56 protein-coding genes (1 of these 56 running past the window's edge) are annotated in these 55661 nt (G+C 66.7%); 28 read left to right on the top strand and 28 right to left on the bottom strand.

Annotated elements, in window-relative coordinates; genetic code table 11:
• From LH400_RS24565 to LH400_RS24510, 12 genes are all read right to left on the bottom strand, one after another.
• A protein-coding gene (locus LH400_RS24565) for a 2-oxoglutarate dehydrogenase E1 component (RefSeq protein ID WP_229156109.1) crosses the window boundary here: on the bottom strand, window positions 1–691 show its beginning. Its footprint begins 2294 nt before the window's first position; the window shows 691 of its 2985 coding nt (coding positions 1–691); the start codon lies at window positions 689–691; its stop codon lies beyond the left edge, outside the window.
• A 325-nt stretch (window positions 692–1016) separates the two neighbouring features.
• Entirely contained in the window at window positions 1017–1928 is a 912-nt protein-coding gene (gene sucD / locus LH400_RS24560) for a succinate--CoA ligase subunit alpha (RefSeq protein WP_229156108.1), read from the bottom strand.
• Window positions 1929–1974: 46 nt separating this feature from the next.
• A complete protein-coding gene (locus tag LH400_RS24555; RefSeq protein WP_229156107.1) occupies window positions 1975–2391 on the bottom strand; it encodes a PIN domain-containing protein in 417 nt (138 codons plus the stop codon).
• Window positions 2375–2632 (bottom strand): DUF6364 family protein, encoded by a 258-nt coding sequence (locus LH400_RS24550; protein WP_229156106.1) that lies wholly within the window; start codon window positions 2630–2632, stop codon window positions 2375–2377. The genes LH400_RS24555 and LH400_RS24550 overlap by 17 nt, the downstream gene beginning before the upstream one ends.
• Before the next feature lie 77 nt (window positions 2633–2709).
• Complete coding sequence (locus LH400_RS24545; RefSeq protein WP_229156105.1) at window positions 2710–3330, bottom strand: hypothetical protein; 621 nt, start codon at window positions 3328–3330, stop codon at window positions 2710–2712.
• Between the two features lie 74 nt (window positions 3331–3404).
• A complete protein-coding gene (locus LH400_RS24540; RefSeq protein ID WP_229156104.1) occupies window positions 3405–3608 on the bottom strand; it encodes a hypothetical protein in 204 nt (67 codons plus the stop codon).
• A complete protein-coding gene (gene sucC / locus LH400_RS24535) occupies window positions 3608–4798 on the bottom strand; it encodes an ADP-forming succinate--CoA ligase subunit beta (RefSeq protein WP_229156103.1) in 1191 nt (396 codons plus the stop codon). Before sucC ends, LH400_RS24540 begins: the two co-directional genes overlap by 1 nt.
• 68 nt (window positions 4799–4866) lie before the next feature.
• Window positions 4867–5829 (bottom strand): malate dehydrogenase, encoded by a 963-nt coding sequence (mdh, locus tag LH400_RS24530; RefSeq protein WP_229156102.1) that lies wholly within the window; start codon window positions 5827–5829, stop codon window positions 4867–4869.
• A 336-nt stretch (window positions 5830–6165) separates the two neighbouring features.
• Window positions 6166–6570 carry a helix-turn-helix domain-containing protein gene (locus LH400_RS24525; protein ID WP_229156101.1) on the bottom strand — a complete coding sequence of 135 codons (405 nt, stop codon included), beginning with the start codon at window positions 6568–6570 and terminating at the stop codon, window positions 6166–6168.
• Window positions 6567–7103: a Smr/MutS family protein gene (locus LH400_RS24520; protein WP_229156100.1), complete on the bottom strand. Its 537-nt coding sequence runs from the start codon at window positions 7101–7103 to the stop codon at window positions 6567–6569. The genes LH400_RS24525 and LH400_RS24520 overlap by 4 nt, the downstream gene beginning before the upstream one ends.
• Complete coding sequence (gene mltA / locus LH400_RS24515; RefSeq protein ID WP_229156099.1) at window positions 7100–8206, bottom strand: murein transglycosylase A; 1107 nt, start codon at window positions 8204–8206, stop codon at window positions 7100–7102. Before mltA ends, LH400_RS24520 begins: the two co-directional genes overlap by 4 nt.
• A gap of 17 nt (window positions 8207–8223) precedes the next feature.
• Window positions 8224–8931, bottom strand: a complete 708-nt coding sequence (locus tag LH400_RS24510; protein ID WP_229156098.1) for a Tim44/TimA family putative adaptor protein — start codon at window positions 8929–8931, stop codon at window positions 8224–8226.
• Window positions 8932–9136: 205 nt separating this feature from the next.
• Here LH400_RS24510 and LH400_RS24505 point away from each other — a divergent pair, with 205 nt between their 5' ends.
• Window positions 9137–9682, top strand: a complete 546-nt coding sequence (locus tag LH400_RS24505; RefSeq protein WP_229156097.1) for an FxsA family protein — start codon at window positions 9137–9139, stop codon at window positions 9680–9682.
• A gap of 239 nt (window positions 9683–9921) precedes the next feature.
• Window positions 9922–10428, top strand: coding sequence for a protein-export chaperone SecB (gene secB / locus LH400_RS24500; RefSeq protein ID WP_229156096.1), 507 nt, complete (start codon window positions 9922–9924; stop codon window positions 10426–10428).
• Between the two features lie 160 nt (window positions 10429–10588).
• Here secB and dnaQ read toward each other — a convergent pair whose 3' ends face one another.
• A complete protein-coding gene (dnaQ, locus tag LH400_RS24495; protein WP_229156095.1) occupies window positions 10589–11326 on the bottom strand; it encodes a DNA polymerase III subunit epsilon in 738 nt (245 codons plus the stop codon).
• 153 nt (window positions 11327–11479) lie between these two features.
• Here dnaQ and LH400_RS24490 point away from each other — a divergent pair, with 153 nt between their 5' ends.
• The 6 genes from LH400_RS24490 to LH400_RS24465 all read left to right on the top strand — a co-directional run bounded on the left by LH400_RS24490 (window position 11480) and on the right by LH400_RS24465 (window position 16110).
• Complete coding sequence (locus LH400_RS24490) at window positions 11480–12040, top strand: Uma2 family endonuclease (RefSeq protein WP_229156094.1); 561 nt, start codon at window positions 11480–11482, stop codon at window positions 12038–12040.
• 131 nt (window positions 12041–12171) lie between these two features.
• Window positions 12172–12957 carry an imidazole glycerol phosphate synthase subunit HisF gene (hisF, locus tag LH400_RS24485; protein WP_229156093.1) on the top strand — a complete coding sequence of 262 codons (786 nt, stop codon included), beginning with the start codon at window positions 12172–12174 and terminating at the stop codon, window positions 12955–12957.
• A gap of 44 nt (window positions 12958–13001) precedes the next feature.
• Complete coding sequence (locus tag LH400_RS24480) at window positions 13002–13325, top strand: phosphoribosyl-ATP diphosphatase (RefSeq protein WP_229156092.1); 324 nt, start codon at window positions 13002–13004, stop codon at window positions 13323–13325.
• Window positions 13322–14293, top strand: a complete 972-nt coding sequence (gene coaA / locus LH400_RS24475; RefSeq protein WP_229156091.1) for a type I pantothenate kinase — start codon at window positions 13322–13324, stop codon at window positions 14291–14293. The genes LH400_RS24480 and coaA overlap by 4 nt, the downstream gene beginning before the upstream one ends.
• A gap of 131 nt (window positions 14294–14424) precedes the next feature.
• Window positions 14425–15681: a peptide antibiotic transporter SbmA gene (gene sbmA / locus LH400_RS24470; protein ID WP_229156090.1), complete on the top strand. Its 1257-nt coding sequence runs from the start codon at window positions 14425–14427 to the stop codon at window positions 15679–15681.
• Window positions 15682–15792: 111 nt separating this feature from the next.
• Window positions 15793–16110 carry a hypothetical protein gene (locus tag LH400_RS24465; RefSeq protein WP_229156089.1) on the top strand — a complete coding sequence of 106 codons (318 nt, stop codon included), beginning with the start codon at window positions 15793–15795 and terminating at the stop codon, window positions 16108–16110.
• Between the two features lie 134 nt (window positions 16111–16244).
• Here the strand turns inward: LH400_RS24465 and LH400_RS24460 are convergent, their stop codons facing one another.
• Window positions 16245–16865, bottom strand: a complete 621-nt coding sequence (locus LH400_RS24460; RefSeq protein WP_229156088.1) for an alpha-ketoglutarate-dependent dioxygenase AlkB family protein — start codon at window positions 16863–16865, stop codon at window positions 16245–16247.
• 61 nt (window positions 16866–16926) lie between these two features.
• Window positions 16927–17637 (bottom strand): helix-turn-helix transcriptional regulator, encoded by a 711-nt coding sequence (locus tag LH400_RS24455; protein WP_229156087.1) that lies wholly within the window; start codon window positions 17635–17637, stop codon window positions 16927–16929.
• A gap of 568 nt (window positions 17638–18205) precedes the next feature.
• Between LH400_RS24455 and hslU the strand changes: the two genes are divergently transcribed.
• Entirely contained in the window at window positions 18206–19516 is a 1311-nt protein-coding gene (gene hslU, locus LH400_RS24450; protein WP_229156086.1) for an ATP-dependent protease ATPase subunit HslU, read from the top strand.
• Window positions 19517–19652: 136 nt separating this feature from the next.
• A complete protein-coding gene (locus tag LH400_RS24445) occupies window positions 19653–20879 on the top strand; it encodes a PQQ-dependent sugar dehydrogenase (protein ID WP_229156085.1) in 1227 nt (408 codons plus the stop codon).
• Between the two features lie 25 nt (window positions 20880–20904).
• On the opposite strand, the gene LH400_RS24440 is transcribed toward LH400_RS24445, so the two are convergent.
• From LH400_RS24440 to LH400_RS24420, 5 genes are all read right to left on the bottom strand, one after another.
• Window positions 20905–21729 (bottom strand): class II glutamine amidotransferase, encoded by an 825-nt coding sequence (locus LH400_RS24440; RefSeq protein WP_229156084.1) that lies wholly within the window; start codon window positions 21727–21729, stop codon window positions 20905–20907.
• 208 nt (window positions 21730–21937) lie between these two features.
• Window positions 21938–22528 carry a dephospho-CoA kinase gene (gene coaE, locus LH400_RS24435; RefSeq protein ID WP_229156083.1) on the bottom strand — a complete coding sequence of 197 codons (591 nt, stop codon included), beginning with the start codon at window positions 22526–22528 and terminating at the stop codon, window positions 21938–21940.
• A 19-nt stretch (window positions 22529–22547) separates the two neighbouring features.
• Complete coding sequence (locus tag LH400_RS24430) at window positions 22548–22973, bottom strand: DUF6841 family protein (RefSeq protein WP_229156082.1); 426 nt, start codon at window positions 22971–22973, stop codon at window positions 22548–22550.
• A gap of 1 nt (window position 22974) precedes the next feature.
• Entirely contained in the window at window positions 22975–23943 is a 969-nt protein-coding gene (locus tag LH400_RS24425; RefSeq protein WP_255618237.1) for a shikimate dehydrogenase, read from the bottom strand.
• A complete protein-coding gene (locus LH400_RS24420; RefSeq protein WP_229156081.1) occupies window positions 23936–24535 on the bottom strand; it encodes a Maf-like protein in 600 nt (199 codons plus the stop codon). Before LH400_RS24420 ends, LH400_RS24425 begins: the two co-directional genes overlap by 8 nt.
• Before the next feature lie 540 nt (window positions 24536–25075).
• Here LH400_RS24420 and hemE point away from each other — a divergent pair.
• The 7 genes from hemE (at window position 25076) to LH400_RS24385 (ending at window position 32747) form a co-directional block, all read left to right on the top strand.
• On the top strand, window positions 25076–26095 hold the full coding sequence (gene hemE / locus LH400_RS24415) for a uroporphyrinogen decarboxylase (RefSeq protein ID WP_229156080.1): 1020 nt from the start codon (window positions 25076–25078) through the stop codon (window positions 26093–26095).
• A gap of 88 nt (window positions 26096–26183) precedes the next feature.
• A complete protein-coding gene (gene hemJ / locus LH400_RS24410) occupies window positions 26184–26687 on the top strand; it encodes a protoporphyrinogen oxidase HemJ (protein WP_229156079.1) in 504 nt (167 codons plus the stop codon).
• 154 nt (window positions 26688–26841) lie between these two features.
• Complete coding sequence (locus tag LH400_RS24405) at window positions 26842–27354, top strand: gluconokinase (RefSeq protein ID WP_229156078.1); 513 nt, start codon at window positions 26842–26844, stop codon at window positions 27352–27354.
• A 60-nt stretch (window positions 27355–27414) separates the two neighbouring features.
• Window positions 27415–28800: a GntP family permease gene (locus tag LH400_RS24400; protein WP_229156077.1), complete on the top strand. Its 1386-nt coding sequence runs from the start codon at window positions 27415–27417 to the stop codon at window positions 28798–28800.
• Window positions 28801–29171: 371 nt separating this feature from the next.
• Entirely contained in the window at window positions 29172–30431 is a 1260-nt protein-coding gene (rho, locus tag LH400_RS24395) for a transcription termination factor Rho (RefSeq protein WP_229156076.1), read from the top strand.
• Between the two features lie 170 nt (window positions 30432–30601).
• Window positions 30602–32053, top strand: coding sequence for an adenylate/guanylate cyclase domain-containing protein (locus LH400_RS24390; RefSeq protein ID WP_229156075.1), 1452 nt, complete (start codon window positions 30602–30604; stop codon window positions 32051–32053).
• Window positions 32054–32255: 202 nt separating this feature from the next.
• Window positions 32256–32747 (top strand): YbaK/EbsC family protein, encoded by a 492-nt coding sequence (locus tag LH400_RS24385; RefSeq protein ID WP_229156074.1) that lies wholly within the window; start codon window positions 32256–32258, stop codon window positions 32745–32747.
• A 16-nt stretch (window positions 32748–32763) separates the two neighbouring features.
• On the opposite strand, the gene LH400_RS24380 is transcribed toward LH400_RS24385, so the two are convergent.
• Window positions 32764–34797 carry a thioredoxin domain-containing protein gene (locus tag LH400_RS24380; RefSeq protein ID WP_229156073.1) on the bottom strand — a complete coding sequence of 678 codons (2034 nt, stop codon included), beginning with the start codon at window positions 34795–34797 and terminating at the stop codon, window positions 32764–32766.
• A gap of 188 nt (window positions 34798–34985) precedes the next feature.
• On the opposite strand from LH400_RS24380, the gene mnmE reads away from it, so the two are divergent.
• Together mnmE and LH400_RS24370 are read left to right on the top strand one after the other, a co-directional pair.
• Window positions 34986–36419, top strand: a complete 1434-nt coding sequence (mnmE, locus tag LH400_RS24375; RefSeq protein ID WP_229156072.1) for a tRNA uridine-5-carboxymethylaminomethyl(34) synthesis GTPase MnmE — start codon at window positions 34986–34988, stop codon at window positions 36417–36419.
• A 4-nt stretch (window positions 36420–36423) separates the two neighbouring features.
• Entirely contained in the window at window positions 36424–36951 is a 528-nt protein-coding gene (locus LH400_RS24370) for a GNAT family N-acetyltransferase (RefSeq protein WP_229156071.1), read from the top strand.
• A gap of 161 nt (window positions 36952–37112) precedes the next feature.
• Here the strand turns inward: LH400_RS24370 and LH400_RS24365 are convergent, their stop codons facing one another.
• Together LH400_RS24365 and LH400_RS24360 are read right to left on the bottom strand one after the other, a co-directional pair.
• Window positions 37113–37841, bottom strand: a complete 729-nt coding sequence (locus tag LH400_RS24365; RefSeq protein WP_229156070.1) for a gamma-glutamylcyclotransferase — start codon at window positions 37839–37841, stop codon at window positions 37113–37115.
• A 237-nt stretch (window positions 37842–38078) separates the two neighbouring features.
• Window positions 38079–38645 (bottom strand): Uma2 family endonuclease, encoded by a 567-nt coding sequence (locus LH400_RS24360; RefSeq protein WP_229156069.1) that lies wholly within the window; start codon window positions 38643–38645, stop codon window positions 38079–38081.
• A gap of 164 nt (window positions 38646–38809) precedes the next feature.
• Here LH400_RS24360 and mnmG point away from each other — a divergent pair, with 164 nt between their 5' ends.
• From mnmG to LH400_RS24340, 4 genes are all read left to right on the top strand, one after another.
• A complete protein-coding gene (gene mnmG / locus LH400_RS24355; protein ID WP_229156068.1) occupies window positions 38810–40705 on the top strand; it encodes a tRNA uridine-5-carboxymethylaminomethyl(34) synthesis enzyme MnmG in 1896 nt (631 codons plus the stop codon).
• The gene (gene rsmG / locus LH400_RS24350) at window positions 40695–41423 is read left to right on the top strand and encodes a 16S rRNA (guanine(527)-N(7))-methyltransferase RsmG (protein WP_229156067.1); all 729 of its coding nucleotides are present in this window, start codon (window positions 40695–40697) and stop codon (window positions 41421–41423) included. Before mnmG ends, rsmG begins: the two co-directional genes overlap by 11 nt.
• Before the next feature lie 131 nt (window positions 41424–41554).
• On the top strand, window positions 41555–42340 hold the full coding sequence (locus LH400_RS24345) for a ParA family protein (protein ID WP_229156066.1): 786 nt from the start codon (window positions 41555–41557) through the stop codon (window positions 42338–42340).
• Window positions 42341–42415: 75 nt separating this feature from the next.
• Complete coding sequence (locus tag LH400_RS24340) at window positions 42416–43381, top strand: ParB/RepB/Spo0J family partition protein (protein ID WP_229156065.1); 966 nt, start codon at window positions 42416–42418, stop codon at window positions 43379–43381.
• A 6-nt stretch (window positions 43382–43387) separates the two neighbouring features.
• Here the strand turns inward: LH400_RS24340 and holA are convergent, their stop codons facing one another.
• The 3 genes from holA to leuS form a co-directional block, all read right to left on the bottom strand.
• Window positions 43388–44440, bottom strand: a complete 1053-nt coding sequence (gene holA, locus LH400_RS24335; protein ID WP_229156064.1) for a DNA polymerase III subunit delta — start codon at window positions 44438–44440, stop codon at window positions 43388–43390.
• 88 nt (window positions 44441–44528) lie between these two features.
• Window positions 44529–45095, bottom strand: coding sequence for a hypothetical protein (locus LH400_RS24330; RefSeq protein ID WP_229156063.1), 567 nt, complete (start codon window positions 45093–45095; stop codon window positions 44529–44531).
• Entirely contained in the window at window positions 45082–47703 is a 2622-nt protein-coding gene (gene leuS / locus LH400_RS24325) for a leucine--tRNA ligase (RefSeq protein WP_229156062.1), read from the bottom strand. The genes LH400_RS24330 and leuS overlap by 14 nt, the downstream gene beginning before the upstream one ends.
• 198 nt (window positions 47704–47901) lie before the next feature.
• Between leuS and LH400_RS24320 the strand changes: the two genes are divergently transcribed.
• The 3 genes from LH400_RS24320 to LH400_RS24310 are packed head-to-tail and all read left to right on the top strand — an operon-like array spanning window position 47902 to window position 49245.
• On the top strand, window positions 47902–48189 hold the full coding sequence (locus tag LH400_RS24320; RefSeq protein ID WP_229156061.1) for a BrnT family toxin: 288 nt from the start codon (window positions 47902–47904) through the stop codon (window positions 48187–48189).
• On the top strand, window positions 48164–48550 hold the full coding sequence (locus LH400_RS24315) for a hypothetical protein (protein ID WP_229156060.1): 387 nt from the start codon (window positions 48164–48166) through the stop codon (window positions 48548–48550). The genes LH400_RS24320 and LH400_RS24315 overlap by 26 nt, the downstream gene beginning before the upstream one ends.
• Before the next feature lie 26 nt (window positions 48551–48576).
• Entirely contained in the window at window positions 48577–49245 is a 669-nt protein-coding gene (locus tag LH400_RS24310) for a YggS family pyridoxal phosphate-dependent enzyme (protein WP_229156059.1), read from the top strand.
• Here the strand turns inward: LH400_RS24310 and LH400_RS24305 are convergent.
• The gene (locus tag LH400_RS24305; RefSeq protein ID WP_229156058.1) at window positions 49236–49886 is read right to left on the bottom strand and encodes a DedA family protein; all 651 of its coding nucleotides are present in this window, start codon (window positions 49884–49886) and stop codon (window positions 49236–49238) included. The genes LH400_RS24310 and LH400_RS24305 overlap by 10 nt on opposite strands.
• Before the next feature lie 193 nt (window positions 49887–50079).
• Window positions 50080–52269 carry a TonB-dependent siderophore receptor gene (locus LH400_RS24300; RefSeq protein WP_229156057.1) on the bottom strand — a complete coding sequence of 730 codons (2190 nt, stop codon included), beginning with the start codon at window positions 52267–52269 and terminating at the stop codon, window positions 50080–50082.
• A gap of 360 nt (window positions 52270–52629) precedes the next feature.
• Here LH400_RS24300 and LH400_RS24295 point away from each other — a divergent pair, with 360 nt between their 5' ends.
• Together LH400_RS24295 and acs are read left to right on the top strand one after the other, a co-directional pair.
• Window positions 52630–53025, top strand: a complete 396-nt coding sequence (locus LH400_RS24295) for a DUF1761 domain-containing protein (protein WP_229156056.1) — start codon at window positions 52630–52632, stop codon at window positions 53023–53025.
• A gap of 131 nt (window positions 53026–53156) precedes the next feature.
• Window positions 53157–55106, top strand: a complete 1950-nt coding sequence (gene acs, locus LH400_RS24290) for an acetate--CoA ligase (RefSeq protein WP_229156055.1) — start codon at window positions 53157–53159, stop codon at window positions 55104–55106.
• Window positions 55107–55661: the final 555 nt, after the last annotated feature.

Raw genomic sequence — 55661 nt, 5'->3', positions numbered from 1 at the left:
TGGTGAAGGCGACGCCCTTGTCCGGGCCCTCAATGCGCTCCTGCAGCCAACCCTTCTCGTCCGGGTTGGAGATGTGCATGAACTCGATGCCGAAGGTCGAGCAATAGGTGCGCTCGAGAATATCCACCATCTGCCGGATGGTCGCGAACTCCATGCCGAGCACGTTGTCGATGAAGATCTTGCGGTCGTAATCTTCCTCGGTGAAGCCGTAGGCCTTCGGCGACAGCTCATTGTAGTCGTCGTCGGCGGGCTTGGCGATGCCGAGCGGATCAAGCTTGGCGTGGAGATGGCCGCGCACGCGGTAGGCGCGGATCAGCATCAGCGCGCGCACCGAATCGCGTGTCGCCTGATGAACCGCCTCGCTGGAAATGTCGACGCCCTGCGCCTGTGCCTTTTCCTTGACCTTGGTCTCGATGCGCTGCTCGCTCGCGCCCCAGTCGCCGTCGAGCGCGGAGACGAGTTCGCCGTTCATCGGGATCGGCCAGTTCGCACGGCTCCAGGACGGGCCCTCGGCGTTCTTCAGGACGGTGCGCTTCTCGTCCTTCAGCTCCTTGAAGAACTCGCCCCATTCGGCCGCGACCGAGGCCGGGTCCTGCTCGTATCGAGCGTAGAGCTCGTCGATATAGTCGGCATTGCCGCCATAAAGGAAGGAAGTGAGCGCGAAGTTCTCGTTCGCCTGACTGCGTGCCATCGGTGCCGTCGCGACGCGCCTCGCGCCGCCCTCTGTCATTGTCCGCCTTGGGTCCCGGCGACCGCCTGTCGGCCGGGTATCTCGCGCGAACCGGATGGGCTCAGTTTCCGGCGAGGAAGTGGCACGCGAGCCCGTCGCGCCACCTTTTTCTGTCCATGTGCCGATACGTTCCATGAACGAAATCGGTTGCAGAATGATTGCGTCACCCGGCCGGATCGGGGCCCCGAGCGGATCGCCATCCGCTCTCACCTTCTGCTTCGCGCATGATGTGATCCGAAAAGTCATGCAACTTTTCGGCATCATGCTCCGGGCCCCGCACCGCCGCTCAGCCCTTGAGGACCTCGACCAGCGTCTTGCCGAGCTGCGCCGGCGACGGCGATACCCTGATGCCCGCCGCCTCCATCGCCGCGATCTTGTCCTCCGCACCGCCCTTGCCGCCGGAAACCACCGCGCCGGCATGGCCCATGGTGCGACCCTTGGGCGCGGTGCGGCCGGCGATGAAGCCGACCATCGGCTTCTTGCGGCCCTTGGCGGCTTCGTCCTTCAGAAACTGCGCCGCCTCCTCCTCGGCCGAGCCGCCGATCTCGCCGATCATGATGATCGACTGCGTCGCCTCATCGGCGAGGAACATTTCGAGGACGTCGATGAACTCGGTGCCCTTGACCGGATCGCCGCCGATGCCGACCGCCGTGGTCTGGCCGAGACCCTCATTGGTCGTCTGGAAGACCGCCTCGTATGTAAGCGTTCCCGAGCGCGATACGATCCCGACATTGCCCTTCTTGAAGATGTTGCCCGGCATGATGCCGATCTTGCACTCTTCCGGCGTCAGGACGCCCGGGCAGTTCGGCCCGATGAGGCGGGACTTCGACTTGTCGAGCTTGGCCTTCACCTTGACCATGTCCATCACCGGGATGCCCTCGGTGATGCAGACGATCAGGTCGATCTCGGCGTCGATCGCCTCCTCGATGGCGGCCGCGGCGCCTGCCGGGGGAACGTAGATGACCGAGGCGGTGGCGCCGGTCTTGTCCCTGGCCTCGGCGACCGAGGTGAAGATCGGCAGCTGCACGGTCTTGCCGTCGGCATTGCCTTCCCACATCTCGCCGCCCTTCTTGGGATGCGTGCCGCCCACCATCTGCGTGCCGTAATAGGCGAGCGCCTGCTCGGTGTGGAAGGTACCGGTCTTGCCGGTCAGCCCCTGCACGATGACCTTGGTGTTCTTGTCGACCAGAATGGACATGGGCTTTCTAACTCCTTGAAGGTCACCCTGCTTCGGGAGAAGGGCGTTACAGAAACGGGTTGATCGCAGTCACCGACCCGTAGGCCTGACAGTGGCTGAGATCTTCGGTGTAGAGCGTTTTCGCCCCAAGCCGCTCGGCCGCGGCGATGATGGCGCCATCCCAATAGGAGATCTGGTAGCGCTGGGAAACGTCGATGCCGGCGAGGACCAGACGCTCGTCGACAGTAACGCAGGGCTTGCGCCCGAGAAGCGAGACCCAACGCCGCGCGTCGTCCAGGGGCAGAGGCGGCTTCGCCTTCCGGGTCGCGTTGGCGTAAAACTCGGCGAGAACCTGCCCACTCGTGCCGAACGGAGTGGTAAGCAGACCGTGAGCGACCTGCCACTTAGCGGGTTCGTCAGCCTGACCGGTGGCGGCGTAGATGAGGATGTTGGTGTCGAGAAAAACATCAGCGCCAGCGATCAAACCGCGGCTCTCCGGAATAGGTATCCTCGCGGCTGGGGCGCCAATCACCCAGGCCCGCCTTGCTCTCACGAGATAGCTTCAGAAGCTCCTCGGTGACTTCGTCGCGCTCCTGCTCCTGCTCGACCAGCCGCTGCAGATAGGTGCGAACCATTTCGTTGACGCTCGTCCTGCGCATCGCGGCGAGGACGCGCACCTTGTCGAGGAGATCCTCGTCGATGGCGAGAGTGATGTTCTTGGCCATTGGCGTTTCGCCGATCAGCGTCTACACGGGTTATGTGGAGCACATATCCTGCGTGTCCATTCGCGGCAAGGGGATACTCACCCCGCCGGCTTCGCGCCAGACTTCTTGCCGAGCTCCGTCAGCTCCGCCCGTCCCATGTTGAGGACGAAGCGTCCGCTGCCGCCGGCCGGGATCGCGGTCATCGTCACGACCTGACCCTGATCGTCGACAAAGCTCCAGAAGCCGGCACCCTTCTGGGTCATGCCGACTACGCCGCCGCCGCCCTCGATGCCCTCGATCTCGCTCAGCTTGTCGGTGCCCAGATCGCCGGGCTTGGCCGCCAGCACCATCTGGCAGCTCGATGCGGCGACGTGAGGGAACTGCACCCGGCTGATCGTCAGAAAGCTGCCGTCGTCCTTGGTGGCGGAAAAGAGACCCGCGGCGGCGGCCACCCCGGCGGCGAGCCCGCCTCCGTTCGGATCCATCGACATCCAGCCGCGTTTCAGCGCCAGGCTGCCGGCGGCGGGAATGTTCGTCATCCCCGTCGAGCAGATCTCGAGGTAGTCGGCGAGCGTCTTCGACACGCCCTCGGGCGCCGTCAGCGGCAGCTTCAAGCTACCCGCCGCGAACGCTTGCGTCGCCAGCGCGATCGAAAGCCCGAATGCCAGCGCGGCCCGGGTCGTCTTGCCAGTCGCGCCATTCGCCCGATTGCCGGCCATGGCCTCTTCTCCGTCTATGTCTTGTCGCAAAGTTCCCCCGCGACGACCCTTTTTGCGGGTCGCGGCGGCGGTGCTTACGAACGATCCTCCAGGATCCTTCGGATCTGGCGCAGTTCTCGAACGGTCTCCTGACTGGCCTCGAGAATGCGATTGTTGATCGCCTCGGTATCGGCGACATGGCGATCCATGGCCCGGCGCGATCGCCGCATCAGCCAGATCGCCACCGCGATCAGCAACAGAAGCGGCAACCAGGCGGCCAGAATATCGGCGACGTCCATCAGCCGACGGCGGCGACGATCTTCTTGGCCGCGTCGTCGAGGTCGTCGGCGGCCGTGATGGCAAGACCGCTGTCGTTGAGGATCGCCTTGCCCTTGTCGACATTGGTGCCTTCGAGGCGCACCACCAGCGGCACCTTCAGCCCGACTTCCTTCACCGCCGCGACGACGCCCTCGGCGATGACGTCGCAGCGCATGATGCCGCCGAAGATGTTGACCAGGATGCCCTTCACGTTCGGATCGGCGGTGATGATCTTGAAGGCCGCGGTGACCTTCTCCTTGTTGGCGCCGCCGCCGACATCAAGGAAGTTCGCCGGCTCCTTGCCGTAGAGCTTGATGATGTCCATCGTCGCCATGGCGAGGCCTGCGCCGTTGACCATGCAGCCGATATCGCCGTCGAGCGCCACATAGGCGAGGTCGTATTTCGACGCCTCGATCTCCTTGGCGTCCTCCTCGCTCTCGTCGCGGAGCGCCTTGATGTCCTCATGGCGGAACAGCGCGTTGCCGTCGAAGGAGACCTTGGCGTCGAGGACCCTCAGATGCCCGTCGGTCATGACGATCAGCGGGTTGATCTCCAGAAGGCTCATGTCCTTCTCGGTGAAGGCCTTGTAGAGGATCGGGAAGAGCTGCATGCCGTCGACCTTGGCCGGGCCGCCGAGCTTCAGCGCGTCGCACAGCTTCTCGGCGTCGCTCGCCGTCACACCCTTCGTCGGGTCGATCGCGACGGTGACGATCTTCTCCGGCGTGTCGTGGGCGACCGTCTCGATGTCCATGCCGCCCTCGGTGGAGACGACGAAGGCGACCTTGCCGACCGCCCGGTCGACCAGGATCGAGAGATAGAGCTCACGGTCGATATCGGCGCCGTCCTCGATATAGAGGCGGTTCACCTGCTTGCCGGCTTCGCCCGTCTGCTTGGTGACGAGGGTGTTGCCGAGCATTTCGCGGGCGTTGGTGACGACCTCCTCGACGGATTTGGCGAGGCGCACGCCGCCCTTGGCCGCGGGCGAGAGTTCCTTGAACTTGCCCTTGCCGCGTCCGCCCGCATGGATCTGGCTCTTCACGACATAGAGCGGGCCGGGAAGCTGCTTCGCCGCGGCCTCGGCCTCGTCGGCGGAGGTGATCGCCACACCCTTGGCGACCGGCGCGCCGAAACCCTTGAGGACTTCCTTGGCCTGGTATTCGTGAATGTTCATCTTGGTCTCGTCCTCGTCGGAAGGCTCGAAAAAGGAACGGGCCGCTCATTGCGAGCGGCCCGGTGGAATCACTTGAGGTTCGGCGCGATGCCCTGGCAGGCTTCCATCAGGCCCTTGACCGAACCGATGGACTTCTCGAACTGCGCCTTCTCGTCGGAGTTCAGGTCGATCTCGATGACCCGCTCGACGCCCTCGGCACCGATCACGCAGGGAACGCCGACATACATGTCCTTGAGGCCGTATTCGCCCTTCAGCGCGGCGGCACAGGGCAGAACCCGCTTCTTGTCCTTGAGGTAGGCTTCCGCCATCTCGATCGCGGAGGCGGCCGGGGCGTAATAGGCCGAGCCGGTCTTCAGGAGACCGACGATCTCGGCGCCGCCGTCACGGGTGCGCTGGATGATCTCCTCCAGGCGCTCCTTGGTGCACCAGCCCATCTTCACGAGATCGGTCAGCGGAATGCCGGCGACCGTCGAATAGCGCGGCAGCGGCACCATGGTGTCGCCATGGCCACCGAGCACGAAGGCGGTCACGTCCTCGACGGAGACCTTGAACTCCTCGGCGAGGAAGGTGCGGAAGCGCGAGGAATCCAGCACGCCGGCCATGCCGACGACCTTGGCCTTGGGAAGCCCGGAGAACTTCTGCAGCGCCCAGACCATGGCGTCGAGCGGGTTGGTGATGCAGATCACGAAGGCGTTCGGCGCGTATTTCGCGAGGCCGGCGCCAACCTGCTCCATGACCTTCAGATTGGTGCCGAGGAGGTCGTCGCGGCTCATGCCGGGCTTGCGCGGCACGCCCGCCGTCACGATGCAGACGTCGGCGCCCTCGATGGCGGCGTAGTCGTTGGCGCCGGACAGGCGCGCATCGAAGCCCTCGACCGGGCCGCTCTCGGCGATGTCGAGCGCCTTGCCCTGCGGCGTGCCCTCGGAAATGTCGAACAGGACGATGTCGCCGAGTTCCTTCACGCTGGCCAGATGGGCGAGAGTGCCGCCGATCATGCCCGAACCGATGAGTGCGATCTTGCTACGCGCCAAGGTCTCTTTCCTCCGGTGGCTGCAGCCGCGCGCGGACGGATCGCCGTGGCGGCACGTTGATTTCGCGAATGCGGCAGCGGCGGGCGCAGGCCCACGTCGCCGGATCCAGGGTCACGACAGGGTCGCAAGGACTTGCCGCTCGGGAATGTGGCCGAAAGGCCGTCCCCGGCAATGGGTGCGATGCAACGGTGCCGCCGTCGCGCGGTGGCTTAGCCCCGTCGGCAGCCGCTTGCAACAATCAAAACGCGGGGTCAGAGATTACAATCGGTTAGATTTTTCTGGACTTACGTAAAAGTAAGAGTTTTGATCCGACCTCGGGCGCTTTTCCGGTTCCTCTCAGGGCCGGGCTCTCCTCCGGCGGCGGCGCTCCTCCTCCTCCGCCCGCGCTCCGGCCAGCTCCAGCTCCGCCAGCAGCCGCCGGATATCGTCCGGATGAAGGATCGCGATCGTCTCCGCCAGCCGGTTGGCCAGCGCCGTCGCCTCCGGTCCGAGGCCGGCCGTCTCGACCGTCACCTTGGGGTGGGAAAGTTCGGCCAGCCGCTCGAGTTCCTCCGCATCGTCCCAGATGACGTTGAGATAGCCGATGATGCGCTGCAACAGGTCCCAGCTCGGCCGCCCCCGCCTTCCGTGTTCGAGCGCCGAGAGATAGGCGCTGGACACGTTCAGCGCGGCGGCCATGTCGCGCTGGGTCACGCCCTTGGCCTTGCGCAGCGCGCGGATGCGTTCGCCGAAGGGCGTCATGAGCGCTTGCGGACGCGCACATAGAGCGCGCCCTCGCCGCCATGATGCCGCTCGGCACTGTCGAAGCCGGAGACGAGCGAGCGGAACTCCGGCCCGGAAAACCATTGCGGCACGACCCGGCGCAGGACGCCGCGCGAGCCGAAGGCCGAACCGCGGCCGGTGATCACCAGGACATGGCGGAGCCCCATGGCCTGGGCCTGCCTGAGGAAGCCGACCAGCGCGTCATGCGCCCGCGCCTGGGTCATCTCGTGGAGGTCGATCCGCGCTTCGATGGCGAGCCTGCCCTTGGCGAGCTTCTTTCGGGTCGGCCGTTCGAGCGGGTGCTGGCTGAGGCGGCGGCGCACGGCGTCGGACGGTGGCTGACCCGCCAGCGGCTGCTGCGCAGGCGGCGGCGGCGCGGCCGGCACCTTGGCGGGCGGTTCGGGCGTGTCGGGCAGTTCGGGAAAGCTCTTGCCCTTCAGCGGGATCGCCGAGCGCGCGACGCCGGCCCAGAGCCTTGCGTCGTCGGCGCTCAGGCCGCGGCGGCGTCTCATTCGGCGAGCCTTTCGGCCAGCGCCGGCGGGACGAAGAGGGTGAAATCGGCGGCATGCCGGATCCGGCCGGCGACCGCGCCCGCAACCGGGCCGGAGCCGATGAAGATGTCGGCGCGGGCGGGGCCGAGAATCGCCGAGCCGGTATCCTGCGCGATCATCAGACGGCGGAGCGGCGAACTGTCGAGGAGGAGTTCGGGAGCAGAAATGAAATAGGGCACGCCATAGGTCGCGAGCAGCCGGTCGACGGCGATCGAGGCGAGCGCCGTCAGCGGCACCTTGGCCGCGCCGACGGGACCGAGGCCGGGATCCTCGACCGGAAATTCGCGAAAGAAGATGAAGGACCGGTTACGGTGGAGGAGCGGCCGGACCTCGTCCGGATGGCTTGCGAGCCAGGCCCTGATGCCGTCCATGTCAGCCTCGACCCGGGTGAGTTCGCCGCGCTCGATCAGGACGCGCCCGATCGCGGTGAACTCGTGGCCGGTCTTGGCGGCGTAGCCGACCCGGACCTCGTGCCCGCCCGCGAAGCGCAGCCGGGCCGAACCCTGGACATGGATGAGGAAGGCCTCGACCGCATCGTCGAGCCAGGCGATCTCCAGCCCGCGCCCGGCGAGGAAGCCGTTCTCGATCGCCGCGCGGTCCGGATATTCGACGAGGTCGCCATCCGGCAGCCGCCGGGCGAAGCGGAAGGACGGGTCGAAGCCGAACGGCCGATTGTCGTCGTCGATCTTCACGAGATCGTCCGGCGGCTGATAGAGCGGAAAGCGGAAATGCTCGGTGCGCACCGGCGAAGCGTCGACCACCGGCTCGTAATAGCCCGTCACGAAGCCGGGCAGCGGGCCGTCCGCACCTTCCGGAACGATCCGCAACGGCACGAAGGCGCGCTCGAAGAATTCCCGTGCCTGCGGCCCCGCCAGATCACCGGACGCCAGGGCCGCCTCCGCCGCCTCGGCATAGTCGCTGACGGCGATGCCGAGGGAGCCGGTGGGAAAGGCGCCGGCGCGAAGCCGCTCGGCGCTGCGGCGGAAGGCCGCGAAAGCCAGAGCGTGGTCGGCTTCCTGCCAGCCCGAAAGATCGGAAAGGCTGCGGCGGACGAAGGCGGTCATGGCTCCCGCGCTCCGGATCAGGCGTCTTCGGATTCGGTCCCGACCAGCTTCCAGTTCGGGTCGCGCGAGCGGGTGTCGCGAGCGAAGGTCCACACGTCCTTCACCTCGACGACCGTCTCGGGATCGCCGTCGACCACCGCGCCGGAGGCATCCTGGACCGAGGAAATCAGCTGCGAGACGATGCGGATGGTCACGAGCGCCTCGCGATCCTTCATCTCGGCAGAGACCATGGTCGCCTCGTCGATGCCAACGAAGGAGGACTGCATGCGCTGGCCGAGCCGCTCGCGCTCGGCGATCGCCTTGTCGAAGCCGTCATAGACCTCTGCGGACAGAAGATTCTTCAGCAGGCGGCGGTCGCCGTCGGCAAAGGCGTTGACGATCATTTCGTAGGCGACCTTGGCGCCTTCGAGGAACTCTGCCGGCTCGAAGCTCGGATCGGCGTCGCGAATCCGGCGAAGCTCGACATTGAGCGCCGAGCCGGGCTTGGCGACCTTGTCGACCGCCTCGTAGCTGATCCGGCCCGCGCCGCTCTCGTCATCCGCGTTGCGGCGCTGCGGCAGCGTCACGACATTGCCGTTGCCGGCAACCTCTTCACGCGGGGTCTCCGGCCGCGAATACGGATCGAAGGGTGGTCGCTCATTTCCAGTGCGACGGCCCAGCACATTGCGAAGCTGAAACAGAACGATCGCCGCAAGCACTATAAAGAAGATCGTCCCGAAACTCATCGCGCGCTGTTACCTCGATCCGCTATATCGTTGTCCGGCCGACTTTTCATATAGAGATCGACGGCAACGCATTCAAACGAAAGACCGTGATCCCTATGTCATGGATGTCGCATCCGGCCGAGCGGTTTGTCACCGCCCGATGGATCGGCGCTCGTCCGCCCACGACTTCAAGGTCTGCGGGTATCCGAACTGGAGTGTCACGTCCATGCCCTTTGCCCTGATCCCTTTCGCGCTCCTCGTCATTCCGGTTCTGGAGATCGCGGTCTTCATTCTCGTCGGCAATCTCATCGGCCTGTGGGCGACGCTCGGGCTGGTCATCCTGACCGCCGCGATCGGCTCGATCCTTCTGCGACGCCAGGGCCTGGGAACGCTGCGGCGAATCCAGTCCGAGATCAATGCCGGCCGAATGCCGGGGCGCGAGCTCGTCGACGGCGTGATGATCGCCGTCGCCGGCGTCCTTCTGCTGACGCCGGGCCTCGTCACCGACACGATCGGCTTCCTCCTCTTCGTCCCGGGGATCCGCGAGGCGATCTGGTCGCAGCTGAAGCGCCGCGCCGTCGTCGTCGGCACCAGCGGGTTCCGCGCCGCTTCGCAGCAGGGCGAGACGCCGCGCGATCCGCGCCGGCGCCCGGCCGGGCCTGACGTCGTCGACCTGTCCGGCGAGGACTATCATCGCCATCCCGATCCGAACTCGCCGTGGCATGCGGGCGATGACCGGCCGGACAATCCGGGCAACCGTACGCTGCACTGAGCCCAGGCGCGGCTTTCGCCCGGGAAGCCCAGCCGGCGGGCCTGACAAGGCGATCGACGCGTGCCGCGCGCTCTTTTCGGGAGCGGCCGGCGTCCTTGTCCTCGCCCGCCCTTTAGTGATAGCCCTCCGCCGGAGATGCTTTTCCTGCCGGTCCGCGCCCGCCGCGAAGCCGGCGTCTTCCCGGACAGGCTCGGGCCAATCACCGGCCGGTTCGGGTTCCACATCCGATGGGAGACCCAATGTCCGACACCCAGGACCAGAACGCCGGCAACGGCGCCGCCGCCGAAGGCAGCAATCCGCCCGCGATCAACATCTTGACGCAGTATATCCGGGACCTTTCGTTCGAGAGTCCGAACGCACCGGGAGTTCTGCGCGGCCAGACGCGCGGGCCGGCGATCAATATCGGCGTCAATGTCGGCGCCAACCAGATCCCCAATACCGACGGCGAATACGACGTCCGCCTGACGCTGAACGCCAAGGCCGGCGAAGGTGCCGAGATGTTGTTTCACGTGGAACTGGAATATGGCGGCGTGTTCCGGCTGCAGAATTTCCCGCAGGAGCACCTCCTGCCGGTGCTGTTCATCGAATGCCCGCGGCTGCTCTTCCCGTTCGCGCGCCAGGTCGTCGCCGACATCACCCGGAACGGCGGCTTCCCGCCGCTGATGATCGACCCGATCGACTTCGCCCAGCTGTTCCAGCAGCGCATGGCCGAGGAGCGCGCGCGCCAGCAGGTTCAGACAAGCTGATCCGACAGCCGCCCCACGGCGGCGAGAGACGACATGTGAGACGCCGGTGCGGATCCCGCATCGGCGTTTTTTTGTGGGCCGTTCACTTTGTGGGCGTTGATTAAGAGCTGCGACGCCACGGCCCGCGCATGGGGTTGGGCGCCTTCCAGAGGCCGAAGCCTCAGTCGGCGGTCACGAGCGCCGCGTCTTCTGCAGCCCGACGTTCGAGATAGCGCCACCAGACCGCCTCGTCCCCGAGCGTCTCGACGAAGGCCCGGTGCGCCGCGATCTCCGCTGCGGTGAGCCGCGGCGGCAGAGGCGCGGGGCGCGGGCCGATGCGCAGGACCTGCCCGTTCTCCTCCTCCGAGCCGCCGCTACCGCTCTCCATGACCAGGCCGAGCGCCGCTTGGCGGCCGCCGATCAGCTCGATATAGACCTCGGCGAGAAGCTCGGAATCGAGCAGAGCGCCGTGCTTGTCGCGCCGGCTCGTGTCGACGCTGAAGCGCGAGCACAAGGCGTCGAGCGTCGCCGGCGCCATCGGAAACTTGCGCCGTGCCATCGGCAGCGTGTCGACGACGATCCCGGGATCGATCGGCGGCTGGCCGATCCGCGCCAGCTCGGCATTGAGGAATTGGACGTCGAAGGCGGCATTGTGGGCGATCAGCTTCGCCCCGGAGAAGAAGGCGAGGAACTCCTCGGCGATCTCCTCGAACAGCGGCTTGTCGGCGAGGAAGTCGTCGGAAATGCCGTGGACGTCGAAGGCGGCGGGATCGACCTTGCGGCCGGCGGGCCGGATGAAGGCGTGATAGTTCTTGCCGGTCGGGATGTGGTTCCAGAGTTCGACGCCGCCGATCTCGATCACCCGCTCGACCGCGGGGTCGAGGCCGGTGGTTTCCGTATCGAAGACGATCTCGCGCATGGCCGCACTCCCTGCTGCCCCTTCCGTCGCAAATGGACGGGGCCGGGGCAAGCGCGCGATGGCACTTGCCCTCTCATTCCACAGCCGATCGCAATCCGGTAAGGTCGGCGAGGCGAGAAATCGAGCGGCGAGGCTTTCCGCCAAGGAGGCGCCATGAACATCCAGGCACCAGCCATCCGCACGGCCGACGACTTCCTGCGTTGGAACGAAGGGCGCGAGGGGCGGCGCGAATTCGTCCGGGGGAGCATCGTCGAGATGATGACGGGCGGAACGAGGCGTCACGCCGAACTCATGCTGCAGCTGGCAATCGTGCTGAAATCGGCCCTGGCCTCATCCGACTACATGGTGGTCGCGGCCGACTATGCGATCAGAACGCCGGTCGGCGTGCGCTATCCGGATGTACTCGTCGAACCGGCCGCCGCCAGCGACGACAAGAGCCTGGCGACGGACCAGGCACTCCTCATTGCCGAGATCCTCTCGCCCTCCTCGCTCGCCACCGATTTCGGCGAGAAGGCGCAGGAATACACCGCGCTGGGCACGCTCCGCCACTATCTCGTCCTGTCGCAGGACGAGCCGCGGGTCTGGCTGTGGTCGCGTGGCGGAGACGGCGCGTTCGCAAAGCCGGAGATGATCGTCGGCGCGGACGAGACGATCGACCTCGCCGGGCTCCACATCCGCATTCCTCTTGCCGAACTCTATCGCGGCGTCGCATAAGCTGGCTCTGGAGCCCAGGGCGGGCGGCGGGGCTTCCCGCGCCCGGCGCTCTCAGTGCGGCGAATACGGCCGGCCTTTCGAGACCGGCGGATGACAGATGCCCGGGCGGGCATGACGGACGACAGACGCGAATGACCCTCAAAGCCCGCATCATCCCCTGTCTCGACGTCAAGGACGGCCGCGTCGTCAAGGGCGTCAACTTCGAAGGCCTGCGCGATGCCGGCGATCCGGTGGAGGCGGCGAAGGCCTATGATGCGGCCGGGGCGGACGAACTCTGCTTCCTCGACATCACCGCCTCTTCCGACGATCGCGAGACCATCTTCGACGTCGTCGCCAAGACCGCCGAGCAGTGCTTCATGCCGGTGACGGTCGGCGGCGGCGTACGGACCGTCCAGGATGTGCGCAAGCTCCTGCTCGCCGGCGCCGACAAGGTCTCGATCAACACCGCCGCCGTGAATCGCCCCGAATTCGTGGCCGAGGCCGCCGACAAGTTCGGCGATCAGTGCATCGTCGTGGCGATCGACGCCCGGCGGGTCACCGACGACGCGGCCGAACCGCGCTGGGAGATCTTCACCCATGGCGGCCGCACGCCGACCGGCATCGACGCCGTCACCTTCGCCCGCCGCGTCGTCTCGCTCGGCGCCGGCGAGATCCTTCTGACCTCGATGGACCGCGACGGCACCAAATCCGGTTTCGACATTGCGCTCACCCGCGCGGTCGCCGACGCCGTCGCCGTGCCGGTCATCGCGTCCGGCGGCGTCGGCACGCTCGACCATCTCACCGCCGGCATCCGCGACGGCCATGCGGGCGCCGTCCTCGCCGCCTCGATCTTCCACTTCGGCACCTATACGATCGCCGAGGCGAAAGCGCACATGGCGGCAGCGGGCGTCGCGATGCGGCTCGATCCGGCCGGCTGAACCCAAACGAACGCGCCTCGGAGCGCCGTCGACCAAGGGCATCGATGACAGACTTCACCCTCTCAGATCTCGAAACCATCGTCGCGGCGAGAGCCGCCTCGGACGATGCCTCCTCCTATACGGCCAAGCTCGCGGCCAAGGGCATCGGCCATGTCGCCAAGAAGCTCGGCGAGGAGGCGACGGAAACCGTGATCGCCGCCATCAGCGAGGACGACGAGCGTCTGGCCTCGGAGGCCGCCGACCTTCTCTATCATCTCCTGGTCGCACTCAATCTGCGCAAGGTCCCGCTCAGCGCGGTCATGGCCGAGCTCGGCCGGCGGACCACCCAGACCGGGCTTCAGGAGAAGGCGGGGCGCAGCGCCGGATGAACGGGGTCGTCGACCAGCTCGCGCCTGCCAAATATTCGCCCTACCGGGTGTTTTCGGCTGAGGACTGGGCGAAGTTCCGGGCCGATACCCCGATGACGCTGACGGCGGACGAGGTCGGCCGGCTACGCTCGCTCGGCGACCCGATCGACCTCGACGAGGTCTCGCGCATCTATCTCGCCGTGTCGCGGCTGATCTCCGCGCATGTGGAGTCTTCGCAGCTCCTATTCCGCCAGCGCCAGCGCTTCCTCTCCGGCGACGGAACCGGCCAGAAGACGCCCTTCATCATTGGCATCGCCGGATCGGTCGCCGTCGGCAAATCGACGACGGCCCGTATCCTGAAGGAGCTGATGACGAGGTGGCCGTCCTCGCCCAAGGTCGACCTCGTCACCACGGACGGCTTTCTCTTTCCGAACGTGGTCCTCCAGGCGGAGGAGATGATGCAGCGCAAGGGATTTCCGGAAAGCTACGACGTCGGCGCGATCCTGCGCTTTCTGTCCGACATCAAGGCCGGCCGGGAGCGCGTCGAGGCGCCGGTCTACTCGCATTTCGTCTACGACGTCGTGCCGAACGAGCATGTCGTCGTCGACCGGCCGGACATTCTGATCTTCGAGGGGCTCAACGTCCTGCAGGTGCACGAGATGCCGAAGGACGGCAAGGCGATCCCCTTCGTCTCGGACTTCTTCGACATCTCGATCTATATCGACGCGGACGAAGCGGCGATCCGGCGCTGGTACATCGACCGGTTCATGCGGCTGCGCGAAACCGCCTTCCGGCAGGAAGGCTCGTTCTTCCACCGCTATTCTAAGATTCCGGACGCCGAGGCGCTCGCCATCGCCGAGGGCCTGTGGGTCAACATCAACGGCAAGAATCTCCACGAGAACATCCTGCCGACGCGCCCGCGCGCCGACCTGATCCTGCGCAAGGGCGAGAACCATCTGATCGAGCAGGTCGCGCTGAGGAAGCTCTGACCCCTGCTCCCAGGGGTTCGCCCTTACCAACATTTCACCGCACGCCAGCCGCCGCGGCGTTTAGATAGCCCGGCAACACGCCGGCGGCAGGGCCGCTCGCGTCCGATCCCGTCCGAGCGAAGGACCAAGCCTTGTTCGTCTCCTTCTTCCCGAAACCCAAACCCTTCTTCATCTCCGCCGCGCTCTGGACGAGCTTCGCCATCGGCCTCTGGTACGCGATCGGGGAAAGCCTCGGCTCGATCTTCGGCTTCCCGCCACTCGCCGCCGGCGCCGCACCGATCGTCGGCGTCTCCGTCTTCTGGTCGGCGCCGTTCCTGTGGTTCTACCTCTATTACGCGGCGATGGTCGCGCTGTTCGCGGCCTTCTGGACGATCTACGCACCGCATCCCTGGGCGCGGTGGTCGATCTTCGGTTCGGCGCTGATCATCTTCACGACCTATTTCCAGGTCCAGGTCTCGGTCGCCATCAATTCCTGGTACGGCTCGTTCTACGACCTCATCCAGGCGGCGCTGTCGAAGTCCCGCCCGGTCACCGTCGAAGAATTCTATCAGGGCGTCTACACCTTCCTCAGCATCGCGCTCATCGCGGTGACGATCGCGGTCATCACCCGCTTCTTCATCAGCCACTATATCTTCCGCTGGCGTTCCGCGATGAACGACTTCTACATGAGCCATTGGGGCAAGCTCCGGCGCATCGAAGGCGCCTCGCAGCGCGTCCAGGAAGATACGATGCGCTTCTCGACGACGACCGAGGGCCTCGGCGTCAGCCTGATCGACTCGGTGATGACCCTGATCGCCTTCCTGCCGGTGCTCCTCGTCCTGTCGAAGGGCATCACGACCCTGCCGGTGGTCGGCGAAGTGCCCTATGCGCTGGTCTTCGCCGCCCTGGTCTGGTCGGCCTTCGGAACCGGCTTCCTGGCACTCGTCGGCATCAAGCTGCCGGGCCTGGAATTCCGCAACCAGCGGGTCGAGGCAGCCTACCGCAAGGAACTCGTCTATGGCGAGGACGATGCGGACCGGGCCCAGCCGCCGACGGTGCGCGAGCTGTTTTCGAACGTAAGGCACAATTACTTCCGGCTCTATTTCCACTACATGTATTTCAACGTCGCCCGGATCGGCTATCTCCAGACCGACAACATCTTCTCGCTGATCATTCTCGGTCCGACGATCGTCGCCGGCGCGATCACGCTCGGCACGATGAACCAGATCGTCAATTCCTTCGATCAGGTGCGCTCGTCCTTCCAGTACCTCATCAATTCCTGGACGACGATCGTCGAGCTGATCTCGATCTACAAGCGGCTCAGGGGGTTCGAGGCGGCGATCCACGACGAGCCGCTGCCCGAGATCGACCAGCGCTGGCTGGAAAGGCAGGAAAGCCCGGCGGAATAGCCGGCTTCGAACCGGCGCAGGTGCTGGAAAATATAGGGCTTTTGCCGGCTTGCCGGAACAATCGCGCGCGGCTAGGAAGAGGGGCAACTTCCATTAAGGAACCAACCCCCCATGCTTCGGCAACTCGTTGTCGCACTGCCGCTCGTCTGCATGACTTCCGCAGCGCTCGCCCAGGACTTGACCTTCAATCTGATCAACAACACGTCCTCGGCCGTGACGGAGTTCTACACCTCCCCGGTCTCGACCGACGACTGGGAGGAGAACATGGTCTCCGACCCGATTGCGCCCGGCGAGCAGGCCTCCGCGAACATCGCCGACGGTCGCGCCGTCTGCGAATACGACATCAAGGCGGTCTTCGCCGACGGCGATACGGTCACCGACAACAACATCAATCTGTGCGAGCTCGGCAGCTACACGCTGCACGAATAGCGCCGCGAGACGCGTGATACCGGCGGTCGCGGGCGCTGAAGGCGCTCCGTCCGCCGGACTTGACCGGCTTCCCGCAGAAGGCCTGAGAGCATCGGGAACGCCGGTCCAAGGCCGACTCCCTTTGCCGCCCGCCGCTACTCAAAAGCCGCCGGCCGCACCCGCCGCAAGGTGAGATTGATCCGGCCGCCATTCTTCAGAAGCGTCGAGGTCGCCGGGTAGATCCGGTCGACGCCGTGATAGACGAGCCGTCCCTCCCCGCCGAGCACCACGATATCGCCGGAGCGCAGCCGGATCGAGACCGTGCGCCCGCCGCGCGTCGTCTGTCCCACGCGAAACAGGCAGTCGTCGCCGAGCGAGACCGAGACGACCGGGGCGCCGAGATCCTCCTCGTCGCGGTCCTGGTGCAGGCCCATCTTCGCCGTCTCCTCGTAGAAGTTCACGAGACAGGCTTCGGGCGGTTGCGAATAGGCCCCGACCTCGTCCCACAGCGCCGTCAGGCGTTCCGGGATCGCCGGCCAGCGCGTGCCGGTGACGGGATGCTGTGGCTGGTAGCGATAGCCCGCGCGGTCGGCGACCCAGCCGAGCGGGCCGCAATTGGTCATCCGCACGGAGAGGGGCTTGCCGGTTCGCGGCATCACCGGCTGGAACAGGGGCGCCTGGCCGACCACGCCGCGGATGTCCTCGATGAGCGCAAGCTGCGCCTCGCGGTCGAGGAAGCCGGGCATGTGGCGCACGCCTTTGGGAAGAACCGTCATGCGTCAGAGATAGGCGCACCCGCTCCGTGCGGCCAACCCGCTTTGCCGGAGAGCGAGTGATCTACGACAGATAGCCGAGCTGCGCGGCGAGCGCGACGGCGTGGGTGCGGTTGGAGGCGTTCATCTTGCGCTGTGCCGCCGTCAGATATTGCGAGATCGTGTATTCCGACAGAGACAGGATCATGCCGATCTCGGACGAGGTCTTGCCCAGCATCGCGAGCTTCAGACAGTCGCGCTCGCGTGCCGACAGCGGATTGTTGCGCTGGTTCTCCTCGAAGCGGGCCGCCGCCAGCATGCCGAAGAAGGCGAAGGCGAAGAGCTGCAGCTCGCGCAGCGTCGCCGGCGAGAGGTCCGGGTCCTTGCCCGCGAAGGACAGGGCGCCGTTGAACGCCGTCAGGCCATGCACCGGGAACAGCGCCCCGGCGAGATAATCCTCCGACAGAAGCAGCTTGGCCGCCGGGCTCGGATCCGGATCGTCGGCTCCGTAGAGCGTGTCGATGTCCCAGACGAAGGGCATCGGATCGGTGCGAAGCGTGCCGACGACGATCTTGAAGCGGTTGAGCCCGTGCAGCTCGTAAGCGCGGGCAAAGCCGGGGGACCAGTTGCTGACGAGGAGACGCGTCGACAATCCGCCGTCGTCGGTCGACGGCATCGAGAAGGCCGCCGCGTGGGAGAAGCCGTAGTCCCGGCCGGTGGCGTCGAGAATCTCCGCAAGAACCACCGCGTCCCACGGCTCGCCCAGGCTGAGGAGCCTGTCCATCGGCCCGCTCATCGCCTTCTCCGAACGGTACCGGCAGATGCCGGCCCGCTCCCCGCCACCGCGGTCGTGGTGACGAACGCGGTCGCTGACGCTCCGGGTGGGAGAGGGAGAAAGTCTGCCGGGCCGGTGGAGGAGGACATGCCGCACCGCCTGTTCGTTTCGATCGCCCGTCGGCCACAGGCCGAATCGGCTTTTCCAGTTTGACCCCATTCCAGCCATGATTTGAAGTCCCGACTTCGACCGGCAGCGCGGGGGATGGTCGTAACGCACCCGTTCCCGGCGCCTCCAATCGGCCGGCCGGTCTAGCGGAGACGGGTCCGCACTCCCATCTAGCCCGGCATGAGGACGATCAGATCATCGAGGACGCACGAAGCGCGCCGGTCGGGTTTCCCGAAGCCGCAGGGCGATCATCCCGCTTCGACACGCGACGATCCGTCGCCGGACGGGAGGCGCGCCGCGGGCGCTCCGGCCCGCCCACCCGTCTGCGCTCCATGACAGCTGCGCGGCACGTCCTCCCCCGCCTTCACCTCCCGACCGGCCCGGCTCCCGTCGCGGCCGGGCCCTCACGAAGAAGACAGTGATGACCAATTTTTCCCCCCGCGAGATCGTCTCCGAACTCGACCGCCACATTATCGGCCAGAACGATGCCAAGCGCGCGGTCGCCGTCGCGCTGCGCAATCGCTGGCGGCGCCAGCAGCTCGACGATTCGCTCCGCGAAGAGGTGATGCCGAAGAACATCCTGATGATCGGCCCGACGGGCGTCGGCAAGACGGAGATCTCGCGCCGGCTCGCACGGCTTGCCGGCGCGCCCTTCATCAAGATCGAGGCGACCAAGTTCACCGAGGTCGGCTATGTCGGCCGCGACGTCGAGCAGATCATCCGCGACCTCGTCGAGATCGGCATCGGCCTCGTGCGCGAGAAGAAGCGCGAGGAGGTCAAGGCCAAGGCGCATCAAGGCGCCGAGGACCGGGTTCTCGACGCGCTCGTCGGCAAGACCGCTTCGCCGGCGACGCGGGATTCCTTCCGCAAGAAGCTGCGGGCCGGCGAACTCGACGACAAGGAGATCGACGTCGAGATCGCCGACACCGGCAATCCGATGGGCGGCATGGAGATCCCGGGCATGCCGGGCGCCAATATCGGCGTCCTCAACCTCTCCGAGATGTTCGGCAAGATGGGAGCCGGCCGCACCAAGCAGCGCCGCACCACCGTGCGCGAGAGCTATGGTCTCCTGATCGGCGAGGAGTCCGACAAGCTGCTCGACCAGGAGCAGGTGGTGCGCGAGGCGATCGCCGCCGTCGAGAACAACGGCATCGTCTTCCTGGATGAGATCGACAAGGTCGCCAACAAGGACGGCCATGGCGGCGGCGCCGGCGTGTCCCGCGAAGGCGTGCAGCGCGACCTCCTGCCGCTGGTCGAAGGCACGACCGTCGCCACCAAGCACGGGCCGGTGAAGACCGACCACATCCTGTTCATCGCGTCCGGCGCCTTCCACGTCGCCAAGCCTTCGGACCTCCTGCCGGAGCTGCAGGGCCGTCTGCCGATCCGCGTCGAGCTGAGGGCGCTCACCAAGGACGATTTCCGCCGGATCCTGACCGAGACGGAGGCTTCGCTGATCAAGCAGTATGTCGCCCTGATGAAGACCGAGGAGGTCGAACTCGAGATCACCGACGACGCGATCGACGCCATCGCCGACACCGCGGTCTCGCTCAACGGCTCGATCGAGAATATCGGCGCGCGGCGGCTGCAGACGGTGATGGAGCGGGTTCTCGACGAGATCTCCTTCGAGGCGCCCGACAAGCCGGGCCAGAGCTACCGGGTGGACGCGGCCTATGTCCACAAGGCGCTCGACGGCATCGCCGGGGACATCGACCTGTCACGCTACATCCTCTGACACGGCCGAGGGCGGCGATCACGCCGCCCTCACTTCCTTGCGGGCGATGTTGCGATCGCCCCCGCCGGTCTCCACGTCGCCAGGTGACGCGGCCATCCTGCCGCCGTCCGTTCAACGCGACGACAGGAGAAGAGACATGCGACCCATCGCCCTTTCCCTCGCCACCACGAGCCTCCTCGCGCTCTCGTTCGCAGGAGCCGCGATCGCGCAGCCGGCCCAGCCGGCGGAAACCGCCCGGCCGAACGCGCCCGGCCAGACTCCCGCCTTCGAAAACCAGACGCGCGCGCCGATGCCCGCCGAGGCGACCGACGTCGCCGTGGAGACGGTGGCCGAGGACCTGCCGCATCTGTGGTCGATGGAATTCCTGCCGGACGGGCGAATGCTGGTTGCGGCCAAGGAGGGCGCGATGCAAGTCGTCGGCAAGGACGGCAAGCCCGGCCCGGCGATCGCCGGCGTTCCGGAGGTGATGTCGCGCGGCCAGGGCGGCCTCCTCGACATCGCCCTGTCGCCTGGGTTCGACGAGAACCGGACGATCTTCTTCTCCTTCTCCGAACCCCGCGAGGACGGCAACGGCACCTCGGTCGCCCGGGCGACGCTCTCCGAGGACGCATCGTCGCTGGAAGACGTGGCGGTGATCTTCCGGCAGACGCCGACCTATGACGGCACCAAGCATTTCGGCTCGCGCCTCGCCTTCGGCCCGGACGGCAACCTCTTCGTCACTGTGGGCGAGCGCTCCGACACGCCGATCCGCGATCAGGCGCAGGATCCCCGCTCCGGCCTCGGCAAGGTCTTCCGGATCGATCCCGCGACCGGTCAGGCCGCGGAGGGCAATCCCTTCGCCGACGGCGAGACGGGCCTTCCCGAGATCTGGTCCTACGGCCACCGCAATCTGCAGGCGGCGACGGTCGATCCCGACGGGCGGCTGTGGACCGTCGAGCATGGACCGAAGGGCGGCGACGAGCTGAACCGGCCCGAGGCGGGCCTGAACTACGGCTGGCCGGTGATCACCTATGGCATCGACTACAGCGGCGCGCCGATCGGCCAAGGCATCACCGCGCGGGAGGGCCTGGAGCAGCCGGTCTATTACTGGGACCCGGTCATCGGACCGTCCGGCATGGCGTTCTACGAGGGCGAGGAGTTCCCGGACTGGCAGGGCGCCGTGCTGATCGGCGGGCTGGTCTCGAAGGGGCTGGTCGTCCTCAAGCTGGACGATGACGGCCGCGTCGCCAGCGAGGAGCGTATCCCGCTCGGCGCGCGCATCCGCGACGTCAAGATCGGACCGGACGGAGCGGTCTATGCGGTCACCGAGAGCCGCGGCGGCGCGAGCACGATCCTGCGCCTGACCCGCGACCGGGAGGCCTGATCCAGTCGGGCGCCGGTCGGTCGTCTCAGGCGGCCGGCGCCACCCTCCCCGGAGCTTTGGATGCGGTCGCAGACCGGTGCCGCCGCGCGGTGACCTCGAAGGACGACAGACGCATGGCGCCGTCCCGTCCGGCTGTGAGCACCGCGCCGGGCGGGACGATCCGCCAGTCCTCGCCGACTGAGCCGCAGGGCTCGGAGGCGACCACGACCCCGGTGCCGGTGCTGCGGTAATAGAGCGAGGGCGGCTCCTCGTCGCTTGCCCAGCGAACCGCCGAGAGCCGGCTGCCGTCGCTGTGGACGGCGGCGAAGCGGACCGCGACGGCGCCGTTGGTCGCCGCCATCACCGCATCGAGCGTCTCGGCCATGGCCGCGACTGGATCGACGTCGAGACCGCGGCCGAGCGCTGCGAGGAAGATCGCCTCCGAATCCGACGTGCCGCGCCGCAGATGATAGAGCCCGTCCGGGATCAGCGCGTCGACCCGGCGGCGCAGCTGCTCGTAGGAGGCGATCTGGCCGTTGTGCATGAAGAGATGCCGGCCGGCCGCAAACGGATGGCAATTGGCCGTCGAGACCTCGCCGGAGGTCGCCGCCCGGACATGGGCGAGGAACAGCGGCGAGCGGATCTGTCGGCAGAGCGAGACGAGATTGGCGTCGGACCATGCCGGCAGAATGCCCCGATAGAGTCCTGGTTCGGCCCGTTCACCATACCAGCCGACCCCGCAGCCGTCGCCATTGACGATGGTTCGCGCCTTGCGAGCCGCCTGGCTCTGCGCAATCAGCGAGGCTTCCGGCTCGACCAGCAGTGTATCGAGGAAGATCGGCGAGCCGACATAGGCGAGATGGCGGCACATGGCGAACGAGGCACCCTTTCCGAAAGGCTCGCGGCAATCCCGGCTCCGGCAGGTCGATGGCCGCCGCGCCGCCGTCCTGCCGGCCGGACTGCCTAATCTTGGTGGAAAGCCTGGAGCGAAGCTTGCGGGGCTGCGGCGAGCACCCTGCCGATGTTTCCCGTGAAACACCTCCAAAGGCGTGCAGCCGCCATGATCCCGACCGGCCGGATCAGTCCCGCCCGCCGGTAAGCTCTCGGATGATGGCGCCGACCTGCCGCCGTGCCGGATCGAGACCCTGCGACGTGTCGATGACGAAATCCGCCCGCGCGCGCTTTTCAGCGTCCGGCACCTGTTTCCCCAGGATCGCCGCGAACTTCTCCTCGCTCATGCCTGCCCGCCCAAGGACCCGCTCGCGCTGAATGGCGGCCGGTGCCGAGACGACGGCCACCTTGTCGCAGCGCATCTCGGCGCCGGTCTCGTAGAGCAGCGGGATATCGAGGACGGCAAGCGGCGCGCCGGATCGCCGCGCGGCCTCGAGGAAGGCCGCCTCCTCCTCGTGGACAAGCGGATGGACAACCGCCTCGAGGCGCTTCAGCGCCTGCGGATCGCCGAGAACGCGTGACGCCAGAGCCTGCCGATCCACAACGCCCCCGGAAACCGTTCCCGGAAAAGCTGCCTCGATGAGCGGGGCGGCGCGCCCCGCATAGAGCCGGTGGACGGAGGCGTCGGCGGAATGGACGGGCACGCCCTCCGCCTCGAACATGTCCGCGGTCGTCGACTTGCCCATGCCGATCGATCCGGTGAGGCCGAGGATGATCACCGGCAAATCGTCCGCGCGGTCAATCGTTGACCGCGAGCGCGATGAGCCAGTCGCCCGGCTCGCCCTCACCCGCAACCTGCCGGATCAGCGTGTAGTGGCAGGTGAATTCCAGCGCCGCATCGCCGCCCTCGCGCTCCTGGCGCCAGTCGAGCGTGACGAAAGCCGCCGCGCCCGCGGTGGCGGCGGAGCGGACGCGATAGGTCGAGCGGACGATCTCCTCGCGCTCGAAGACGGCAAGCAGCGCCTCGACATTCTCGCCGAGCTCCTCGGCGTCGAGGAAGACATTGCCCTTGCCCATCTGCCAGATCGTCGCCGGAAAGGCGAAGCAGTCGAGAATCCGCGCGGCATCGAAATCATCGAAGCCCTCCGCATAGTCGGTGAAGACCGCGGCGAGCGCGGCGTCGAGGACGGGTTCGAACCCGCCTGCCGTTCCATCTTCGGCCATGTCACGCCCCACTTTCGATATCGGCCTCGACCTTCGCCCTCAGGGTCTCGGTGACCGTCGGGCGCTGGCCGAACCATCGTTCGAAGCCGGGTACCGCCTGATGCAGCAGCATGCCCAGCCCATCCGCATATCTGAGGCCGCGCTCCCTGGCGGAAAGGAGGGTGGGCGTCATCAGCGGCGTATAGACGATGTCCGTCACCAGGGCCTGGTCCGGCAGAGCCGACAGATCCGGCAGCCTTTGCGGGAACCAGTCGGGCGTCTCGTCATCCGAGTCCTTCGGCGCGATCGGCACGGTGTTGACGAGGAGATCGGCCCGACCGAGCACCTCGCCGCGCGCCTCCTGGGAATGTCCCGCGACCCTCGATCCGAAACGCTCAGCAAGCTCTTCGGCCCGCTCCTTCGTCCGGTTGACGATCTCGACCCGCTTGAGGCCGCGCTTCAGCAGCGCATGAACGACGGCGCGCGCCGCCCCGCCCGCGCCGAGGACGACGGCGGTCTCCGCATCCACCCAGCCCGGCAGCCGCTCGTCGAGATTGGCGGCAAAGCCATGCGGATCAGTGTTGCCGCCGACCAGCCGGCCGGACTTGTCGAACCAGAGCGTGTTCACCGCCCCGGTTGCGTCCGCCGCGGCATCGCGCCGCGACACCGCCTTGAAGGCCGCGACCTTGTGCGGGATCGTGACGTTGCCGCCGACATAGCCACTGGCCTTCAACGTCCGGAAGAAGTCGGCGATCTCTTCCGGCGGCACGCCGACGCGGCGATAGGAGCCGGCGAGGCCGAGCTCCTTCAGCCAACTGCCGTGGATCATCGGCGAGCGCGAATGCCACACGGGCCAGCCGGTCACAAAGACCTTCGGGCCCTCGGCTTCCTCGCCTCCACGCGCCGGATCGAAGATCGAGCCCTCGCCGCGCGGTCGCGCCTCGCCGCTCACATAGGGCTTGGGGACCCAGTCGCCGTCCGTGTCAGCCATCGATTTCCCCCCGCGACCGCAGTTCCTTCATCAAGGGCAGGATCGGCAGACCGATGATGCTGAAGAAGTCGCCCTCAATGCTCTCCATCAGCTGGATCCCCTCCTTCTCGATCTGGTAGGCGCCGACGCTGGTCAGCACCTTTTGCCCGACATGCGCGAGATAGCGGCCGATGAAGCCCGGGTCGAGCGGGCGGAGCGTGATCCGCGCCGTCGAGACGTGCCGCCAGGTGACGGCGCCGTCCTCCACCAGCACCACCGCGCTGTTGAGGTTGTGGGTGCGGCCCGACAGCTTCAGAAGCGTCCTGCGCGCCGCCTCCATGTTCTCCGGCTTGTGGAAGATCTCGTCGCCGAGGGACAGGGTCTGGTCGGCGCCGATGACGATCTCGCCGGGATGGCGCTCGGAGACGTTGGTGGCCTTGGCCTCGGCCAGGATCTGCGCGACGTCGTCGGGCCCGATCCCGGTATCCGTCAGCGGCGCCTCCATCGCCCGCTCGTCGAGCGTCGAAGACTCGACGGTGAAGTCGACGCCCGCATTCTTCAGAAGCTCGCGGCGATGAATGCTGCCGGAAGCCAGAACGATGCCCTTGGCCATGGGCGGTTTCCTCCGATTTTAATCAAATCTTCACGTCCGAAGCGCTTGATAGCGCCGTGGCAGCGCGATGACCACGGCCGGCACGGACTCGATTCGGGGGTCGGAAGCAAGGGTGCAGTGCGAAAGCCCCCGGGATTCTCGGGTGGCTGTGGGTTAAGTGCTGGTAAACGGGACGAGCGGCGAGCGCCCGCCCGCCGGCTGTTCATGACACCGTCATAGTCCACAGCTGGAGATCTGCGGCGCTTGTGGAAGATGACGCTGTGAATCGGGGATTTCGCGGGCCGCCATTGGCTCTGCCCGTCGGATTAATTCCCAGATCGCGATCGCCTGAGCTCCAGTTCAACCCCTTGATTCGACACTACCAATGCGAGTCTTGCCCGTAATTCACCAGCCCTGATTCCAGACGGGCTGTGCCTCCTTGCGACAGCTGCGCCGGATGGGCCTGATTTGCGGCCAGCTGTGAATTCCGGCTATCCACCGACTCTAAGAATCAAAAAATCCTTTTCCAAAAGGATTCTTTCTTTATTGGAGCCCGGCCCGATGGCATCGCGCAAACTGATCCGTGTCCTCGAAGGCGAGACGGTATCACCGCCTCCGGTCTGGCTCATGCGGCAGGCGGGCCGTTATCTTCCCGAATATCGCGAGATCAGGGCGAAGGCAGGCGGCTTTCTCGATTTGTGCTACGATCCCGACTTCGCCACCGAGGTTACCCTCCAGCCAATCCGCCGCTTCGGCTTCGATGCGGCGATCCTGTTCTCCGATATCCTCGTCATTCCCGACGCCTTGAACCGCAACCTCGCCTTCGTGAAGGGCGAGGGACCGCAGCTGAGGCCGTTGCAGGTCGAAGAGATCGACCGCCTCGATCCGAGCAACGCCGAGACGCATCTCGCACCGGTGATCGCGACGGTCGGACGGCTGCGCTCCGAATTGCCGGACGAGACCGCGCTGATCGGCTTCTGCGGCGCACCGTGGACGGTCGCGACCTACATGATCGCCGGCCATGGCACGCCGGACCAGGCGCCGGCGCGGCTATTCGGCTACCGCCATCCGGAGGAGATGGAGCGGCTGCTCTTCCTCCTCGCCGAGATGAGCGCCGATTATCTGATCCGCCAGCTCCAGGCCGGCGCCGACTGCGTGCAGATCTTCGATTCCTGGGCGGGCGTCCTCGACGAGGCGTCCTTCGAGGCCTATGCGGTCGCGCCGGTCCGACGCATGGTGGACAAGGTCCGGGCCGCCGTTCCCGGCGCCAAGATCATCGGCTTCGCCAAGGGGGCCGGCGCGCTTTTGTCGACCTACCGCCAGAAGACCCTGGTCGACGCCGTCGGACTGGACTGGTCGGTGCCCTGGAGCCAGGCCAAGGCGCTCCAGAGCGAGGGCGCCGTCCAGGGCAATCTCGATCCGCTCCGGCTGATCGCCGGCGGGCGGGCGCTCGAGGAGGGCGTCGACCGGATTCTCGAGGCGCTTGGCGACGGCCCCTTGATCTTCAACCTCGGCCACGGCATCACCCCGGATGCCCCGATCGCGAATGTCGAGGCGCTCCTGAAGCGGGTTCGCGGCTGACCGGCCGCGCTTGACCGATCATCCCGACTGGGCCGCGGCGCCTTGCCGCAACCGCCCGCAATTCCTGCCGAAGCTGGATCGACATGCCATGAAGAATGCGATGATCGCCCTTGCCGTCACCCTCGTGATCGCGGCGCTCCTCTTCGTCCTGGTCCCGGCCTCCGGCTATCTCTGGATCAAGTCCATCCACATTTTCGCGGTGATCGCCTGGATGGCCGGAATGCTCTATCTGCCGCGGCTGTTCGTCTACCACGCCGAGGCGGGGCCGAAGACGCCGCAATCCGAGACCTTCAAGGTGATGGAGCGGCGGCTCCTGAAGGGGATCATCAATCCCTCGATGATCGCCACCTGGGTCGCCGGCGTCTGGCTCGCGGTGCAGGGCGACTGGTTCACGCCCGGCAACAGCTGGCTCCACGCCAAGATCCTGCTGGTAGTGGTCCTGTCCGGCATTCACGGCATGTTGTCGGCGGGCGTGCGGCGCTTCGCCGAGGACCGCAACACGAAGTCCTCGCGCTACTGGCGCATCCTCAACGAGGTGCCGGCGGTCCTGCTCGCGCTCATCATCGTTCTCGTCGTCGTCAAGCCGTTCTGATCCATCGGAAAGCCGCTTTGGAGGGGACTGGCGGCCGCCATCGACGCAGGCCTCGCCGAAGGAGCGGCCTTAGCGATGGCATCGCCGCCCCGCCACCCTAGTTTGCCCTCATCGATTGCCGCGCGGCGATGGCGGAGCGGGCGAGGAGCGTGACATGGCGGACGAGACGATGGCATTGGTGGTGATGGGCCCGTCGGGGGTCGGCAAGACGACCACGGCCGAAGGTCTCGCAGCCCATCTCGGCTGGCCCTTCGCGGAAGCCGACCAGTTCCATCCGCCTGCCAATATCGAGAAGATGACCAGCGGGACGCCGCTGAACGATGAGGACCGGGCTCCCTGGCTGGCGGCGATCCGCGACTGGATCACCTGCGAGGCCGAATCCGGCCGCTCCACCGTCCTCACCTGCTCGGCTCTCAAGCGCCGCTACAGAGACGTCCTGCGGGAGGCTCACGCGCGGGTGCGCTTCGTCTCGCTCGTCGCCGATCCGGAGCTCGTCGCGGGGCGGCTCGCCCATCGCAAGGGCCATTTCATGCCGGCCTCGCTCCTCAAATCGCAATTTGCCGATTTCGAACCGCTGCAGCCGGACGAGGACGGGGTGAACGTCACCGTCTCGATGCCGCCCGAGGAGGTCGTTGCGACCGTCTTGAAAGATCTCGGCATCGACTGATCCCGGACCACGAGCCGCGGCCTGCGGTTCGGATGCGAAACTTCAATTGGAGACGCTCGCGTGCCTGACGGATTCCAACAGACCCTCGGGGCTGGGCCCCTGCTCGCCATCGCCGCCGGAGCGATCGCGCTCCTCCTCGTCCTGATCATCCAGTTTCGTATCCACGCCTTCATCGCCCTCGTCCTGGTCAGCCTGATCACAGCCTTCGTCGCGGGGCTGCCGGCCAGCGCAATCATCGACACGCTGTCGAAGGGCTTCGGCTCGACGCTGGCCAGCGTCGCCCTCCTCGTCGGCTTCGGCGCCATGCTGGGGCGCCTCGTCGAGGTCTCTGGCGGCGCGCAGGCGCTCTCCGACGCGCTGATCGAAAAGTTCGGCGAGGAGCGCGCGCCGCTCGCGCTCGGCATTGCCTCCCTGATCTTCGGCTTTCCGATCTTCTTCGACGCCGGCCTCGTCGTCATGCTGCCAATCGTCTTCTCGGTGGCGCGGCGGCTCGGCGGCGGCGTGCTGAAATACGGCCTGCCGGTCGCAGGCGCCTTCTCTTGCATGCACGCCTTCGTCGCGCCGCATCCGGGCCCGGTGGCCAGCGCCGAACTCCTCGGCGCCGATATCGGCCTCCTGACCCTCGTCGGCCTGGTCGTCGCCGTCATCACCTGGTTCGTCGCCTCCTATCTCTTCAGCCTGTGGGCCGGGAAGGCCTTCGTCCTGCCGGTGCCGGACATTCTTGCCGGCGGCCGCCAGGAGGAGGATGTCGCCAATCCGCCCTCGCCCTCGACCGTGATCCTGCTCCTCCTCCTGCCGCTCGCCATCATCTTCATGAACACTGGGCTCGACGCGGCCCGGGCGGTCGGCTGGGTGAATGGCGAAGCCGGCTGGTACAAGGTTGGCCGCGCGCTCGGCGCGACCCCGATCGCGCTGATGGTCGCGGTTCTCGTCGCGAGCTATGTCCTCGGCTCGCGCCGCGGCATCGAGCGGCTGCGGGTGGAATCGCTCCTCGACGAGGCGCTCGGCCCGGTCTGCGCCATCATCCTGATCACCGGCGCGGGCGGCATGTTCGGCGGCGTCCTCCGGGCAACGGGTATCGGCGACGCGCTCGCCTCGAGCCTCGAAGGCGTCGGCCTGCCCCTGATCGTTTCGGGCTTCGTCATCGCGCTGGCGCTGCGCGTCGCGCAAGGGTCGGCGACCGTCGCGCTGATCACCTCGGCCGGGCTGATCCAGCCGGCCGTCGCGGCGCAGGGCATCGAGGGCATCCCGCTCACCGCCGTGGTCATCGCACTCGCGGCGGGTTCGCTGGCACTCAGCCATGTCAACGATTCCGGCTTCTGGCTCGTCGGCCGGTTCATGGACATGGACGTCAAGACGACGCTGAAGACCTGGACCGTGATGGAGACGCTGATCGGCCTCGTCAGCTTCGCCTTCGCCTGCGCGATCTTCGTCCTGTCGAGCTGAGCGGGCAAACCGGACACGCGTGGCGCGCCATTTTTCGAAGCGCGCCGCCTTGCGATGATTTTGATTGATAAGACCCGGTTTCAAAATCGGGTCCTATGCTTCAAGCGATTGGTTACGCATCGGATTTTTCGAAGACCGGTTCCCGCATTCCGGACCGATGACCTTAGGCGGAAGCGGAACCCTCTTGCGCTGGCGCAGGGATATGGCTATCTGGATTAAAGCATCCCGCCTACCAGGGCGCCGTGCGGCATTGCCGTCGCGCCCGACTTGCCGAATCCCATCGCAAGTTTACGGCTGAAGCGTTTTCTCAGACCTTCCCCGCCTCGTCCGACATTTTCGGTTCGGACCTCAGCCAAAGAGCCACATCCCGCATGAAACTTCAGGACCTGAAGAACAAGAGCGCACCCGAACTGATCGCGTTCGCCGAAGAGAACGAGGTCGAGAACGCTTCGGTTCTGCGCAAACAGGAACTGCTGTTCGCCATCTTGAAGCAGCTCGCGGCGCAAGAGGTGGAGATCATCGGCGAAGGCGTCGTTGAGATCCTGCAGGACGGTTTCGCCTTCCTGCGCTCGCCCGAGGCGAACTATCTGCCCGGCCCCGACGACATCTACGTCTCGCCCTCGCAGATCCGCAAGTTCCAGCTGAAGACCGGCGATACGGTCGAAGGCCCAATCCGCAGCCCTAAGGAAGGCGAACGATACTTCGCTCTTCTGAAGGTCAACACGATCAACTTCGACGACCCCGAGAAGATCCGGTACAAGAGCCATTTCGACAATCTGACGCCGCTCTACCCGAACGAGCGGTTCAAGATGGAACTCGAGGATCCGACCTCGAAGAAGGACATGTCGGCGCGGGTCATCGACCTCGTCGCGCCGCTCGGCAAGGGCCAGCGCGGGCTGATCGTGGCGCCGCCGCGCACCGGCAAGACGGTGCTCCTGCAGAATATCGCGCATTCGATCACCGCCAATCATCCAGAGTGCTACCTCATCGTGCTTTTGATCGACGAGCGGCCCGAGGAAGTCACCGACATGCAGCGCTCGGTGAAGGGCGAGGTCGTCTCCTCAACCTTCGACGAGCCGGCGACGCGCCACGTGCAGGTCGCGGAAATGGTGATCGAAAAGGCCAAGCGCCTCGTCGAGCACGGCCGGGACGTCGTCATCCTGCTCGATTCCATCACCCGCCTCGGCAGAGCCTACAACACGACCGTGCCCTCCTCCGGTAAGGTGCTTACCGGCGGTGTCGACGCCAACGCCCTGCAGCGCCCGAAGCGCTTCTTCGGCGCGGCGCGCAACATCGAGGAAGGCGGTTCGCTGACGATCATCGCGACGGCGCTGATCGACACCGGCAGCCGCATGGACGAGGTGATCTTCGAGGAGTTCAAGGGCACCGGCAATTCCGAGATCGTGCTCGACCGCAAGGTCGCCGACAAGCGGACCTATCCGGCGATGGACATCCTCAAGTCCGGCACGCGCAAGGAGGACCTCCTGGTCCCGCGGCAGGAGCTGCAGAAGATCTTCGTCCTGCGCCGCATCCTCGCGCCGATGGGCACGACCGATGCGATCGAATTCCTCAACGACAAGCTCAAGCAGACCAAGTCGAACGCCGAATTCTTCGATTCGATGAACACCTGAGGCGGCAGCGGCTCGGCACCGGCCGGGCCGAGGCGGCGGTTCTGCCTGTCACGCTCGTTGCTTTCCTAAAGGGGCTCCTTCGTGGGCCCCTTTTCTCGTTGTGAAGACTGGACTCCCGTCCGAGGCGGGAACATTGTCGCAGCTCTGCCGCCAATCGAGGCCTCTCGGTCATGGACGATTCACGGAACATCGGGGAGCGGTCGGAGGATTTCCGACGTCCCGCCGAGCTGTCGTCCGAGGCGCATTCGGCGGCTGCAGAGCTTCGTGACGTTCTCGCGCAGCAGAAGGCGACGGCCGAGGTCCTCAGGCTCATCAGCGGGTCGGCTTTCGATCTCGATGCTATCCTCACGACTCTCGTCGAATTGGCAATAGAGTTGTGTGAGGCGACGCGCGGGGTCGTTTGGCTGAAGCGCGGCGCCGATCTCTATCTCGCGGCGCATGTCAATTATCCCGCGGAATGGGTGGCATTCGCCCAAAACCTTGCGATCGAGCCTTCTCCGGACGCCACGACGGTGTCGGGCCGTGCGGCCTTCACCGGCGAAGTTCTCAACGTGGCAGACATCCTGACGGATCCGCGCTTCCGGACGCTTTCGGGACACCAGCTCGGCGTCTATCGCGGCGGTCTGGCGGTGCCGCTCAAGCAACGCGGAGCCGTGATCGGCGTGATTTCGCTCTCTCGGCCGGAGCCCCGTGCGTTCACCGACCGGCAAGTGGCTCTTGTCGAGACATTCGCGGATCAGGCCGTGATCGCTATCGAAAACACCCGTCTGATCAGGGAATTGGAGGCGCGCAACCGGGAAGTCCTTTCGCGCTACTTCTCGCCGGGCCTGGCCGCGCGCCTGGCGAACGATGCCGGCATGAAGGAGCTTTCGGCGAAGCGCCGGGAGATTTCCGTGGTGTTCACCGATGTGGCAGGGTTTACCGCCCTCGTGGAACGGATGGACCCCGCGGTGCTCGGCGAACTCCTGAACGCCTATCTCGCCGCGATGACGGCGATCGTCTTTGCGCATGAGGGAACCGTCGCCAAGATTGTCGGCGATGCCCTGCATATTCTCTTCGGCGCCCCGGACGAGCAGGCCGACCACTCCGAGCGAGCCGTTCTTTGTGCGCTTGCTCTGGACCGGTTCTCGGAAGAGCTGCGGGAAACCTGGCGGGCGAGGGGCGTGGCGCTTGGTGCCACCCGCATCGGCATTCATTCGGGTCCGGCGATCGTGGGGAATTTCGGCGGCGGTCGGATCTTCGACTACTCCGCCTATGGTGACACGATCAATGTCGCGGCGCGTCTCGAAGTGGCCAACAAGCGGCTCGGCACCCGCATCTGCGCGAGTTCTGCGGTGGCCGAGGGCCTGGCGTCGTTTCGTTGGCGCCCGATCGGCGATCTCCTTCTGAAGGGCCGGAGCGAGCCGCTGCGCGCCTACGAGCCGCAATCGCCGGGCGATGACATGGCGGCGTCGCTGGACGGCTACGTCGCCGCCTTCGAGAAGCTGCGCGGCGGCGACCCAGGCGCCATGGGAGCCTTCGCCGCCGAGGTCGGAAAACGGCCGGACGATCGACTCTGCAGCTTTCATCTCAAGCGGCTCTTGAATGGAGAGATCGGGACCACGATCCACATGGACGCTTGAAATGCCGCAGGTACCCAGCGGCTCATGGCGCGGTGCCCTGTGCAATCCCATCGTGCTCCGTCTTCCGCCCTGCAGCCTCCCCAGCGCAGGTCCGAAGCCGACGGCCGCCAGTGGTGGCGAAAGACTGCTGCGGGAATTTGACGGCCGGCGAGCCGGGTGCCAGACGTGACGTGTACCAACGAGAGTTCGAGGTCTTTCCCCGATGTCATCCGACGCCACGACGAATCACCCCGCAGCCGTTCAGCGGGTCGAGGCTGCGGCCGAGGAAAAGGGCATCAAGATCAAGGTCGTGAAGACCGAGAAGAGTGCCAGGACGGCCGAGGAAGCGGCGGAGGCCGTGGGCGCGCAGGTGGGCCAGATCGTCAAGTCGCTGGTGTTTCGCGGCAAGGACAGCGGCAAGCCCTTTCTTCTTCTCGTCTCGGGCGCCAACCGCGTGGAGTCCACGCGGACGATGGAACTGACCGGGGAGGAACTGGAGCGCCCCGACGCCGCTTTCGTGCGGGAGGCGACGGGCTTTGCCATCGGCGGCGTCTCGCCGCTCGGCGCGACGTCGGACCTCGTCGTGATCATGGACGAGGACCTGTTCCAGTTCGCCACCGTCTGGGCCGCCGCCGGCACGCCGAACCACGTTTTCGAGGTCGTGCCGCTGCAGCTCAGAAGTGCGACCGGCGCGACGGTCGGCGCAGTGTGCTGAGGCGCCGGCAGGCGCCTTACGGCCCCCGGTCGAGCAGGGCGGCCAGCGCGGCCGGTTCGTAGACAGGCGCGCGGCAGACGCGGCTTTCGCAGACAAAGGCCGCCGGCAGGCGCGTCGGATGCACCGAGGCGAGCGGCAGATCGTGCGGCAGGAGGTCGACCGAGGCCGCCACGAGGTCGAGCCGGTCGAGATCGAGCTGCGAATGAGCGGCCGCCAGCATCTCGGAAAAGGCGGCATCGTCCGCGGAGCCGAAAAGGCCGAGCTCGCTGCCGCGGCGAAGGCGTCCCGTCGCGGCGAGAATGCCCGGAGATCCCGTGGCCTCACCGCCGGTCCGGCCGGCGGCCAGCGCCGCCGCGGTCTCGGCATGTTCGGTGATCGCGATCGACCCCGTCGCCTGGGCGAGCATCGACAGCCCCTCGATGACGAACGCGGTGCCGCTCGGCACGGCGTCGTCCTGATCGCCGCGCAGCCGGATGAGGACATCGCTGGAATCGGATGCCGTCATGAAATGGCCGCCCTCGCCATCGCCATGCCAGAGCGTCAGTTCGCCGGCCAGCCATTCGGCCTTGTCGCGATAGTCGCCGTCCAGCGTCGCGGCGAAGAGGGCGACCGCGGCCTGGATGAGCGCGCCGTAGTCCGACGACAGAGCGAGGCCTGCGGTCCGGCCGCCCCGCGCCGCGTGCCGCAGCCGGCCGTCGACGACCATCTCGCGCATGACGAAGCCGAAGGCGTCCCTGGCGAGTTCCAGCGCCTCTTCATTGCCGGTCGAGCGCGAGACCTCGGTCAGCGCCCGGATCGCCATGCCGTTCCAGTCGGCGAGGACCTTGTCGTCGCGGCCGGGTGCGGCGCGGCCCTCACGGACGGTGAGCAGCGCCGCGCGCTCCTCGGCGAAGTCGGGATCGGAGGACTGTGCGCCGGGATGCAGCCGGTGCAGGATCGCCTTGCCCTCCCAATTGCCGCGCGCCGTGACGTCGTAGACCCGCTTGAAGGCGGTAGCCGACGCGCCGAGGCTCGAATCGATCTCGTCCTCGCGCCAGACGTAATAGGCGCCCTCCTCCGGATGGCCGTCCGCATCCGGACTGTCGGCGTCGAGCGAGGCGGCGAGCCCTCCGCCTTCGACGCGCATCTCGCGCTTCAGCCAGCCGACCGTCTCCGCGATCCGGGTCCGGAACAGGGGTTCGCCCGTCATCCGGAAGGCCCAGGAGAGATGCCGCAGGAACTGCGCATTGTCGTAGAGCATCTTCTCGAAATGCGGCACCAGCCAGCGATCGTCGGTCGAATAGCGATGCAGGCCGCCGCCGAGATGATCGTATATGCCGCCACAGGAGAGCGAGCGGATGGTCCTCAGGAACGCGTCGCGATGGGCGGCCCGCCCGTCCTCCAGCGCCGAGCGGGCGAGGATTTCCATATAGGGCGCGTTCGGGAATTTCGGCGCGCCGCGCATGCCGCCGCGAACCGGGTCCATCATCGTGCCGATGCGTTCCGCGGCGGCGGCGATGTCGAAGACCTTCAGGGGACCGGCCTTGTCCGAGCGTGAGAGAAATTCCCCGAGCCGGTCGGAGATCGTGCCGGCACTCGTCATGATCTCCTCGCGCCGGTCGCGCCAGGCGGCCGCGATCGCTTCCATCACCTGCACGAACCCCGGCCGGCCATAGCGCGGCTCGCGCGGATAGTAGGTGCCGCCGAAGAACGGCTTGCCGTCCGGGGTGAGAAACATGGTCATCGGCCAGCCGCCCTGTTCGCCGAGCGCATGGAGGGCGGTCATGTAGAGATGGTCGATGTCCGGGCGCTCTTCGCGATCGACCTTCACGTTGACGAAGAGGCGGTTCATCACCGCGGCGACCTCTTCGTTCTCGAAGCTCTCATGCGCCATGACATGGCACCAATGGCAGGCGGCATAGCCGACGGAGAGGAGGATCGGGCGGTCGAGCGCCTTGGCCTCCTCCAGCACCTGATCCGACCATTCGCGCCAGTGGACGGGATTGTCGCGGTGCTGCTGCAGATAGGGGCTGACGGCGTCGCCGAGCCGGTTTCCGGAAGTCTCGGTCATGATGTTCGCTCCGGCCTGTTCGGGGCGGAAGCCTATGGCGCCGGGGCCGGTTCGAAAAGGGCAAATTGGCGCGGAAGATGTCCGCGCCCCGTTCCGGCGGGCGACGCCGTCGCTTGCGTCCGCCGCCGGAAGCTGATCTCCTTTGGCCAGTCTTGAAGGCCCTCGACCCTTCGGAGAGTTTCCCGCTTATGCAGTCCGACACCATAGCCGCGCTCTCGTCCGGCGCCCTGCCCTCCGGTGTCGCGGTCGTCCGGGTCAGCGGGCCCGGCGCCCGCGCCGCCCTGGAACGGGTCGCAGGCGGCGTGCCGCCCGGCCGCCGCGCGAGCCTGCGCCGCTTTCGCGATGCCGCCGGCGAAACCATCGACCGGGGGATCGCGCTGTTCTTCGACGGGCCGCAGACGGCGACCGGCGAGGACATTGCCGAGTTCCACCTGCATGGCGGGTCGGCCGTGGTGGAGGCCACGCTCGCCGCGCTGACGGCGATCGACGGCGTGCGCCTCGCCGAGGCCGGCGAATTCACCCGCCGCGCCTTCGAGAACGGGCGGATCGACCTGACCGAGGCCGAGGGCCTGGCCGATCTCGTGGCGGCCGAGACGGAGGGCCAGCGCAAGGCCGCCGTCGCCCAGGCCGGAGGCTTGCTGCGCGGCCTCTACGGGGGCTGGATGGAGCGGCTGACCAGGATCCGGGCCGGGATCGAAGCGTCCTTCGACTTCTCCGACGAGGGCGATGTCGGCGATACCGTCGGCTCCGACGCCAAGGCAGCGGTTGCGGCGCTGCTCGGCGAGATGCGCGCCCATCTGGAGCGCGCCGATCGCGGCGAGATCCTGCGCTCCGGCTACAAGGTTGCGATCGTCGGCGCGCCGAATGCCGGCAAGTCGAGCCTCCTCAACGCGTTGGTCGACCGTGAGGTGGCGATCGTCACCGAGGTGCCGGGAACGACGCGCGACGTCATCGAGGCGACGCTCAATCTCCGCGGCATTCCCGTCCGCTTTTCCGACACGGCCGGGATCCGCGAGACCTCCGACGAGGTCGAAGCGATCGGGATCGAGCGGGCGAAGGCAGTGATGGACGAGGCCGATCTCGTCCTGGCGCTGGTCGACGCGCAGACGTCCGGGCATGGTCCTCTCGCCCGGATCACCGATCTATTGTCCCACGTGAAACATCCGATGCTGCTGGCCGCCGATGCCGCGCTCGAGGATATCGCGCAGGGGTCGGCCAGGGGCCGGCGCAAGATCCTGACCATCCGAACGAAGATGGATCGCCCGGCGCCGCGCGGCCTGACCGCCCGGCTCGGGAGCGAATGGACGAATTTCAAGTTCGACTTCGCCGTGTCGGCCAAGACCGGCGAAGGCCTGCCGGCGCTGGTCGAGCGGATCGCGGAACTCGCGAAGGAAGCCTTTGGCGGGGCCGAAAGCGGCATCCCGATCCGCACACGCCAGCGCGAACTCGTGACCGATGCCGTCCGGATCCTCGACGAGTTCGTCGAGCGCCCGGACGCGCCGGCCGAGGTCGGGGCTGAGACCTTGCGCCGCGCGTCGAACCGGCTCGGCGCGCTCACCGGCCAGATCGGTGTCGAAGATCTCCTCGACGTGATCTTCTCGGAGTTCTGCATCGGGAAGTGAGCCCATGACCGCCCTTTCCAAGCCGGACCTCGTCGTCCGTGCGGCCGAACCCGCCGATGCGGCCGGTCTCGCCGCGCTGGCGAACCTCCCGGGCTATCGTCGCAACACTCTGCGCCTGCCCTTCGAATCGGTCGAGGCCACGAAGCGCAGGCTGTTCGAGAGTGGCAAGCCGGGACCGACCCTCCTCGTCGCCTGCCGGGGCGAGACGATCGTGGGGACGGCCAGCCTCAACCGCCTCGCCGGTCGGCGGTCGCATGTCGGCCAGATCGGCATGGGCGTCCACGACGCCTATCTGCGTCAGGGAATCGGCTGGCGTCTTCTGACCGCATTGATCGACCTGGGTGACAATTGGCTGGGGCTCACCCGGCTCGAACTCGACGTGATGGTCGACAATGAGGCTGCGATCGCGCTCTACGAGCGGGCTGGCTTCGTCGAGGAAGGTGTCGCCCGTGCCGCAGTGATCCGGGACGGAGTGCTCGTCGACACGCTCTGGATGGCGCGCCTGAAGGATGCGCCGGTACGGCCGGACTGACGGAAGACCATGGCTTCCTGTGGCGCGAGCGCGAAAGCAGGACTGTCCCCCCGTGCGGCTCATATAGGATCCGGCTGATGCCTTCGAAATGAGGGACGTCGGGAGGCTCAGACGCCGGACGGGCTCCGACGGTATCCGAACTATCCGACCGGACACCGCACTCAGGCCGCCTCGCAGTGGATGGCCCGGATTTCCTCCGCGACCAGTTCCTGCAGGCGCCAGAGATTGCGGTCGCGGATGCCGAACTCTTCCAGATGCCGGACCGTATTGAAGAGATATTCGGCGCAGGAGCCGACATGGCCGCAGGCGCGCGCGAGAATATGCGCGACCTCATCGAGCGGCAGCTTGCTCGCGATGCGTTCGCCGCGCGGCCCCGCCCAGAAGGTCAGCGCCTTCACCTTGCCCTCCGCCGTATGGACCGGCACCCAGCGGGCCATCGACACGTTCTCGCGGAACCGGATCTCCCGGTGGAGCACCCGTCGGATCTGTGCGTGTCGATCCTCCTCGCGCAGGCGGTAGATGACGCCGTCGCAGCGCCCGCCCCGTTCGAGCGCCATCATCAGGCCGGGCTGCTCGGGCGAGCCCCGCCAGCGCGTCATCTTCAGGCAGAAGGAGCGATGCCAGCCATAGGCCGTCCCGCGCCTGTGAGCGACGGCGTCGAAGTCCGGCTTCCAGATCAGCGAGCCATAGGCGAAGATCCACAGCGGCTCGCCGTGGCTCTCCGCCCGATATTCCTCCGCGAGGGCGTCGAGTTCGGCCTCCGTCAAATGGGTCCAGCCAGGCTCCGGACCGAGGTCCGGCTTCTCGCGGATCGTCAGGGCGACGAGGTCCTGCGTCAGGGAGATCCCGGGCGGAGGGACGACAGGACGTTCTGGGGAATCGGCTGTCACGAAAAGGCGGTCCTGCACACCAGCTGCTGCAAGTTCGTCCGCTCTGGCCTATGCGGAGGTTTCAGGCGGGTCGGTCGATTGGAGCGTATCGGATCGGTGGGGGCGGTAAAGGCCCCTTACGGTTGACGTTGCGTCCAACGCAGCTCGCCACGCGGGGCCAATTGATCATACGGAATGGTATGAGATGCATACGCCGGCGGTTTGGCTGAACGAGCCGACCATGTCCGCGGCAGTGCATCACGATTCGAATGTCAGACGATCGTGGATTTCCGCCATGGGTAGCGTGATACCAATCGTGGCGAGCCCAACCGAACCGCCGAGACCGAGGATCTCCTCTGCCCGCCAGTCTCCGCCCTCCTCCCTGGACCCGACCAGGACCTGCGGGCGTGTCGGCTCGACGATCACGACGTGCCGGATCGTCGGGACCGCCTTGTATTCCTCCACCTTGCGCAGCCGGTCGAAGTCGGGAGTCGAGGGCGACAGAACCTCGAAGACCACCGTCGGCTCGGCCGCAAGATAGCCATCGGGATCGAACGCGCCGCAATCGATTCCGGCATCCGGCCGGCGGATCTGGCCGGGGCGCGTCTCGACGGCGCCGTCTCCGGTGAACGCACGGCAGGGCGTTCCCCGTAGCCTTGCGCCCAGCTCGCCGATGAGATTGGCGACAATAACATCATGCCGGTTCGACGCCCCGGTCATCATCTTCGCAGGGAAGCCTGAGACGAATTCATACCGCTCGTCCTGCCGCTCCTGCCATGCGAAGAACTCTTCGGGTGTCCAGGGCGTCATCTCCGACAGGCTCATGCTCGGTCGGCCTCCCTGTCGCCGGCGTTGTCCGCCCGGCCGGTTTCACCTATAGACAGTCTACCGCGAAAGACCGCTCAGCGAAAACGGCCGGCGATGGTCCTGCCGTGCGGACAGCACGCCCGCGGTCTCAGTTCCCTGCACCCGAACCCATTGTTGCCGCCATGACCGTTCTTGCCCCCGACCGGCCCCTCCCCTCGTCCTGCGACGTCGTCGTCGTCGGTGGCGGCCATGCCGGCTGCGAGGCTGCGAGTGCCGCTGCCCGGGCCGGCGCGAAGACGATCCTCGTCACCCACCGCTTCGATACGGTGGGCGCGATGAGCTGCAATCCGGCGATAGGCGGCATCGGCAAGGGCCATCTCGTGCGCGAGATCGACGCGCTGGGCGGGCTGATGGGACGCGTCGCGGATGCGGCGGGCATCCAGTTCCGGCTGCTCAACCGCTCGAAGGGCCCGGCCGTGCGCGGCCCCCGCACCCAGGCCGACCGCCGGCTCTACCGGGCGGCGATGCAGGCCGCGATCCGCGATCATCCTGGCCTCGACGTCGTCGAGGGCGACGTCTTCGATCTCGAACTCGACGGCGAGAACCGCGTCACCGGCGTCACGCTCGCCGATGGACGGCGGATCGCCTGCCGGGCGGTGGTCATCACCACCGGCACCTTCCTCTCCGGCCTGATCCATATCGGCGACCGGCAAATCCCGGCCGGTCGCATGGGCGAGGATCCGACGGTCGGCCTGTCGGGCACGCTCGCCCGGCTCGGGCTGAGGCTCGGCCGGCTGAAGACCGGCACGCCCGCCCGCCTGGACGGCCGCAGCATCGACTGGACCTCGCTGGAGATGCAGCGGCCGGATACGGATCCCGTCCCTTTCTCCTTCCTGACGACCGCCATCGCCAATCCGCAGATCGACTGCGGCATCACCCGCACGACGCCCGAGACGCACCGCATCATCCGCGACAACCTCGCGCGGTCGGCGCTCTATTCCGGCAGGATCGAGGGAACCGGCCCGCGCTATTGCCCGTCGATCGAGGACAAGGTGGTCAAGTTCGCCGACCGGGACGGCCACCAGGTCTTCCTGGAGCCGGAAGGTCTCGGCGACGACACGGTCTACCCCAACGGGCTGTCGACCTCGCTGCCGGAGGATGTGCAGGAAGCCTTCCTGCGCTCGATCCCCGGGCTCGAGACGGTCCGGATCCTGAAGCCCGGCTATGCCATCGAATACGACTATGTCGATCCGCGTGAACTCTCCCGCTCGCTGGCGGTGCTGAAGGCCGACGGCCTGTTCCTCGCCGGCCAGATCAACGGCACCACGGGATATGAGGAGGCCGCTGCGCAGGGGCTCGTCGCCGGCCTCAACGCCGCCCGCCTTGCCGGCGGGGCGGAGCCGGTCATCTTCGGGCGGGCCGACGCCTATATCGGCGTGATGATCGACGACCTCACCCGCACCGGCGTCACCGAGCCCTATCGCATGTTCACCTCGCGGGCGGAGTTCCGCCTGTCGCTCAGGGCCGACAATGCCGACCGCCGGCTGACCCCGCTGGCGATCTCGCTCGGGATCGCCAGCGCGGAACGCGGCGCCGTCTTCGAAGCGAGCGAGGCCGCGATCACTACGGCACGGAAGGCGCTGGAGGCCCTGACGCTGACGCCGCCGGAGGCCGGTTGCCACGGCATCGTGGTCAACCGGGACGGGCGCCGGCGCACGGCCTGGCAGCTTCTGTCGCAGGCAGATGTCGACCTGCCGCGCCTTGCCGTGATCTGGCCGGAACTCGGCGCGATCGACGCGAAGACGCAGGAGCGGATCGAGATCGAAGCGGCCTATGACGTCTATCTGGAGCGCCAGCAGCGCGACCAGGACAGGCTGCGCCGGGACGAGGCGCGGGCGATTCCCGACGGGCTCGACTTTTCGCAGCTGGCGGGCCTTTCGACCGAGCTGAAGCAGAAGCTGACCGCGCGCCGCCCCCGCTCAATCGCCGAGGCGGAGCGCATCGACGGCATGACGCCGGCGGCGCTGGCGCTGATTCTCCTGGCCGTCCGGCGCGAGGAGATCGCCCGTGCGGCGTGACCGCGATCCGCACGCCGACTGGACGTCGCCGCAGAAGCGCAGGCCGCAGAAGCCTGCCCGTTCGGCGCCGAAGCCCCGGCCCCGCGATGTCGCGCGGGCCCAGGAACTCGGCCGGGCGGAGTTCACGCGGCGCTTCGAGGTTTCACGTGAAACAATGGAGCGGCTCGATCGCTATGTCGCGCTGCTGACGGCGTGGCAGGATCGGATCAATCTCGTCGCGCCCTCGACGATCGGCGACGTCTGGATGCGCCATATCGCCGATTCGACCGTGCTGGAGCGGCTGCTTCCCTCCTTCGGCCGGAGCGTCGATCTCGGTTCCGGCGCCGGACTGCCAGGCCTCGTGATCGCCGCGTGCCGGCCGGGTGCATCCGTCGATCTCGTCGAGAGCAATGCCAAGAAGGCGGCCTTTCTCCGGACGGCGCAGCGCGAGATCGGCGCGGCCGGGACGGTGCTGGCCGCCCGGATCGAGGATTGCAGCGCGGCCCTTGAGGGGGCCGAGATCGTCACGGCCCGCGCCCTGGCCTCGCTCGACGAACTCCTCGGCCTCGTGGGCCCGCATCTTTCCGGTTCGGCGCGCTGCTTTTTCCCCAAGGGGCGCAATCATGAACAGGAAATTACCGAAGCGGCTGCCCATTGGCGATTCAGCGTGGTAAAGCACGAATCGGGGCTCGATGACGGATCGGTCGTTCTCGAAATCGGCGATATCGCGCCGCGCTGAGCAGCCGGTCGCGGCCAGCGACAAGCCTCCGGATGCAGGTGTGGGCGCTCTCTCACCCGCCGGCAAAGGGGTTTCTTCGTTCCTCGAGCTAAGACGGAGCTGAGCCGATGGATGCGGTGGCCGGACAACCTATGCGGATCATCACGATAGCCAACCAGAAGGGCGGCGTCGGCAAGACCACGACGGCCATCAATCTGTCGACCGCCCTCGCCGCGATCGACAAGCGCGCGCTGGTGATCGACCTCGACCCGCAGGGCAATGCCTCGACCGGGCTCGGGATCGACAAGGACGACCGCAGCCTGTCGACATATGATGTCCTGAAGGAGACCGCGTCGATCACTGAAGCGGCCATGCCGACAGCGGTGCCGAATCTCTCGATCATTCCCTCGACCATGGATCTTCTGGGCCTGGAGATGGAGATTTCCGGCGTGGCGGGGCGCGCCTATCGGCTGCGCGACGCGCTGCACTTCCATCAGGTCGAGGGCGCGCAATTCGACTTCGTCCTGATCGACTGCCCGCCCTCGCTCAATCTCCTGACGATCAATGCCATGGCCGCGGCCGATTCCATTCTGGTGCCGCTGCAATGCGAGTTCTTCGCGCTCGAAGGCCTCAGCCAGCTTCTCCAGACCGTCGAACAGGTGCGCGACAGCCTCAACCCGACGCTCGACCTCCACGGCATCGTGCTGACCATGTATGACGGGCGCAACAATCTCGCGGCGCAGGTCGTGCGCGACGTCCGCTCCTTCATGGGCGAGCATGTCTACGACACGGTCATCCCGCGCAATGTCCGCGTGTCCGAGGCGCCGTCCTTCGGCAAGCCGGCGATCCTCTACGACATGAAATGCCCCGGCAGCCAAGCCTACATCCAGCTGGCGTCGGAAATCATCCAGCGGGAGCGGCGGCTGACAGCGGCATGAGGTTCGCGATGCCCTGCCCTACTCTGCCTTCCCTAAGGATGCCGGCCCGGCCTGAGTGAACGAGGAGATCGGTGAATGAATGAAGACAGATCGCGCCAGCGCCTCGGACGCGGCCTGGCCTCGCTGATCGGGCCCGGTCTCGCCGCTCCGTCGCGGCCGGCCGGCGGTTATGAGGCGCAGCCGAAGGCGCCGAGCGTTCCCGCCGAGCGGACCGTGCCGATCGACCGCATCGTGCCGAACCCGCACAATCCGCGGCGCAGCTTCGACGAGGGCGAACTCGAAGATCTCGCAACGTCGATCCGGGTCCATGGAGTCGTCCAGCCGCTGCTCCTGCGCCCACGGGCCGGACGGATCGACAGTTTCGAGATCGTCGCCGGCGAGCGGCGCTGGCGGGCCGCGAAGCTTGCCGGACTCGACGCGGTGCCGGCCGTCCTGCGCGACATCAACGACCGCCAGTCGCTCGAGATCGCGATCATCGAGAACATCCAGCGCACCGACCTCAATGCGGTCGAGGAAGCGCTGGGCTACCAGACCCTGATCGACGAGCACGGCTATACCCAGAACGACCTCGCCGAAATCCTCGGCAAGAGCCGCAGCCATGTCGCCAATACACTGCGGCTCCTGAAGCTGCCGGAGGCGGTGCGGGCGATGATCGTCTCCGGCCAGTTGTCGGCCGGGGCGGCCCGCACTGTCGTCACGGCGGACAATCCCGTCGCGCTTGCAGAGCGGATCGTGGCCGAGGGCCTGAGCGTGCGCGAGGCGGAGGCGCTCGCACGCGAACCCGGGGCGTTGGCCGCAGGTGATAATAAGCCGGCAAATGAAGCGTCGGAGCGAGCACCCCGCGAGAAGGACGGAGACCTCGTCCAGCGCGAGCGATGGCTTTCGGACCGTCTGGGCCTGCCGGTTGCGATCAAGCCGAAGGGCAAGGGCGGCTCGCTCCGGATCGACTTCACCGACCGGGCGCAGCTGGAAGCGATCCTGTCGATGCTGCGGGCGCTCGAAGAGGACCCGGCCGACGAGCGCGTTCGCGCCGCCGGCTAAGGCGCGTCAGCCGCCTCTCCGGCCTCTGGCGCGCAGCCTCGCCGCCTCGACGGCGATGTCGAGAAGGGTCTTGCGGGTGATCGTCAGGGCGAGCCCCGACTCCTTGCGGCTTGCCAGGATGTCCGCCTCGATCCGTCCCAGCGCGGACGTGATCTCCTCGAGCGGCCAGGCCGCGAGCGCCGTCTCCATGGCGTGGCGGCGACGAAAGAAGGGCCGGCGGCGCTCGATCACCCGCGCGACGGTCTCGCCCTTTCGCTCCACCGCCTCGCGCATGGCAAGGAGCTGCTGGAAGTAGCGCAACAGCCCCTGGTGCAGCTGGAAGGTCTGGGTGCCGGCGGAAGTCAGCCGGTCGATCAGATGCGGCAGGCGCTTCACCTCGCCGCTCACCGCCGCGTCGATCGTCTCCTCCAGCGTGTCGGCCGAGACGTCGCCGACGATGGCGCGGACATCCTCCTCGGTGATCGTCGGTGTGCCGAGGGCGTAGAGGCAGAGCTTCTTCACCTCGCCGCGCGAGGCGATGCGATTGGCGCCGAGCCGGGAGCGGAGTTCCTCGCGGGCCTCCTTGTCCATCGAAAGCCCGGCCGCCTTCAGCTCCTCGTCGATGATCTGGTCGAGCGCCCTGCCCTCGTCCTGGTAGCAGGGCAGCGCGATGGCGAATTTCGCCCGTTCGATATTGAGCCGCAGGCCCGCCCCGCCCTTGAGGTCGCCGGCCTCGATGATGACGGTCGCGTCCTGGAGCTTTTCGGCGCCGAGATCGGCGGCGGCTTCGGCGAGCGACTTGCCGGCCCCTGCTCCGCGCACCCTGATCAGCCGGCGTCCGCCGAACATGGACACCGTGCGCGCCTCGTCGTAGAGGCGGCCGATATCCTTCTCGAGCTCGTCGGCCGCGAGCGTGACCGAGGCGAAGGGATCATCGCGGTCGACGCCGGAGGCTGCCGCGAGCCGGTCGGACCGCTCGGAGACGAGCCCGGGATCCGGCCCGTAGAGAAGGACGAGCGGGAAGGAGAAGTCCGGGCGCGAGAGGAACGCCTCGACTTCGGATGCCTTCTTCTGCGCCATCCTGCGGTCCTGTTTCCCTTAAGACTCAGATGGGCTGTACCAAGCGCCGGAAGCGCTCGTCAGCCTCTCCCGCGCTGCTGCCGCTCCCTCAGGCGCCGCCGGCGCCGTTCAGCGCGGATGCGACGGCAAGTTCGAGTTCGCCGGCAAGGAGTTCGCCGGCCTGCTGGCGCGCATCCAGAAGCGCGCGCTCACTCTGGAAGAGCTGCGATGTGCGGTCGAACGGAACGGTCGCGACGCGGTGGCCCTGGCTGATCAGCTTGTTGTCGCTCACCCTCAGAAGCCGGTATCGACCGTTCAGCGTGTAGATCGACGAGGTCGCCACGCCGCCGGGCTCGATCGAGATGCCTTGTTCGCCGCCGGAGACGACGAGCTGGATACGGTAGAGCGGCTCGGCCACCGGCGTGCCCCGGTTCAGGCGGAACAGGAGGTCGTTGCGCACGATCTGGGCGGTGCGCGTCTGCGCTTCGCTGATGGCGATCCGACCCTTGAGCGCCTGCACGGACGAGGCCGGAGACAGCGAGGCACCTGTGCCCGCGATCCCCCTGTCGCCATAGAGCGGTCCTGCGGTGCAGCCCGCGAGCGCGGCGGCGGCCGCTGCCGCGACAAGGAGGCCGGAATGGAGCCGGCTCGGCCGAACCCGGTCAGACGACGACATTGACGATTCTCCCGGGTACGACGACGAGACGCTTGGGCGGATTGCCAGCGAGGGCGGCGGCGACGAAGTCGAGCGCCAGCGTGGCCTCTTCGACATCAGCTTTGCTGGCGGAAGCCGGCACGGTCAAGTCGCCGCGCTTCTTGCCGTTGATCTGGACGGGCAGTGTGACCGTGTCGTCGACGAGAAGCGCGGGATCTGCGGCCGGCCATGGCGCGGCGGCGACGAGCCCGTCCTGTCCGAGAGCCTGCCAGCAAGCTTCGGCAAGATGGGGCATCATCGGCGCGATCAGCCGCGTCAGGAAAGAGAGGGCTTCGGCCGCGGCCGCCTTCTGCGCGGCGCTCGGTGTGCTGGTGAAGCCGGCAAAGGCCGAGGAAAGGGCGTTGACCAGCTCATGGATGCGGGCGATCGCCTTGTTGAAGGCCAACCGCTCGATGTCGTCGGCAACGCCCGTGGCCGCCCGATGCGCGGCGCGGCGGATCGCCGCCGCCGTCTGGTCGCCGTCCGAGGAGACCTGCGTAGCAAGGCCCGCGACCAGCGGCGCGGTTTCCGTCACCAGCCGCCACAGGCGTTGGACGAAGCGATGGGCGCCTTCGACACCGGCTTCCGACCAGATCACGTCGCGGTCCGGCGGCGAGTCCGACAGGACGAACCAGCGGGCCGTGTCGGCGCCGTAGGAGGCGAGAATGTCGTCGGGATCGACGACGTTCTTCTTCGACTTCGACATCTTCTCGATCGCGCCGATCTCGATCGGAGCGTCCGTCGAGATGCGGATCGCCCGGCGGCCGCCGTCCGCTTCCTCGATCCGGACATCGGCCGGCGCCACCCATTCGCGGCCGTCGCGATAGGTCTCGTGGACGACCATGCCCTGCGTGAACAGGCCCTTGAACGGCTCGTCGAGATCGAGATGGCCGCAGGCCTTCATCGCCCGCACGAAGAAGCGCGAATAGAGAAGATGCAGAATCGCGTGCTCGATGCCGCCGATATACTGGTCGACCGGCAGCCAGGCATTCGCGGCCTGCGGATCGGTCGGCTCGTCGGCGCGGGGAGCCGTGAAGCGGGCGAAATACCACGAGGAATCGACGAAAGTGTCCATCGTGTCGGTTTCCCGCAAAGCAGGCCCGCCGCATTTCGGACAGGTCGCCTTGCGCCAGGTCGGGTGACGGTCGAGCGGATTGCCCGGCCGGTCGAACTCGATGTCGTCGGGAAGCTTGACCGGCAGGTTCTCACGCGCCTCCGGCACGACGCCACAGGCCTCGCAGTGCAGGACCGGGATCGGGCAGCCCCAATAGCGCTGGCGCGAGATGCCCCAGTCGCGGAGGCGGAAATTCACCCGGCGCTCCGCCTGCGGCTTGCCGGCGAGGGTGGCCGCCTCCAGCCGGCGAGCCACCTCGTCGAAGGCCTCGGCTGGCGACATCCCGTCGAGGAAGGCCGAATTGAAGATCGTACCGTCGTCGACATAGGCCTCGTCATGAACGGAGAAGACCGTCGGGTCCTCCTTCGGCGGCAGGACGACGGGCCTGACCGGCAGGTCGTATTTGCGGGCGAAGTCGAGGTCGCGCTGGTCGTGCGCCGGGCAACCGAAGATCGCGCCCGTGCCGTAGTCCATCAGCACGAAGTTCGCGACATAGACGGGCAATGTCCAGTTCGGGTCGAAGGGATGCACGGCCTCGATGCCGGTCGCCATGCCGCGCTTTTCCGCCGTCTCGATCGCCTCGGCCGAGGTGCCGGTGCGGCGGATCTCGGCAATGAACTCCGCGAGCGCCGGGTTCGTCTCCGCCGCCTTCGCTGCCAGCGGATGATCGGCCGCGACAGCCAGGAAGGAGGCGCCGTAGAGCGTGTCCGGACGCGTGGTGAAGACCGTCAGCTCGCTCTCGCCGGCCGGTGCCGTGTCGGGCTCCAGCGCCCAGCGAACCATCAGGCCTTCCGACTTGCCGATCCAGTTCCTCTGCATCAGCCGGACCTTTTCCGGCCATTCCGGCAGGCGGTCCAGCGCGGACAGCAGATCCTCAGCAAAGTCCGTGATCTTGAAGAACCACTGGACGAGTTCGCGCTGTTCCACCAAGGCGTCCGAGCGCCAGCCGCGTCCGTCGATCACCTGCTCGTTGGCGAGCACGGTCATGTCGACCGGATCCCAGTTGACCTTCGACTTCTTGCGATAGGCGAGGCCGTTCTCCATCATGTCCAGGAACAGGACCTGCTGCTGATGGTAATAATCGGGGTCGCAGGTCGCGAATTCGCGCGACCAGTCCCAGGACAGGCCCATCGACTTCAGCTGCCGCTTCATCGCGTCGATATTGGCGTAGGTCCATTCTCGCGGGCTGACCCTGTTCTGCATCGCCGCGTTTTCGGCCGGCAGCCCGAAAGCGTCCCAGCCGATCGGGTGGAGGACGTTGAAACCCTTGGCCCGCTTGTAGCGCGCCAACACGTCGCCCAGCGTATAGTTGCGCACATGGCCCATATGGATGCGCCCGGACGGGTAGGGGAACATCTCCAGGACGTAGTATTTCTCGCCCGGCGCGGCCGTGTCGGTCTCGAAGAGCTTCTGCTCGGCCCAGGCCTCCTGCCATTTCGGTTCGGCGGCGCGGGGATTGTAGCGTTCGGTGGTCATGGTCGGGATGCTTCGTCGCTCGGACAGCGGGCCGGGAATGGCCGACAGGTTCGGTCGTCGTTCAACACGGCTTCTCGAAAGCCGTCAACCAACACCCGCCCGGCGTCTCCTTCGAACAAGCCGGTTACACGCGAGCCGGGGCGGAACAGGCATGACGCTCGATTGCCCGCTGCGCAGACGGGCTCTACTGTCGGCTGCATGGAACAGGAGTTCGAGTGGGACGAGGCGAAAGAGGGGGTCAATCGCAGTAAACATGGCATTGGTTTCGATCTTGCCATGCGGATATTCCTGGACCCGGACCGGGTCACCCGGGCCGATGTGCGTGGCGACTATGGCGAGGAGCGGTTCGTCACCGTCGGCTTCATCGAGAACCGCCTTTTCGTCGTCGTTCACATCATGCGTGGACGTGCTATACGGCTTATATCGGCTCGGAAGGCCAATGCACGCGAAAGGAGGCGACATGGCGACCGTCCGAAAATCGATTGATCTCAAGAGCTTTCCGGAACTGACCGATGACGAGCACGCCGAACTCGCGCGTCTGGACCGGATGAGCGACGAGGCGATCGACTATAGCGATATTGCCGAACTTGATGCCTCGTTTTGGCGGCCGCATGCAGCCCCGGAGGCGCCTGAGGCCGGAATCGACGAGACGGAGCCACGCTCTGCCGCAGCAGGCTTCAATTTCGTGATCTATCAGAGCCGAACGGGCACTTATTCTGTGCAGTTTCTACGCGGCCAAGAAGTGATCTTTGAGACCTCCGGTTTTGCCTCCGTGTCGCAGGCGCGCGGCGCGATCGAGTTGATCAAGACGCATGCGCCGAACATGCCGACCCGCCTCGTCGGCTAGCCTCATTTCTCTTGCAAGGCCGTCCCATGTCTACCGTGGATCAATATCATGCTGTCGCAACGGCGATCGCGAAGGCTGCCGAGGACGCAGGGCGCCGGCCCTCGGACGTCACCCTCGTCGCCGTCTCAAAGACCCACGACGCCGAGGCGATCCTGCCGGTCATCGAGGCCGGACAGCGCGTCTTCGGCGAGAACAAGGTCCAGGAGGCCAAGGCCAAGTGGCCGGCGCTGAAGGAGCGGTTCCCGGATATCGAACTGCACCTGATCGGGCCGCTGCAGTCCAACAAGGCGGCCGATGCCGTGGCGCTGTTCGACGTGATCGAGAGCGTCGACCGAGAGAAGATCGCGCGCGAGCTTGCCAAGGAGATGAAGAAGCAGGAGAGGGCGCCCCGGCTCTACGTCCAGGTCAACACCGGCGAGGAGGAGCAGAAGGCGGGAATTCCGCCGAAGGAGGCGGCCAGCTTCGTCGCCCGCTGCCGCGAGGAACATGGCCTCGCCATCGAGGGGCTGATGTGCATCCCGCCGGCGGACGAGAATCCCGGCCCGCATTTCGCGCTGCTTGCCAAGATCGCCGGGGAATGCGGGCTCGAGAAGCTGTCCATGGGCATGTCCGGTGACTTCGAGACCGCCATCCAGTTCGGCGCGACCTCGGTGCGGGTCGGCTCGGCGATCTTCGGCGCGCGCGATTACGGCTGACGGTCCTCGCCCGGCACGGGCTCGGCCGCCAGCTTGCGCCGTGAACGGAAGAACCAGACGACGCCGGCGACGAGCGCCGCGACGATCATGACGTCGGCGACATGGAAGGCGGTCTGCAGCGCCGGGCTGTCGCCCCAGTTCTTGCCGAGGATCTCGCCGATCCAGGCGAGGGCCAGGCACCAGGCGAACGAGCCGACGAAGGTGTAGATGTGGAACCGCGCCTGGTTCATCCGCGCCATGCCGGCAGGCAGCGCGATGAAGGTGCGCACCACCGGTAGGAGCCGGCCAATGAGCGTGGCGGAGGCGCCCCAGCGTTCGAAGAAGCGTTCCGCAAGATCGAGTTCGCGGGGGCCGAGGATCGAGTGATGGCTCCAGCGCTCGACCACCCTGCGCCCGCCATGAGCGCCGACGAGGAAGGCGGCGAGCGAGCCGAGATTGCAACCGATCGCACCCGCCAGCGCGACGGACCAGAGGTCGAACCGGCCGGTGGAGACGAGATAGCCGGCGAAGGGCATCACGATCTCGGACGGGATCGGCAGGCAGGCCGATTCCAGGGCCATCAGGAGCGCAACGCCCGGAAGGCCCATGAAGGAGATTACGTCCAGCAGCCATGAGGAGATCGTGGCGAGAAGAGAATGCATGAACGGGCTCGCAAGATGGCAATCGCCGGTGAGCCGACGCGGCGCCGCCGCGTAGGCCAGGCGACTATCTATACGAATCCGTTTGCCTTTTCCTGTCGGCCGAAGCCGAAAGCCGAGAGCCGCCGGCCCGACAGCCTTGACCCCGGGTCGGCCGGAGCGAGGGCCCGGCCCCGAGCCGAGCCCCGGCGCCCTGTTACCAGCTGTATTTCAGCGTGCCGCGGATCGAGCGCCCGTCGCCGTAATAGGCGGTGTCGGAATAGGTATCGACGTAGTTCACATATTCCTTGTCGAAGAGGTTGGTGGCGACGATCGAGGCCGAGGCATGCTCGGTGATCTTGTAGTGCACCGCCGCGTCCACCAGCGTGTGGCCGCCGACTTCCAGCGTGTTGGCGTTGTCGGCGAAGGTCGGGCCGACATAGCGTGCGCCGAGGCCGAGCGTCAGGTCGCCGAACGGTCCGCTGCCGGGAATCGTGTAGTCGGCCCAGAGCGAGGCGAGGTGTTCGGGCACCTGCTGCGGCCTGTTGCCCTTGTTGCCGGCGATCCCGTCCTCGACGATCTCCGCGTCCCAATAGGAATAGGCGGCCGTGAGGTTGACCCGGTCGGTCATCGCCACCTTGCTCTCGAACTCGACGCCCCTGACGTTCACCTCGCCGATCTGGCTCTGCGTCGTCTGGCTGACATAATAGGGAACGTTGGTCTGCGTCAGGTCGAAAAGGGCGAGGGTGAACAGGGCGTCGAGCCCCTCCGGCCGGTATTTGATCCCGGTCTCGTACTGGGTGCCTTCCTGCGGCTCGGGCTGGCCGATGAGGAAGGTCCGATCGGCCGAGATCGGCTGGAAGGATTCCGAATAATTGGCATAGACCGCAAGCCCGTCGATCGGCTTGTAGGTGAGGCCGAAGCGCTTGGTGAAGGCGTCGTCGCTTGCCGCGTATGCTGTGCCGGAATCGGGCAGGAAATTATCCGTGTCGACCTGATCGAAGCGGCCGCCGACGGTGGCGATCCAGCGCTCGTCGAAGGTCAGTTCCTCCTGCAGGTAGAGGCCGGTGGAGCGCTGTTCGTGGTTCCATCCCGTGCCCGCCGGCAGGGTCAGGCAGGAAAGGCCGCAATAGACGGGATCGGTGATGTCGATGCCGGCGGCCGACCCGAACACGCGGTATTCGTTCGTCTTGTCGTAGCTGTAGTCCGTCCCGAGCAGCGTCTTGGAGGCAAACCGCCCGAAGCTCGCATCGTATTGGAGCTGGGTGTCGATGGCGAAGCGCTTGGAATCGCCGTAGACCGCCCAGGCGCTGCGCGGAACGCCGGGATCGACGACCGCGCCATAGACCGATTCATAGGTGAGATCGAGGTCGGTGTAGCGTGCGCTCTGGCGCAGCTGCAGGCCGTTGCCGAAGTCGTGGCTGAGGAGATAGCCGACATTCTTCTCCTCGGTGTTCATCTTGTCGAAGTCCGGCTCGCCCAGATAGGTCTCGGGGTCGATGCCGGAGCCGCGCGGGATGCCGTGCGAGGTGTTGCCCTTGCGCCGGTTGAAATCGGCGAGGAGGGTGAAGGTCGTTGCCGCGTCCGGCGACCAGGTGATGGCCGGCGCCACATAGAGGCGGTCGTCATTGGTGTGGTCGGTTCCGTTGTCGCCGTCCTGCCATTTGGCGGTGAGGCGATAGGACCAGTCGCCCGTCGCCGTCAGCGGACCGCCGACATCCGTCCCAGTCTCGATATGGCCGTCCCCGAAGGTCGTGTAGATCTCGCCGAAGGGCGTGTCCGTCGGCCGCTTGGTGATGGCGTTGACGAGACCGCCCGGCGCGTTGAGCCCGAAGAGGGTGGATGTCGAGCCCTTCAGGACCTCGATCCGCTGCATTCCATAGGGTTCGAGCCGGCTGCCGGTGAAGCCGAAGACGCGTTGCGGCAGCCCGTCGCGGTAAAGGCCGGTCGAGGTCTGGTAGAAGCCGCGGATGAGCGTGAAATCGTAGCGGTCGTCGGAGCCGTAGATGTCGGTGGCAACGCCCGAGGTATAGGCCAGTGCCTCGTCGAGCGTCTCGACGCCCCGCGTCTCGAGCTCCTCCTCGGTGACGACCGAGATGGCGGCGGGAATGTCGAGGACCGGCGTGTCGGTCTTGGTGCCGACATTCGTGCGCTCGGCGACGATGCTGTCGTCGGGTCCGACGGCGGATCCGGCCGTGGTTCCGCTCCCGCTGGCCGCGTCGACCACGACGGCGTCGAGACGGATGCTGGCGCCCGTCTCAGCGGTCTCCTGCGCGAATGCGCCGCCGGATGCCGCGATCGCTGTTCCCGCCATGAGCGCCGCCAGCGTTCCCCTCAACGCCCGCCTATCGGCGCGGCACGTGGCCCATTCACTGCCGTCCGGCAGCATTCGCGGCATCGTCGCCATGGTTCACATCCCCTCTTGCTTAACCCCTCGTCGCTCTCGGCGGCAGGCATTTTGTCCCCGCGCTGCAGCCGGGCGGCTCCGGCGCCTAAAAACATGAGTCAATTAGTCAAGTAAAGAGAGATCATCGCAAGTGGCCCGGTTTGCTCACGCCCATGGCAGACTGGCACCAATCCTCCGATCTCGGATGCCCGATCCGGCGAGCCGGCGGACCTTGCGCATCACGGGCGAGTGGCCTGCCGCGCCAACTTCACCGCGTCCGCGGCCGTTGCCCGATCGGCGCGAGGAGATGGCGGCGAAAATGAAACCGCCGGCCGACAGCGCCGTTGGGCATGCAACCCCCGTCAACAGGAGCGAACTCCCATGGGCTTTTCCAATGTCAGCGTGCTCGGCGTCCTCGTCGCGGCGATCCTCTCCTTCGGCTTCGACTTCGCCTGGCATCGCGCCTTCGAAAAGCGCTGGATGACGGACCGGAACTATCGGGGCAAGCCGGCGCTGAAGCCGGGACCGCTCGCCATCGTCTTCGTCGCCTATGTCGTCATCGCCGGCATGCTGGCCGGGCTCACCGCCCATATCGGGCCGGTCAGGCTCACCGATACGCTGATCACCAGCATCCTCGTCTGGGCGGGCTTCATCCTGGCCGCCATGGTCGTCGATCATTCTTACGAAGCCCGGCCGAGAAAGCTGACCGCGATCAATGCCGCCCACTGGTTCGGCGTGTTCGTGATCATGGGGGTCGTCATCGGTCTCTTCGGCTGAGCGGAAGCCGGGGCGCCCGGCCTGCGAGAAAAGTATGAGGCGCCGAAACTGGACCCGGGCCAGCGATCTACCTTAAGTTCGCGGGCAAAGACGGGCGGCCGCCCGCCGGAAACGAAGCTGGGAGGCGAGACATGACGACGATCGCGGTGAAGGATTCCTGGAAAGCCCGTGCGAAGATCGACGAGGCGACCTATCAGGACTGGTATCGTCGAAGCATGAACGATCCCGAGGGCTTCTGGGGCGAGCACGGCAAGCGTCTCGACTGGATCAGGCCCTATACGAAGGTGAAGAACACCTCCTTCGCTCCCGGCGCGATCGACATTCGCTGGTTCGAGGACGGCACGCTGAACGTCGCGGCGAACTGCATCGACCGGCATCTGGCAAAGCGCGGCGACCAGACGGCGATCCTGTGGGAGGGGGACGACCCGTCGGAATCGAAGGCGATCAGCTACCGCAAACTCCACGAGGAAGTCTGCCGCATGGCGAACGTTCTCAAGGATCGCGGCGTCAGACGCGGCGACCGCGTCACCATCTACATGCCGATGATCCCCGAAGCGGCCTATGCCATGCTCGCCTGCGCGCGCATCGGGGCGATCCACTCGGTGGTCTTCGGCGGCTTCTCGCCGGACGCGCTCGCCGGCCGCCTGGAAGGCGCGGCATCCTCGGTGCTGATCACCGCCGATGAGGGCCTGCGCGGCGGCCGCAAGGTGTCGCTGAAGAAGAATGCCGACCGCGCCTGCGAGATCGCGAAGAAGGCCGGCCGGGACGTCGACACCGTCCTCGTCGTCCGGCGCACCGGCGCGGAAGTCGCCTTCGACAGCGCGCGCGATCTCTGGTGGCACGAGGCGCGCGAGAAGGTCTCCGCCGACTGCGCGCCGGAGGAGATGGGCGCGGAGGACCCGCTGTTCATCCTCTACACCTCGGGCTCGACCGGCAAGCCGAAGGGCGTCCAGCACACCTCCGGCGGCTATCTCGTCTATGCCGCGATGACCCACGAATACGTCTTCGACTATCACGAGGGCGACATCTACTGGTGCACGGCCGATGTCGGCTGGGTGACCGGCCACAGCTACATCGTCTACGGACCGCTCGCCAACGGCGCGACGACGCTGATGTTCGAGGGCGTGCCGAATTATCCGGACGCGGGCCGCATGTGGGAGGTCGTCGACAAGCACAAGGTCTCGATCTTCTACACCGCGCCGACCGCGATCCGCGCACTGATGGGCGCTGGCGACGACAAGGTGACACGTGCTTCACGTGAAACATTGAAGGTGCTGGGCTCCGTCGGTGAGCCGATCAATCCGGAAGCCTGGATCTGGTACTACAAGGTAGTCGGCGAGGAGCGCTGCCCGATCGTCGACACCTGGTGGCAGACCGAGACCGGCGGCATCCTGATCACCCCGCTGCCCGGCGCGACCGCTCTGAAGCCCGGCTCTGCGACCCGTCCCTTCTTCGGCGTCAAGCCGCAGCTCGTCGACAACGAAGGCAATGAGCTCACCGGCGCGACGGAGGGCAATCTCTGCATCACCGACTCCTGGCCCGGCCAGATGCGCACCGTCTATGGCGATCACGAGCGCTTCGAGCAGACCTATTTCGCGACCTACAAGAACAAGTACTTCACCGGCGACGGCGCCAAGCGCGACGAGGACGGCTATTACTGGATCACCGGCCGTGTCGACGACGTGATCAACGTGTCCGGCCACCGCATGGGCACGGCCGAGGTCGAATCGGCACTGGTCGCCCATCCCAAGGTCTCGGAAGCCGCCGTTGTCGGATATCCGCACGACATGAAGGGGCAGGGGATCTACTGCTACGTCACGCTCATGGAGGGCGAGGAGGAAACGGACGAGCTTCGCAAGGAACTCGTCGCCCATGTCAGGAACGAGATCGGCCCGATCGCCTCGCCGGACAAGATCCAGTTTGCGCCGGGCCTGCCGAAGACCCGCTCCGGCAAGATCATGCGGCGCATCCTGAGGAAGATCGCCGAGGACGATTTCGGCGCTCTCGGCGATACCTCGACGCTCGCCGACCCGGGCGTCGTCGACGATTTGATCGACAACCGCCAGAACCGGAAGGGGTAGCTCCGGCGGCGTCCGCGGTCCCGGCCGGTCTCGCGACCGGCAGGCCAGCAACAGGCCGGCGCCCAGATCGCCGGCGAGGCTGCGGCAGATCTGCCGCAGCTTTCATCACCCGGTGCAGCATCGCCGTGCGCGGGTGTGCCAGCGCACGCGAACAGCTATGCGGAATCAGAGGCTTGCGCGAGGCTGACGCTTTTTTCGACAGCCTCTTGCCAGATCCGATTTCCCACCCCATACTTCCTCTCGTGTTCAACGAAGCGAAAGGAGGTGATCCAATGTCGAGTGATTATCTGATGCCGGCTGGATCTTTGATTCTCGGTGGTACGACGGAGCAGCCTCCTCGCTTCGCCTGAGAATTGGAAGTCCGCTAGACGGTCTTCGAAGACCGCCGGCTGACGGAAATCACCGGGCCGCTTCCGCAAGGAAGCGGCCTCAGACTGCTGACAAACCCCGTCATTTTGGCGGGGTTTTGTTTTGGTTGCCGTGAAGGCTCGGTGCATGGACGGGATTGATCGCGGGGTTGAGGGAGCTTGTCGCCTCAGGCTGGGGCTGGATGGG

Source organism: Jiella soli, assembly GCF_020615385.1.
In the GTDB taxonomy this organism is placed as follows: domain Bacteria; phylum Pseudomonadota; class Alphaproteobacteria; order Rhizobiales; family Rhizobiaceae; genus VKMB-3413.
This window is presented reverse-complemented; position numbering and strand designations above follow the sequence as displayed.

What these genes read in the sequence shown, in the direction of transcription:
- leuS (WP_229156062.1), bottom strand. Translation starts at nt 47,703, where the DNA reads ATGACCACCGAACGCTACAATCCCCGCGCCGCCGAACCGAAATGGCAG.
- LH400_RS24390 (WP_229156075.1), top strand. Translation starts at nt 30,602, where the DNA reads ATGGACGATTCACGGAACATCGGGGAGCGGTCGGAGGATTTCCGACGT.
- holA (WP_229156064.1), bottom strand. Translation starts at nt 44,440, where the DNA reads ATGGCGCAGAAGAAGGCATCCGAAGTCGAGGCGTTCCTCTCGCGCCCG.
- LH400_RS24445 (WP_229156085.1), top strand. Translation starts at nt 19,653, where the DNA reads ATGCGACCCATCGCCCTTTCCCTCGCCACCACGAGCCTCCTCGCGCTC.
- mnmE (WP_229156072.1), top strand. Translation starts at nt 34,986, where the DNA reads ATGCAGTCCGACACCATAGCCGCGCTCTCGTCCGGCGCCCTGCCCTCC.
- LH400_RS24315 (WP_229156060.1), top strand. Translation starts at nt 48,164, where the DNA reads ATGGCGACCGTCCGAAAATCGATTGATCTCAAGAGCTTTCCGGAACTG.
- acs (WP_229156055.1), top strand. Translation starts at nt 53,157, where the DNA reads ATGACGACGATCGCGGTGAAGGATTCCTGGAAAGCCCGTGCGAAGATC.
- LH400_RS24385 (WP_229156074.1), top strand. Translation starts at nt 32,256, where the DNA reads ATGTCATCCGACGCCACGACGAATCACCCCGCAGCCGTTCAGCGGGTC.
- LH400_RS24545 (WP_229156105.1), bottom strand. Translation starts at nt 3,330, where the DNA reads ATGGCCGGCAATCGGGCGAATGGCGCGACTGGCAAGACGACCCGGGCC.
- LH400_RS24380 (WP_229156073.1), bottom strand. Translation starts at nt 34,797, where the DNA reads ATGACCGAGACTTCCGGAAACCGGCTCGGCGACGCCGTCAGCCCCTAT.
- LH400_RS24345 (WP_229156066.1), top strand. Translation starts at nt 41,555, where the DNA reads ATGCGGATCATCACGATAGCCAACCAGAAGGGCGGCGTCGGCAAGACC.
- LH400_RS24420 (WP_229156081.1), bottom strand. Translation starts at nt 24,535, where the DNA reads ATGGCCAAGGGCATCGTTCTGGCTTCCGGCAGCATTCATCGCCGCGAG.
- mnmG (WP_229156068.1), top strand. Translation starts at nt 38,810, where the DNA reads ATGACCGTTCTTGCCCCCGACCGGCCCCTCCCCTCGTCCTGCGACGTC.
- LH400_RS24330 (WP_229156063.1), bottom strand. Translation starts at nt 45,095, where the DNA reads ATGTCGTCGTCTGACCGGGTTCGGCCGAGCCGGCTCCATTCCGGCCTC.
- hisF (WP_229156093.1), top strand. Translation starts at nt 12,172, where the DNA reads ATGACCCTCAAAGCCCGCATCATCCCCTGTCTCGACGTCAAGGACGGC.
- LH400_RS24510 (WP_229156098.1), bottom strand. Translation starts at nt 8,931, where the DNA reads ATGAGTTTCGGGACGATCTTCTTTATAGTGCTTGCGGCGATCGTTCTG.
- coaA (WP_229156091.1), top strand. Translation starts at nt 13,322, where the DNA reads ATGAACGGGGTCGTCGACCAGCTCGCGCCTGCCAAATATTCGCCCTAC.
- secB (WP_229156096.1), top strand. Translation starts at nt 9,922, where the DNA reads ATGTCCGACACCCAGGACCAGAACGCCGGCAACGGCGCCGCCGCCGAA.
- hemE (WP_229156080.1), top strand. Translation starts at nt 25,076, where the DNA reads ATGGCATCGCGCAAACTGATCCGTGTCCTCGAAGGCGAGACGGTATCA.
- LH400_RS24460 (WP_229156088.1), bottom strand. Translation starts at nt 16,865, where the DNA reads ATGACGGTTCTTCCCAAAGGCGTGCGCCACATGCCCGGCTTCCTCGAC.
- sucC (WP_229156103.1), bottom strand. Translation starts at nt 4,798, where the DNA reads ATGAACATTCACGAATACCAGGCCAAGGAAGTCCTCAAGGGTTTCGGC.
- LH400_RS24430 (WP_229156082.1), bottom strand. Translation starts at nt 22,973, where the DNA reads ATGGCCGAAGATGGAACGGCAGGCGGGTTCGAACCCGTCCTCGACGCC.
- LH400_RS24300 (WP_229156057.1), bottom strand. Translation starts at nt 52,269, where the DNA reads ATGGCGACGATGCCGCGAATGCTGCCGGACGGCAGTGAATGGGCCACG.
- LH400_RS24370 (WP_229156071.1), top strand. Translation starts at nt 36,424, where the DNA reads ATGACCGCCCTTTCCAAGCCGGACCTCGTCGTCCGTGCGGCCGAACCC.
- sucD (WP_229156108.1), bottom strand. Translation starts at nt 1,928, where the DNA reads ATGTCCATTCTGGTCGACAAGAACACCAAGGTCATCGTGCAGGGGCTG.
- LH400_RS24525 (WP_229156101.1), bottom strand. Translation starts at nt 6,570, where the DNA reads ATGACGCCCTTCGGCGAACGCATCCGCGCGCTGCGCAAGGCCAAGGGC.
- hslU (WP_229156086.1), top strand. Translation starts at nt 18,206, where the DNA reads ATGACCAATTTTTCCCCCCGCGAGATCGTCTCCGAACTCGACCGCCAC.
- LH400_RS24465 (WP_229156089.1), top strand. Translation starts at nt 15,793, where the DNA reads ATGCTTCGGCAACTCGTTGTCGCACTGCCGCTCGTCTGCATGACTTCC.
- LH400_RS24550 (WP_229156106.1), bottom strand. Translation starts at nt 2,632, where the DNA reads ATGGCCAAGAACATCACTCTCGCCATCGACGAGGATCTCCTCGACAAG.
- LH400_RS24505 (WP_229156097.1), top strand. Translation starts at nt 9,137, where the DNA reads ATGCCCTTTGCCCTGATCCCTTTCGCGCTCCTCGTCATTCCGGTTCTG.
- rho (WP_229156076.1), top strand. Translation starts at nt 29,172, where the DNA reads ATGAAACTTCAGGACCTGAAGAACAAGAGCGCACCCGAACTGATCGCG.
- LH400_RS24540 (WP_229156104.1), bottom strand. Translation starts at nt 3,608, where the DNA reads ATGGACGTCGCCGATATTCTGGCCGCCTGGTTGCCGCTTCTGTTGCTG.
- LH400_RS24440 (WP_229156084.1), bottom strand. Translation starts at nt 21,729, where the DNA reads ATGTGCCGCCATCTCGCCTATGTCGGCTCGCCGATCTTCCTCGATACA.
- LH400_RS24320 (WP_229156061.1), top strand. Translation starts at nt 47,902, where the DNA reads ATGGAACAGGAGTTCGAGTGGGACGAGGCGAAAGAGGGGGTCAATCGC.
- LH400_RS24455 (WP_229156087.1), bottom strand. Translation starts at nt 17,637, where the DNA reads ATGAGCGGGCCGATGGACAGGCTCCTCAGCCTGGGCGAGCCGTGGGAC.
- LH400_RS24480 (WP_229156092.1), top strand. Translation starts at nt 13,002, where the DNA reads ATGACAGACTTCACCCTCTCAGATCTCGAAACCATCGTCGCGGCGAGA.
- LH400_RS24520 (WP_229156100.1), bottom strand. Translation starts at nt 7,103, where the DNA reads ATGAGACGCCGCCGCGGCCTGAGCGCCGACGACGCAAGGCTCTGGGCC.
- LH400_RS24295 (WP_229156056.1), top strand. Translation starts at nt 52,630, where the DNA reads ATGGGCTTTTCCAATGTCAGCGTGCTCGGCGTCCTCGTCGCGGCGATC.
- LH400_RS24310 (WP_229156059.1), top strand. Translation starts at nt 48,577, where the DNA reads ATGTCTACCGTGGATCAATATCATGCTGTCGCAACGGCGATCGCGAAG.
- LH400_RS24405 (WP_229156078.1), top strand. Translation starts at nt 26,842, where the DNA reads ATGGCGGACGAGACGATGGCATTGGTGGTGATGGGCCCGTCGGGGGTC.
- LH400_RS24340 (WP_229156065.1), top strand. Translation starts at nt 42,416, where the DNA reads ATGAATGAAGACAGATCGCGCCAGCGCCTCGGACGCGGCCTGGCCTCG.
- LH400_RS24490 (WP_229156094.1), top strand. Translation starts at nt 11,480, where the DNA reads ATGAACATCCAGGCACCAGCCATCCGCACGGCCGACGACTTCCTGCGT.
- LH400_RS24305 (WP_229156058.1), bottom strand. Translation starts at nt 49,886, where the DNA reads ATGCATTCTCTTCTCGCCACGATCTCCTCATGGCTGCTGGACGTAATC.
- mltA (WP_229156099.1), bottom strand. Translation starts at nt 8,206, where the DNA reads ATGACCGCCTTCGTCCGCCGCAGCCTTTCCGATCTTTCGGGCTGGCAG.
- hemJ (WP_229156079.1), top strand. Translation starts at nt 26,184, where the DNA reads ATGAAGAATGCGATGATCGCCCTTGCCGTCACCCTCGTGATCGCGGCG.
- LH400_RS24360 (WP_229156069.1), bottom strand. Translation starts at nt 38,645, where the DNA reads ATGAGCCTGTCGGAGATGACGCCCTGGACACCCGAAGAGTTCTTCGCA.
- dnaQ (WP_229156095.1), bottom strand. Translation starts at nt 11,326, where the DNA reads ATGCGCGAGATCGTCTTCGATACGGAAACCACCGGCCTCGACCCCGCG.
- LH400_RS24425 (WP_255618237.1), bottom strand. Translation starts at nt 23,943, where the DNA reads ATGGCTGACACGGACGGCGACTGGGTCCCCAAGCCCTATGTGAGCGGC.